This is a genomic window from Pseudomonas sp. 30_B (assembly GCF_017491605.1).
Lineage (GTDB): Bacteria > Pseudomonadota > Gammaproteobacteria > Pseudomonadales > Pseudomonadaceae > Pseudomonas.
Genome location: NZ_JAFGYY010000020.1, coordinates 54,889 through 103,168, shown reverse-complemented (window position 1 = coordinate 103,168; position 48,280 = coordinate 54,889). Strand labels below are relative to the sequence as shown.

Genomic DNA, 48,280 nt, shown 5'->3' with positions numbered 1-48,280 from the left:
ATCCCAAGCAGTGTTCAGCACCGAAGAGCTCGACCAGATGCTCGCGCCGCTGGCGCTCTACCCCGACTCCCTGCTGGCCCAGGTGCTGATGGCCACCACCTATCCGGGCAACGTGGCCGACGCAGCCGCCTGGGCCAAGGCCCACCCCGGCGTGAGCGGCGACGAGGCCGTGAAGCAGGTCGCCAACCAGCCGTGGGACCCGAGCGTCCAGTCGCTGGTCGCCTTCCCGGTGGTATTGGCCACGCTGGAACAGGACCCCGCCTGGGTACAGCGCGTCGGCGATGCCTTCCTGGCCCAGCCCGACGCCGTGATGGACTCGGTCCAGCGCCTGCGCCGCCAGGCCCAGGCCGCCGGCAACCTGAAATCGAACGAACAACAGACCATCAGCATCAAGCCGGCCGCCGCGCCTCCGGTGCAACAATCGGCCTCTGGCGGCGATACCGTGGTCGTACAGCAACCCGCCCCCTCGCAGACGATCGTCATCGAGCCGACCAACCCGCAGGTGGTCTACGTTCCCAGCTACAACCCCAATCAGGTCTACGGCACCTGGGCCTACCCTTCCAGCCCGCCGACCTACTACCCGCCGCCTCCCCAGTACGAATACCCCGTCGCCACCGCGCTGGCCACCGGCCTGGCATTCGGCGCGGGCATCGCCATCGTCAACTCGCTCTGGGGCGACTGCGACTGGGACGACCACGAGATCGACGTGGACGTGGAGCACTACAACAACTTCAACAGCAACCGGAATGTGAACCGGAACGTCAATCGCGACTTCAACGGCAGCGTCAACGGCAACCGCGCCACCTGGCGGCATGACCCCACCTACCGCAATGGTGTGCCCTACCGCGACGCCGTCAGCCGTGAGCAGTACAACCGCAGGCTGGCCGGTGGCGAGCAACGCGAGGCGCTGCGCGGCTTCGACTCCGCCCGCGCCGAGGAGCGCTCGCGAGCCCGCGAAAGCCTTACCCAACGCGGTATCGAGCCACCAGCGCTGAACAATGCGCAGGCTCGTGAACGCGCCCAGGCCGCCACCCGCGACCTGAGGGACAACCCGCAAGCCCTTCAGCGCGCCCAGCAAGGCAACCAGCTGCGCGACAACCAGCAGGCCCGCGATCGCGCGCAGGCGGCCACTCGCGAATTGCGCAACGACCCGGACGCTCGCCAACGCGCCCAGAACGTGGCGCAGAACCGCAGCTCCCAGGTTCAACAGCGGCCACGGGCGCAGAACAACACACAAATCCGCGCACAGGCCCGCCAGCAGAGTGCCAGGACCCAGGCACCGCGAAACAACGCCTTCGCCGGCGCCAACAACCCTCGACAGTCCCGCGCGCTCAGCGACCGCGGGCAAGTCAGCCGCGCCGCCGCCAGCCGACCGCAGGCGGCGGCGCGCGCCGGCCACGCCGTACAACGTCCAGCCCGCGCGCCGTCCGGCGGCGGACGGCGCCGATAGGAGACGAGTCATGCATCTCGCATCGCGCCTGTTGGCGCTCGCCCTCCTGGGCGCACAGCCCTGCAGCCTGTTGGCGCAGGAAGCCTTCCCCACGCCGGAAGCCGCCGCCGACGCCTTCGTCGCCGCGCTCGGTACCGAGAAAGCCGACCCGGAACGCCTGACCGCCCTGCTCGGCAAGGACTGGCGCAGCTACATTCCCCCCGAAGGCATCGACCGGAAAGAGGTGAATGCCTTCCTCGACTATTACAAGGCCAAGCACCAGATCGAGAAGGATGGCCCGGACCGCGCCCACCTGGTGGTCGGCACCGACCCCTGGACACTGCCGCTGCCCATCCTGCACGGGAAGCAGGGCTGGGCCTTCAATGCCAAGGCCGGCGGCGAGGAAATCCGCGTCCGTCGCATCGGCCGCGATGAAGCCGCGGCGGTAGACGCGGTACAGGCCTACCACGATGCGCAGATGGACTATGCCGAGGTCGACCGCAATGGCGACGGCATCCTGGAGTACGCGCAGAAGTTCGTCAGCAGCGACGGGCGCCATGACGGCCTGTACTGGCCGGAGGAAGAAGGCGGCGAGGAAAGCCCGCTCGGACCGCTGTTCGGCGACGAGCTCCCGGATGGCGGCTGGCACGGCTACCACTACCGGATACTCACTGCCCAGGGCCCCTCGGCCCCCGGCGGCGCCTATGACTACCTGATCGGCGGCAAGATGACCCGCGGCTTCGCCCTGGTCGCCTGGCCGGTCCGATATGGCGACAGTGGCGTGATGAGTTTCATGATCAGCCACGACGGGGAAATCTTCTCCAAGAACCTGGGCCCCGATGGCGACAAGATCGCCCTGAAGATGACCCGCTTCGACCCCGACAGCAGCTGGAGCGAAGTCAAGGTCCAGGACAGTCCCTGAGCCAGCGCACGCATCAGTGTGGCGGTCGTGCCCCTGCGCCCGATGCGCGCGGCCCGGCCGTCACACGCCGCCACAATTACCCTGCCAGGAGGGTAACCGACTGTCGCCACGTAAAAATCGCGTGATAGAATTCGCCGCGCTATTGCCTGGCGTCCGGGCCTGCCGGATGGCAGTCCGACCCTCCCCCGCGCGGGTGACGACCGGCACACCCACTTTTCCAAGGCTTTGCGGCCACTCACTCATCAAGACCCATGAGATTCAAGCCCACTGCCCTGCTGTTCCTCTGCATCGTCCTGTTTTCCGGCGCCAGCACCGCTGCCGGCAAGACTGTCTACGGTCTGAACGAGTACGCCCGTATCGACGACCTGAGCCTGGAACTGGCCGCCAAACTCGATACCGGCGCCAAGACCGCTTCGCTCAGCGCCCGCGACATCAAGCGTTTCAAGCGCGACGGCGAGACCTGGGTGCGCTTCTACCTGGCCACCGACACCGCCGACAGCCAGCCGATCGAAAAGCCCCTGGCGCGCATCAGCAAGATCAAGCGCCGCCATGGCGACTACGACCCCGACGAAGGCAAGGCCTATACCGCACGTCCGGTGATCGAGCTGGATGTCTGCATGGGCAGGATCAGACGCACCATCGAAGTGAACCTTACCGACCGCAGTGCCTTCCAATACCCGCTTCTGATCGGCTCCGACGCGCTCAAGCGATTCGGCGCCCTGGTCGACCCGAGCCTGAAATACGCCGCCGGCAAACCCGGCTGCCAACCCGTAGCGAAACCTGCCGAGTAATCCCATGCGCTCTCTTACCCTGCATCTGAAGGTCCTGATCGCCATCCTGCTGACGCTGGGCGTCGCGATCACCGCCTACCAGATCTTCATCCTCGGCATCCCGATGACCGAGGCCGAGACCGACGACTTGTGGAACATCGACGCCAAGGTCGAATTCGAAGCCACGCCGAAGACCCCGGTGAAGGTGCAGATGTTCGTGCCGCCGCTGAGCCAGAACTACGTCAGCCTCAACGAGAGCTTCGTGTCCAACAACTACGGCGTGGGCATCAACCGCGCCGACGGTAACCGCAAGGTGACCTGGTCCTCGCGTCGCGCCAGCGGCCAGCAGACCCTCTACTACCGCCTGGTGCTGACCAAGCGCTACACCGGCGCCAACGAAAAGCCCAAGGAGAAAGGCCCGATCTTCCGCGACAGCCTGCCCCTGGAAGGCCCGGAGAAGATCGCCGCCGAAGCCCTGATCGCGCCCATTCGCCAGCATTCGGCGGACGTCGAGACCTTCGTCAGCGAAGCCATCAAGCGCGCCAACAACCTCAGCGACGACAACGTCAAGCTGCTGCTGGCCGGCGATACCAGCCTGGAAAAGCGCTCCCACGTGGTCGAGACCCTGCTGGCGGTCGCCCACGTGCCGCTGGAGCGCGTGCACACCATTCGCCTGATAGCCAACCAGCCGCAGCAACCCGAACTCTGGCTGCGCAGCTTCAACGGCAAGGAGTGGCTGTACTTCAACCCCGAAAGCGGCGAACGCGGCCTGCCCGCCGACCGCCTGATCTGGTGGCTGGGTGACGAAAGCCTGCTGTCCATCGAGGGCGGCAAGAAGGCCCAGGTCAACTTCAGCCTGAACAGCAGCGAGATGAACGCCATCCGCCTGGCCAAGCTGTCGGACGAGAACACCGACGCGGCCTTCCTCGAGTACTCGCTGTACGGCCTGCCGCTGTCTACCCAGCAGACCTTCCAGATCATGATCATGATCCCCTTCGGCGTGCTGGTGATCCTGGTGCTGCGCAACCTGATCGGCATCCAGACCCTGGGTACCTTCACCCCGGTGCTGATCGCCCTGGCCTTCCGCGAGACCGGCCTGCAGTGGGGTATCGGCCTGTTCACCGTGATCACCGCGCTGGGCCTGTCGCTGCGCTCGTACCTGGAACATCTGAAGTTGCAGATGCTGCCGCGCCTGTCGGTGGTACTGACCTTCGTGGTGGTGATGATCGCCGCCATCAGCCTGCTCAGCCACAAGCTCGGCTTCGAGAGCGGCCTGTCGGTCGCCCTGTTCCCGATGGTGATCCTGACCATGAGCATCGAGCGCCTGTCGATCACCTGGGAAGAGCGCGGCGCCGCCCACGCCATGAAGGCCGCCATCGGCACCCTGGTCGCCGCCGCCCTGGCGCACATCCTGATGCGCATTCCGGAGCTGGTGTACTTCGTGTTCACCTTCCCGGCCGTGCTGCTGATCCTGGTGGCGTTCATGCTGGTAATGGGTCGCTACCGCGGATACCGCCTGACCGAACTGTTCCGCTTCAAAGCCTTCCTCAAGGACTAAGCCATGTTCGGCCTGATCAAGCGTTGGAAAGCCCTGAGTGCCCTCGGCATCATGGGTATCAATCGGCGTAACGCGGACTACGTGCTCAAGTACAACCAGCGGCACCTGTACCCGATCGTCGACGACAAGATCATCACCAAGCAGCGTGCCATCGAAGCGGGTATCCACGTACCGGAAATGTACGGGATCATCTCCACCGAGAAGGAAATCGAGCGCCTGCCGGAAATCATCGGCGACCGCAGCGACTTCGTGATCAAGCCGGCGCAAGGCGCCGGCGGCGACGGCATCCTGGTGATCGCCGACCGCTTCGAGGGGCGCTACAAGACGGTGTCCGGGCGGATCATCAGCCACGAGGAAATCGAGCACCAGCTGTCGAGCATCCTCACCGGCCTGTACTCCCTGGGCGGTCACCGCGACCGTGCGCTGATCGAGTACCGCGTGACCCCGGACCAGATATTCAAGAGCATCAGCTATGAAGGCGTGCCGGACATCCGCATCATCGTGCTGATGGGCTACCCGGTGATGGCGATGCTGCGCCTGCCGACCCGCCAGTCCAACGGCAAGGCCAACCTGCACCAGGGCGCCATCGGCGTGGGGGTGGACCTGGCCACCGGACAGACCCTGCGCGGCACCTGGCTGAACAACAAGATCAGCAAGCACCCGGACACCACCAACGCGGTGGACGGCGTGCAGCTGCCCAACTGGGACGGATTCATGAAGCTCGCCGCCGGCTGCTACGAGTTGTGCGGCCTGGGCTACATCGGTGTGGATATGGTGCTGGACCAGGACAAGGGCCCGCTGATCCTGGAGCTCAACGCCCGCCCCGGCCTGAACATCCAGATCGCCAACGACTGCGGCCTGACCCTGCGAACCCATGCCGTCGAAGCGCACATCGCCGAGATGGAAGCCAAGGGCGTGAAGGAGACCGTGGAGGAGCGCGTGCGCTTCACCCAGCAGTTGTTCGGACACGTGCGGCCGAAGGAAATCTGAGGCGCCCTGCCCCATGAAAAAGCCCGGCGATTGCCGGGCTTTTTCATGGCCGCGAGGTGCAGCCCCTACGAAAGCTGAACGTCAGGCGTCCACTTGTAGGAGCGGGTCACGCCCGCGATCGCGCCCATGGGTCGCTCCTACAAAAACAGCCCGGCGCGAGAACGAACCTCGTCAGCGCACAACGGCCAACTCGACCCCACCCTGGTCGCCATGCTCGCGTACCTTCATCCCCGCCTCGTTCACCGCCAGGTCTTCCAGCGGGCGCTTGTAGGGTTTGTTGTCGAGGGTCTGCAGGCTGCGGTCTTCATCGGTGGTCAGCAGCAGCACATAGCGCTCGCCCTGGTTGGCGCGCACCGGTACCGTGCCTTCGATGAAGGCATAGCGGTACCAGGTTTCCGGGTTGAGCTTGTACACCGCATCGCTGACCAACCGGGTCGGGCGCTTGCGCTCGTCGAGGAACAGCAGCGACGGATAGACCACCTGGTGGTTGGCGAAGCTGCGCACGCGCAGGCCGTAGACCCGCTGCGAACTGGGCAGCTTCATCGCCACGAAGTAGCTCTTGCCCATGGGGAAGTCGAAGCTCGGGGAGAACTTGTTCAGCTCCTCGAAGCGCGGCTCCTCCGCGCTCAGCTCAGTGAAATCGCCATCGGCCATCTGCTCGCAGCAGCGGCGCTGCAGGTCCTGGTAGAGGTCGTCGAGGGTCTTGCCGCTGCCCTTGAGCAGCGCCTTCATCGCATCGGACTGCTCGCCGCTGCCGTCCAGCCCGGGCAGGTTCGCCGGACGCGACTTGAACTCGATCTGCCGTCCCTCGGTATAGGCGACCGTGCCGCCACCCTCCTCGCCCCGACGGAAGGCTTCGGCGCGCTGCTCGGCGCTGATCGGCGAGTTGCGCATGTGGCCCTTCTCGTCGACCCAGGTGTAGTACGGGTTGCCGTTCTCGCTGCGGACGAAGCCCTTGTCCTCGTACGCCTCGGCATCGATGTACTCGGAGGAACGGTCGCCGTTGGGCAACACGTAATCGGTGCGGCCCGGCGGCACCTGGCCGGCGGCATAGAAGCTGTTCTGCAGGTTGCCCTGGGCATCGACCCAGGTGAAGTAGCGGCGCTTGCTCTCCCCGGACGCCTGCGTGCCCGGCCACTGGGTGCCGGACGCGTCGAGCTGGCGAGCGCGGTCGCTCTGGTCGATGCGCTTGTCGGCCTGGCGCTGCTGCTGGCTGAAGCTGGCGTCGACGAAGGTATTATGCACCTGGCCGTTGTCGTCCACCCAGGACAGGTATCGCCCGCTGGCAGCCTGCATCGCCGGGGCCGCCAGTCCGGCGGCGATCAGGCAGCCTGTCAGCAGAGTCCGCTTGCCCATGTCCGATGCCCTCAGAAAGTCGTCCGATACGTCATGGCGAAGATATAGGCCTTCACCGTGGTGCTGACGTCAAGCCCCGCGTAGGGGTTGTAGACCAGGTTGTCGATGCCGGTGCAGTTCAGGTTGCAGCTGGTGCCGGACTTGATGCTCTGCTTGGAGACGAAGTAGTTGAAGCCCAGGTCGATTACCGTGTCCTTGTCCCACTGGTAGCCCAGGCCCAGGCCGTAGAGGTCGGCGTCGCCGATCGGCACCAGGGCATCGGCCTTGTCCTTGGGGATCGCCGAAGGGCGGTACTCGTAGCCGGCTCGCAGCTGCAGGCGGTCGTTGACGTCGTACTGCATGCCCATGGCGTAGCTCCAGGTGTCCTGGTAGCCGCGGTCGAGGATGATGCTGTGGTCGGTGGCGCCGTTGGGGGCGAAGTTCTTGGCGATGCGCAGCAGGTCGAGCTCCTTGTCGAACTCGATCTCCAGCTTGTTCCAGTCGCTGTAGTCGGTCCACTTCAGGTCGAAGTTGAACTGCCACTTGTCGAACGGGCGCACCTTGATGCCGGTGGAGAAGCTGTCCGGGTTGACCATGTTCAGCGTTGCCACGCCGTGTTCCTCGTCGGCGTTGCCGTAGGGGAACAGGGGGCTCAGGAAGGCGCCGAAGACCGAGCTCTGCAGGCCGGACCAGAAGCCCTGCCAGTCCTGGCTGTAGTCGACCCGGTACTTGCCCTTGAGGTGCATTCGCGACTCGCTCTGGTAGGTCGCGCCCCAGGCAAACCAGTCACGGGGCTCCCAGAGGACGCCGAGGTTGAAGCTCGGCGAGAGGCTTTGCTGCATGTCCAGCTTCAGGTTGGCCAGCGAGTCGTAAGGACCGATGCGGCCGCCACAGACGTTGAACACCAGCTCGACGATCTCCTGCGCGCCCGGCACGCAAGTGGTGTCGTGCAGGGTCTGCAGCAGGCCGGTCAGCAGGCCGGGGTTGCGGAAGTCGGTGTCCAGGGCCATCGCCTGGTGCGAGAAGCCGATCGACAGGCCCGCTGAAAGCGTGTCGTTGATCTCGTAGCCCACCGAGGGCGAGAAGTAGGTGATGCGCTGCAGCGACACCCGGCGACCTTCGTAACGCGCCGGATCGCTGTCGGAATCGCGCGAGTAGCCCAGCGCCTGGGGCGCGTAGACGTTGGTGGCAAAGGTGAACTTCGAGCCCGGCGGGTTGATCGACAGGCCGGCCAGCGGTGCCACCAGCAACGGCATGTCGGTCATCCCGCCCAGGCCCGGCAGGTACATGGTCGGGGTCAGGGTACGGCTGCTGCTGTTGGCCACCGGGTCGTCATCCAGGCCGAAGGCGGCATCGCCATAGTTCGGCGGCGCCTTGAAGTCGGCGCGGATGTCCATCACCCCGGTGACCAGCTTGAGCTGGGTCTGCCGGCCCTTGAGCTTGGTCAGCGCGGCGGGGTTGTAGTGCACCGCGTCGATGCCGGTGGAGTCGGCGGTGACGGCGTTGGCCATGGCCATGGCCTTGGGGTTGCCGATGGTCAGGTCGTTGGCCAGTTGGGCGCAGGCCAGCGACGACCAGCCAAGACTCACCCCTGCCATCGCCAACGCGAGTGGCGAAATGCGCATTGTCATGTGGTGTTCGCTCGTCGGTTACTGGGCTTTGAGGCCTTGGATATCCAGGGGGAGGGAAAGCCCCAGCAGTACATCCGGCGAGTCTTCGGTCAGACCGAAACCGGCGTTCACGTTGACGATGTAGTCGGGTGACGTTCGCAAACCGAGCGAGAAGTTCATGATCGCGCTGGTCTGCTCGGGCGCCTCTACCGTCCGGTCGTTGAAGTAGTACTTGTTCTTCAGCGAGTAGGCCATCTGGTAGGAGGTGGCGAGCGAGACGTCGTAGGACAGCGCGTAGGCCATGCCCATGGCGAAGTTGATGGTATCGCCGGGCACCACCTTCTCCAGTTCTTCGCCGTACTGGGCCTGGTGGATGTCGTCGACCTGCATGTTGTAGGTGTAACCGAGCGAGCCGTAGAGCACGACCGGGTCGATCACGTAGGAGGTGTTGGCGCCCACGCCCAGGCTGTAGTAGCCGTTGCCGGTGGAGACGTCCTTCTCGACGTCCATGTCGTAGGGGCTGTCGCCGGTGGGCAGGCCGAGGGTGGCGTAGAGGGTGGTGACCGGGCGTCCGCGGCGCGACTCCCAGGGCTGCCAGCGCAGGGTCGCGGAGATGTCGCCCAGGCTGTAGGCATGGATGTCGCGTTCGGTGTCGTACTTGGCCACGAACGGCAGGCGCATGCTGAACGTCAGGTTGTCCCAGATGCCGTAGTCGAAGGTGAAGGAGTTGGTGAAGGTGTGCTGCGCCTCGCTCTGCGCCAGCACGCTGTAGACGTTCTGGCCACTGCGCACGGCCTGGATGCGGGTGTCGCGCATCAGCGAGTAATCGAAGCCATAGGTGAGCTGGCGCTCGCCCTTCTTGAGCAGGGTGTAGCTCTTCTCGGTGGCCTGGAACACCTGCTCCAGCGCCTTGGCGCTGTCGGCATCGGTGTCCTTCTTGGCCAGCGCATCGCGTGCATCCTCGGACGTCGCTTCTTCCGCCGTGGCGGCGGCGCTGACCAGCAGAGCCAGAGCGGCAACGCACGCAAACCCCTTCAAATTCATGTTGCTATCCCCTGGTCTTGTTCTTATTCGTACGGGCCGATCGGGCAATCACTTGCGCCGGATGTACTGGACATCCCCCTTCGTGGCGGCTTCGCCAATCTGGTTCTGGGTGAGCTTGCTCATCTCCGGGAACTCCCGGAACGCCAGCAGGCTGACGGTTCGGTCATCCACCAGGCGCAGGTCGGTGTCCTGCAGCGCCAGGGCATTCCTGGGCTCCTGGCCGCTGGGGTAGATGACGAACAGGACGTTCTGGTCCCAGATGTCCTCGAAACGGGCGCGGGTGAAACTGATGTTGCCCAAGGCAGGATCGGCAACGAAAACGTGGTCGTTGTAGACATCGCGGACCACGACGAAATGCTTGAAGCCGGCATAGTGGATCGGCACCAGCGCCGGGTGTTCGAGCGAGTCCAGGTCGGAGAACTCGGCACGGAAGCCGCCACTCTTGTAGCCGAGTGCGGCGGCGTAGCGCTTCATGTCCAGAAGCGAGAATCCACGGCGCTGGACGATCTTGTCGGCCTCGCCGTACTTGATCAGGCCCTCCATGACCTGACGCTCTTCCAGGTTGCGCCCCAGGTAGTAGTCCAGCAGCGTGGTCAGCGCCGCCGAGCCGCAACTGTAGTCATAGGCCTGGTGGATGACGTTGCGGAACTGCACCTGGCTCATCGGTTCAAGCTGTACCGACTCGCGGAACGGACCATTGGGTGTGAGCGGCTGCGAGATGTTCACTGTGCCCTGCTGTTGTGGCTTGGTGTCCACGGCCTGGGTAAAACCGAACAGCCCCAGCAGGCTTCCCAGCAGAATCTCGAACATCCCACCCCCTACGACTCAACACCTGGAAGGACCTTGCCGGCAGATGCCGGCAAGGGTTACAGCGCTTGCAACCTCGGGGATCAGTGACCCCAGACTTTCACGGTCGAACCGGCCAGGTTCAGGTTGGAAACGGTCAGGGAGCCAATGCTGGCGCCGGAGCCGACCTTGACGGCGTCGATGGTTACGTCGCCGGTCACGGAGGGCAGGCCGATGGCGAGCTGCTGGGTGGCAACAGCGGTGCCGCCATTGGCCGGGGTGATATTGGTGGTCACCACGTCGATGGTCATCGGGGCGTTGTCGGCGATGGTCAGGCTGGGCAGGTGGATGCCTTCCAGGGACAGGGTGCCGCCGTTGGTGTCGGCGTCCTTGTAGGTGACAGCGCCGATGGATGCGTTGAAGGTACCGGCGATGCTGATGCCGTCCTGACCGGTCACACCGGACAGAGCAGCGTCATCCATGGATTGCATGTCGGCATGTGCCAGGAACGGAGTAGCCAGAACTGCGCTTGCAAGAACCAGTTGCTTGATTTTTTTCATTGTTATTTCTCTCCAGTGTTCAGGTGGGTTGCCCCAGGCACTGCAGGAGGCGTCCTGCCCCGCTGCAGGTCGGCCGGCTACGCCGGCCCTCCAGACCCACGACTGCTTCCCTAGGCGCCGTGGGCATGGATTCGTGAAGCACCATGCTTCGCGTCCTGGTCTCCAAGCTACTGACCCGCTCCCCACCTGCCAGCCCATCCAAGGGATGGCGCAAAACCAACCGTCTGACTCAGGCTTCGCTGAGCAGTCCCAGACTCTTGCCCTTGAGTACCGCCTGGGTCCGGCTGCGCACGCCGAGCTTGGCGAACAGGTTGTGCAGGTGCCACTTGATGGTGGCCTCCGACAGATGCACCGCCTGGGCGATATCCCGGTTCGACAAGCCCGCCGCCACGAGCCGCAGGATCTCCCGCTCGCGGTGACTAACATCTTGATTTTCATCGAAACTTTCAGGGTCCACGGAGAGCCTGCGGCACTGCTCGCGGAGCATTTCCGCCACCCCCTGCCACGCCGATGCGCGCTTGGGCTCGGCGGCCTTCCAGGCCTCCCACAGCGGCAGCAGCCACAGCGCGTCGTCCTGGAACAGCCGGCGGTACCCCAGGTTCCACGCCTCCTCCAGCGTCGGCGCGAACAAGGCGAAGGCTTTTTCGCTGTTACCTTTCTGCCAGAACGCCACAGAAAGTAACAACGACAGACGCAACCGCCGGTCGCGCTGATAGGGCGAGGTGAAGCCCGCCAGACAGGCTTCCAGACGCTGCTGCGCGCGTTCGGCATGGCGCTCGGACAACGCCAGGCGCGCCTCGGCCATCACCAGCGCGGCCTGGGCGTCGGCGTACCGCTCGGTGGAGAGCCCGGAGAGGTGCCGCGCCAGTTGCAGGCACACCCGCTCTGCCTCGTTGGGCCGGCGCATCCACAGCAACAACTGCACCTTGCAGCTCATGGACAGCGCATAGACCCGCTCATAGCCCGGCGACTGCAGGCCGACCAGCCATTCGTCGAGCTGGGCCAACCCTTGTTCGGCCTCGCCGGCGAAGAAACGCGCCCTGGCCATCACCAACTGGCCGCGATTGATCAGTTCCACGGGTGTGGCAACGTCACGCCAAGTGGTCGCCAGGGGCAGTTCGGCAAGGATCGCGGCATGCCGATCCTGCTCGTAGAGGATGTCGGCATAGGCCAGCGACAGCGGACCGCCAACCCGGCTGCGCCGGCCGAACACCCGCTCCACCCGGCTGCGGGCGCTCTCGGCAATGGTCCGGCCACGCTCCAGCTCGCCGCGCTCCTTGCAGATCAGCGCCTCGATCATGCTCGCCACGACCTGCAGGTATTCGCTGTCGGCCATGCGCAGGCATTCGCGGGCGACACCGATGGCACTCGCCGCCTCGGCATAATCCCCCAGCAGCGCATAGGCCGCCGCCTGGATGCACGACAGGCTGGCGCGGAACACCGGCTGATTGCCCGGCACCAAAGCCAGCCACTGCCGGGCCACCTTCAGGCAGCCCTCCAGCTTGTCCTGATACAACAGCACCAGCGCCTTAAGCACCTGGGCCACCGCCAGCAACTCGGCCAGGCCGAAGTTGCGCACCTTGCCCTGCCCTTGCAGCAGCCGGACGCTGAGCTCCTCGATCAGCGCCTCGGCCTCGGCGAACTTCTGCTCGAAGGCCAGCTGCCAGGCATAGAAGATCTGGAACACCGGATGCTCGCGGATCACCTCGGCGGGAATGCTGCCGAGCATGCCGAGAATGCCGTACACGCGGTTGCCGGCGATCAGCTTGGCGCCCTGACGCTCCAGCAGGTCGGCGGCGAAAGCGTAGTCGCGGGCACGCAGCGCGTACTTGATCGCGCGGTCGGCCATGTCGCGGCTCTCGCACCAGCGCGCGGCGGCATGCAGCAGCGGCGTCGGGTCCGAATGCCGTGCCAGTCGGCCCTGGAGGAATTCGGCGAACAGGTGGTGGTAGCGGAACCACTCGCGCTGGTCGTCCAGCGGAATGATGAACAACTGCTCGTTCTGCAGTCGCATCAGCATGTCCAGGCCGTCGCGGCGGCCGGTCAGGGCGTTGCACAACTCGGCGCAGAACTCATCCAGCACCGAGGTCTGGTCGAGGAACTGCTGCAGCGATTCGGGCAGGCTGCGCAGCACATCCTCGGCCAGGTAGTCGGCGAGGTCGCGCTCGGAGCCGGACAACCCCTTGAGGAACGCCGCGCGGTCCGGATGCCGCGCCAGCGCCAGCGCCGCCAGGTGCAACGCGGTGATCCAGCCCTCGGTGCGCTTGTGCAGCAGCTTGAGCTCGGCATCGCTGAGCGACAGGCCCTTGAGCTCGATGAGGTAGGTGTCGGTCTCTTCGCGGGTCAGGCGCAGGTCGTCGCCGCTCAGGCAGAAGGTCAGCGGCGCCAGCGCCGGCTCGTCGACCAGGAAGCGCGGGCGATAACGGGTGCTGGTGACCAGCCGCACGTTCTCCGGCAGGTGCTCGATCAGGTAGCGCGCACCGTGGGCCAGGGCCGGATGGCGAATCTGGTGGAAGTCATCGAGGAACAGGTACAGCGGTCCGTCGAGCCGCCGCAGATCGGAGAGGAATGCATCGATGATGCCCTCCAGCGGCAGGGTCATGTCCGACTGCAGCAGGTTCGATGTGTTGACGCCGAAGCCTTCCTCGACGCTGCAGATGCTCGCCACCAGGTACTGCACCAGGCGCTGCGGCTCGCTGTCGCCCTCGTCGCAGGACAGCCAGGCCACTCGCGCCCCGCTCTGCTGCAAACGCTGGCGGAACAGGCTGAGCGCGGTGCTCTTGCCGAATCCCGCCGGCGCGCTGAGCACCAGAACCCGCTGCTGGCGGGCGGCGAACAGGCGATCGATCAGCGCGCGGCGCGGCAGCAGAACGGTGCTGTCGGTGCGCGGCGGGAACAGTTTGGTACGCAGCAGCGGCATCGGCGGCTGCGGCAGGGAGGTCAGGGTCGTCATTCAGAGCAGACTCAGCTCGCGGGCACGGCGGATCGCCTGGGTACGATTGCGTACCTTGAGCTTCTCGTAGATGTTGTGCAGGTGCCATTTGACGGTACCGAGCGCCAGCGACAGCTGTCGGCCGATCTCCTCGTTGGAGAGCCCCTGCGCGGCCAGGCACACCACTTCGCGCTCACGGTCGGTCAGACCTTCCTCGAGCGCCTCGGGCGACCTGCGTGCTTCCTGCCCCGGCCAGACGGTCAGCATCGTTCGAATGAACGCCTGCAGGGCCGGTTGTCGCTCAGTGGACTCGAGCTGCTGCAGCAGCTGGCGAATCCCCTCACCTTCTTCGATGAAAATGCTCCGCACCCCTTCCCGCTCGGCGCCAGCCAGGCATTGCCCGAGCAGGCTGTGGGAACGCTCCTGGTAACCCAGGCGCTGGTAGCTCAGCGCCGCCAGCAGATCCAGGCGCAGGCGCTGCAGGCCATGCCAGCCCGGCTGCAGCATGCCGCGCAGCTGGGTGATCTCGTGCAACGCCTCGCTGAAATGCCCGCGCGCCTGCAACAGGCGCACACGGCTGATGCCCAGTACCCAGAGCACCGGGTTGAACGGCATCTGCTTGTAGTGGCTGGCAAGTTTCTGCCAGTCGATGGCCTTCAGGCGCTGCTCGGCGCGCTTGCAGCGGTCGGCGGCCGGCTCCTGGAGAATCAGGTTGATCTCCTCGCCCACCGCCATGGCGAAGAAGCGCCAGGACTGGTTGCGCGAGGCCAGGGTCTGCATCAGCCCGAGGGTGGCCTGCGCTTCCTTGCCGCGCCCCTGCAGGCGCTGGATGCGCGCCAGGCACTGCATGCCCTGGGCGTAGAGGTCGATCGGGTTGACCACGTCGACCCGCCCCAGCGCCCAGCGCAGGCGCTCTTCGAGGCCGTCGACTTCAGTGCGGTAGTAGGCGGTCAGCGCCTCGGCGATGGTCGGCAGCGCCAGGGCCTGGGAGCGTTTGTCGAACAACGGCATGGCCTGCTGGCGGAGGCGCTCGATGAGCAACTGCGCCTGCTTGACCTGGCCCTGCTCCAGCGCCAGCACCACCTCGATGGTGGAGAGCTGCATGTGCAGGTAGCGGCCGTCGAGGAAATGATTGCGCTGCTGCGCCAGCCCCATCAGCCGCCGGGCCTGGTCGGCCTGGCCACGCACCACCTGGGCGAAGGCGGCGATCAAGAGCACCGCGCCTTCGAGGAAGGCGGAGTTGCGCCCGAGCTGGCTCTCGACCTTGCGGGCCAGGGTGATGCACTGCTCCAGGTCGTCCTTCTGCAGTGCCAGCACGGCCTTCACCGCCAGCGCCGAGAGGTACTGATCGCCCATCGGGCCGTTGCCCTTGTGGTCGCCCCAGCGCGCCAGCAGCTCATCGATCATGCGGTTGGCGTCTGGCAGGCTGAGGTCGGAGGCGCGGGTCCAGACATCGCTGAGCACCAGGATCGGATAGCGCTCGGCGATCTCGTTCGGCACATGGCGGCGCCAGCGCGAAATCAGGTACAGCTGGCCGCGGTTGATCAGTTCCAGGCCGCAGCCATCCACCAGCGCGGCGAGCATCTCCGGGTCTTCGGCGAGGCACGCGTGCTCGATGGCCAGGGTCGGCATGTGGTGGTTGGTGAACCACAGGCTGGCGTTGAAATGCAGTTGCTTGAAGCGTTCCGGATCGCGTTCTCGCAGGCGCGCGCGGAGGAAATCGGCGAACAGCTGGTGGAAGCGGTACCACTGGCGATCGCGGTCCAGCGGCAGGAGGAACAGCTGCATGCTGTCCAGGCGCTCCAGCAGCGCCTGGCCGTCCTGGCGGCCGGTCAGGGTATTGGCCAGGTCGCCGCTCAGCCGGTTGGCGATGCCCAGCGCCAGCAGCGCGTCCTGGATATCGCCCGGCAGGCGCTCGAACACCACCCGCAGCAGGTAATCGCCGACGGCAGCCTTGTCGGCGCTGAGCGGCTTGAGGTCTTCCGGCGCACCCGGCTGCTGGCGTAGCCACAGACTGACCAGGTGCACGCCGGCGACCCAGCCTTCGGTCTGGCTGTGCAGATTGCGCAAGCAGCTATCGTCCAGTTGCAGGCCGTCGCGGGCGAGGTATTCGCGGGTTTCGTCCTCGCTCAGGCGCAGTTCGTCCTGGCCGATCTCCAGCAGCAGCCCCTTGGCGCGCCAGGTGGCGAGGTTCAGCGGGGGTTGCGAGCGGCTGCCGATGGCCAGGGTGAGCCCGGGGGGCGCGTACTGCACCAGGCGATTGAGGCCGGAGAACACGTCGGCATGGCTGATCGCGTGCAGGTCGTCCAGCACCAGCAGCACCTTGTGCTCATGGCGCGACAGGTCGATCAGCAGGCTTTCCATCACCGCCACCACCGGTACGCGCATGGTGTTCTGCAAGTAGCCCTGGGCATCCTCGCCGATGCCCGGCAGGACGCCGGACAAGGCCTGGATGAGCTTCAGGCAGAAGCGGCCGGGATCGTCGTCCTGTTCTTCGAGCGAAATCCAGGCGACGGCTTCACCGCCGTGTTCACGCGCCCTGGCCAGTGCCGCCAGCGCGCTGGTCTTGCCAAAACCGACCGGCGCGGTGAACGAAAGCACGGAGGCGTATGGATGACGATCCAGAGCGTTCTGGAGTCGGGGACGCATCAAATAATCAGCAGGCACCTGAGGGGGTGTTAATCTAGAGCGCGAAAGGCTGCCGGCTGCGGGCTCAAGTACTACATCCACGGCCTGTATCCCTATGTCATTATCGTTGTGGTACGGAGCATAATCCCCGCGGGATAATTCAATTCTTAACAGAATGCGTTTCCTACGTAAACTGAAGAAATGGCTCTAGGATCGACGATTCAGACGGTCTGAAACCTCCCATTCGCCTTGCACGCTTTCACTCATGCCTCACTGTTTCATACACCCTCTTCCCTATCAGGAAGACCCTGGTGACCGCTTCGCCCTGATCCATCGAGCCCCCGGCGCCGTCCTGCTGGACGCCGGTCGACCTTTTGCCACCCGTGGACGCTATGACCTTCTGAGCGCCTGGCCATTGGCAGAACTGGCACCGACCGCCGACGAATCGGCCAAGGGCTTTTTCGCCAGGGTGAGAAGTGCGTTGCAGAGCCTGGGCGAAGCCCGGCTGCCGGACGACCGGAAGTTGCCGTTCGTCGGCGGAGTGATCGGCTACCTGAGTTACGACTTCGGCCGCCGCATCGAACGCCTGTCTGCCCCCGCGCTCGACGACCTCGACCTGCCCGATGCCCGCCTCGGCCTCTACGCCTGGGCGCAGATCACCGATCATCAAACCTGCACCAGCCAGCTGGTGTTCCACCCGACCCTTGCGCCGGGCGAGCGCGAGCGGCTGATCGCGCTGTTCGAAAGCGGTGCGCGGGCCGAACCGTTGCCGCCCTTCCGCCTGGGCGCACCGTTCCGCCCGGACCTCGCCCGCGAGCAGTACTGCGATGCCCTGGACCGGGTGCACCGCTACATCCTCGACGGCGACTGCTACCAGGTGAACTACACCCAGCGCTTCCGCGCGCCCTGCAGCGGCTCGCCGTGGCTGGCCTACCAGGCGCTGCGCGAAGCCTGCCCGACGCCCTTCGCCGGCTACCTGGAACTGCCCGAAGGCGCGGTGCTGAGCCTGTCGCCGGAGCGTTTCATCCAGCTCCACAGCGGGCAGGTGGAGACCCGCCCGATCAAGGGCACCCGCCCACGCGGCGCCACGCCGGAAGCCGACCAGGCCAACGCCGAGGCGCTGCTGGCCAGCGAGAAGGACCGCGCCGAGAACCTGATGATCGTCGACCTGCTGCGCAACGACCTGGGCCGCAGCTGCCGCCCCGGCAGCGTGCGGGTGCCGGAACTGTTCGCGCTGGAGACCTACCCCAACGTCCACCACCTGGTCAGCAGCGTCACCGGCGAACTGGCGGCCGATAAGGACGCTCTCGACCTGCTCGAAGGCAGCTTCCCCGGTGGCTCCATCACCGGCGCGCCGAAGGTGCGCGCCATGCAGATCATCGACGAACTGGAGCCGACCCGACGCAGCATCTATTGCGGCAGCCTGCTCTACCTCGACGTGCGCGGCGAGATGGACAGCTCCATCGCCATCCGCACCCTGCTGGTGAAGGACGGCCAGGTCAGTTGCTGGGGCGGCGGCGGCATCGTCGCCGACTCGGACTGGGAGGAAGAGTACGAGGAGTCGCTGACCAAGGTCGGTGTGCTGTTGCGGACGCTGGAAGGCCTGTAACCGGCCTCCCTGTAGGAGCGGGCCATGCCCGCGATCGCGCGCATGGCGCGCTCCTACAACGAACGCAGCACCGCTCTCGTAGGAGCGGATCTTATCCGCGATCCGGCCGATAGGCCGGCATAGAGAGCCTCGGGGGACAAAGTCCGCTCCTACGAAAAGCCACCGCAAAAGAAAAAGCCCCGCATTCGCGGGGCTTTTTCGTCACAGCCGGTCTTACAGGCTGAGCTGACGGTTCGACGCCTTGAGGAATTCCTTCTTCAGGTCCTCATAGGTGTGCACCGCCGGGAACTGCGGGAACTCGCGGATCACATTGTCCGGCGCGTGGAACAGGATGCCGGCGTGGGCCTCGGAGAGCATGGTGGTGTCGTTGTAGGAGTCGCCAGCGGCGATCACACGGTAGTACAGGCTCTTGAAGGCGATGACCGACTGGCGCTTCGGATCCTTCTGGCGCAGCTGGTAGCCGACCACACGGTCGGTCTCGTCGGTGATCAGCTTGTGGCACAGCAGGGTCGGGAAACCGAGCTGGCGCATCAGCGGCTGGGAGAATTCGTAGAAGGTGTCGGAGAGGATCACCACCTGGAAGCGCTCGCGCAGCCAGTCGACGAACTCCACCGCGCCCTCCAGGGGCTTCAGGGTGGCGATCACTTCCTGGATGTCGGACAGCTTCAGGCCGTGCTCGTCGAGGATGCGCAGACGCTGCTTCATCAGCACGTCATAGTCCGGAATATCGCGAGTCGTCGCCTTGAGCGCTTCGATACCGGTTTTTTCAGCGAAGGCGATCCAGATTTCCGGAACCAGAACCCCTTCCAGGTCGAGACAGGCGATTTCCACGAACGATTTCCCCGCAGGTTTGACTTGAGAGGCGGCACTCTAGCCGCTCGCTCCGGGTGGCGCAACGCGGCGCTTATATCCGAACACCACAGTGCACCTTCCTGAAGGTTATTTAGGGGCATATCCGCCTCTTTGCTACCATCCGGCCAAAGAGCGCCCTGCGCCACCAAAACTAGGAATACCGCCTGATGAGCCATCCGTTCGACGTCGCGGAAATCGCCGCGAGCTTTGCCAGCAAATCCCCCCAGGACATCCTGAAGTTCGCCTTCGAGCACTTCGGCGACGATCTGTGGATCTCCTTCAGCGGCGCCGAGGACGTGGTGCTGGTGGACATGGCCTGGAAGCTCAACAAGAACGTGAAGGTCTTCAGCCTGGATACCGGGCGCCTGCACCCCGAGACCTACCGTTTCATCGAGCAGGTGCGCGAGCACTACGGCATCGCCATCGAGGTGATGTCGCCTGATCCGCGCCTGCTGGAAGCCTTCGTCAAGGAAAAGGGCCTGTACAGCTTCTACAAGGACGGCCACGGCGAATGCTGCGGCATCCGCAAGATCGAGCCGCTCAAACGCAAGCTTTCCGGCGTCACCGCCTGGGCCACCGGCCAGCGCAAGGACCAGAGCCCCGGCACCCGCAGCCAGGTCGCCGTCGTAGAACTGGACAGCGCCTTCTCCACCCCGGAAAAGCCGCTGTACAAGTTCAACCCGCTGGCCAACATGAGCAGCGAGGAAGTCTGGGCCTACATCCGCATGCTGGAAATCCCCTACAACAGCCTGCACGAGCGCGGCTTCATCAGCATCGGCTGCGAGCCCTGCACTCGCCCGGTACTGCCCAACCAGCACGAACGCGAAGGCCGCTGGTGGTGGGAAGAAGCCACGCAGAAGGAATGCGGTCTGCACGCCGGCAATTTGATCAGCAAGGCCTGAGGCCTTACCCTCGGCTGACGGAAATTCCTACGTCAACCGCAGCCAGGATCGGACGCCTGCATGCCTGCGGCGGAGCCAATCCCATGCGCATCACCCTGGTGAAGAAAGTCCTGGCCGATGGCCAGGACTGCCGCAAATGCCTCGAAGTCCACGAGCGACTGGAAAAAGGCGGCTATCTCGATCGAATTGACCGCACCCTGGTCGCCGACGAGCGCAACCCCGGCAGCGCCGGCTGGATGGTCGCCGCGCAGTACGGCGTGGACACCGCGCCCTTCTTCGTCGTCCGCCACGACGATGGCCGCGAGGTCGTCTACACCGTGTTCATGAGCTTCCTCCATGAAGTGCTGGAGGGCCGCGGCGAGCTGCCGCTGGATTCCCGCGAGGCCTTGGCGGAGCTGGCCAGCCGCGACGATCTCGACCGCCTCTGAACCCGCTGGCTTGACGCTTTCTTGATTTCCCGTCACCGATACTGACCGCCCCGCATCACACAAGGACGTCGGCCATGCCCGATGGTTCGGAACGCTCCCGTCCCCGCATCCCCGGCACCGTCTGGGCACTGGGTTTCGTCAGCCTGTTCATGGACGTGTCGTCGGAGCTGCTGCACAGCCTGCTGCCGTTGTTCCTGGTCGGCAGCCTGGGGCTGAGCATGGTCACCGTCGGCCTGATCGAGGGCATCGCCGAGGCCAGCGCACTGATCGTCAAGGTGTTCTCCGGCGCCATCAGCGACTTCCTCGGCCGGCGCAAGGGGCTGGTGCTGTTCGGCTACGGCCTGGCCGCGCTGTCCAAACCCTTGTTCCCGCTGGCCACCTCCGGCGAAGCCATCTTCACCGCACGCCTGCTCGACCGCATCGGCAAAGGCATTCGTGGCGCACCGCGCGACGCGCTGATCGCCGACGTGGCGCCGCCTTCCATCCGTGGCGCCTGCTTCGGCCTGCGCCAATCGATGGACACCGTCGGCGCCTTCGCCGGTCCCTTGCTGGCGATCGCCCTGATGCTCTGGCTGGGCAACAACCTGCCGCTGGTGTTCTGGTTCGCCTGCATTCCGGCGGGCCTCGCGGTGCTGGCGATCATCTTCTTCGTCAAGGAGCCGGAACATGCCGCCGGCCCCCACCGCTTCCGCTCGCCGATCCACCGCGACGCGCTGCGCAGCTTCCCGGCGCGCTACTGGTGGGTGGTCGGGATTGGCGCGGTGTTCACCCTCGCCCGCTTCAGCGAAGCTTTCCTCGTGCTGCGGGCGCAGAACCTGGGCCTGCCGATGGCCTGGACGCCGGTGGTGATGGTGGTGATGTCGCTGCTGTTCATGCTCTCGGCCTACCCGGTGGGCTGGTGGTCCGACCGCACCGACCGCAGCGGCCTGCTGGCCGTCGGCATGATTCTGCTGGTGGCGGCGGACCTGCTGTTGGCCTGGGCCGACTCCACGGCCTTGATGCTGCTTGGCGTGGCCATCTGGGGATTGCATATGGGCTTCACCCAGGGCCTGCTGGCCACGCTGATCGCCGACACCACGCCAGCCGACCTCAAGGGCACCGCCTTCGGCGTGTTCAACCTTGCAAGCGGTGTCGCCATGTTGCTGGCCAGCGTGCTGGCCGGCTGGCTCTGGCAGGGCTTCGGGGCCAGTGCCACCTTCCTTGCCGGGGCCGGGCTGGCCTTTGTCGCGTTGCTGCTGTTGCGTTGGCGAATTCGCTGAGACGAAAAAGCCCGGCGAATGCCGGGCTTTTCAATGGCGCCAATGCACTCGGGCGTAGGGCGCATAACGCTTCAAGCGTTATCCGCCGTTTTGGGGTTTGGTGTTTCTGCGCCGCTTCGGTGTGTGCTGAGAGATTTTGTTTCGCCCCCTCGGGCGAGTCCCTTTTGGGGCCCAAAAGGAACCAAAAGGCCTTGCCCCTGCATCCGGTTTTTCGCTTAGGCGAAAAATACCCTCGCTCCATCGGAGTTTCAGGGGCCCGCGTCGACGGGCCATCCCTGGCCCGACGACGCTCTCGCGGCATCCATGCCGCTCAACCCCTGAAACTCCGATTCCGCTCGGCCTCCTGAAGGGGCGCTCCGGAGCGAGCGGAGATTTCTCTGGAAGTCCCCAAGAGCTACAGGCGGAACAAAGCGCCCGGCGTGAGATGGGTTGGTTCCCGTAGGAGCGGACCTTGTCCGCGAAGCTCTTGTAAAAAGCATCGCGGATAAATCCGCTCCTACAGGGAAAGGCAGATGCTGTGCGCCTGCGTAGGAGCGGACTCTGTCCGCGATGCTCTTGCTCTTCGCAGGGCGAATAACGCGCAGGCCTGCCCAATAAAAAACGCCGCGATTCCCACTGGAATCGCGGCGTTTTCCTTGAAGCCGTACTACGGCAGATACCGGAGACTCGAACCCGATCAGTACACCGGCAACTCGATCCCTTCGAACAGCTCATCCAGCTCGGTCTTGTTGTGGCACTGCACGGCCTTGGACAGCAGGTCGCGGGTCAGGTGGGGGGCGAACTTCTCGATGAAGTCGCACATGAAGCCGCGCAGAAAGGTCCCGCGACGGAAACCGATCTTGGTCACGCTGGACTCGAACAGGTGGCTGGCGTCGAGCATCACCAGGTCGCTGTCGAGCTTCGGATCGACCGCCATGTGCGCGACGATGCCCACGCCCAGGCCCAGGCGCACATAGGTCTTGATCACGTCGGCGTCGGCGGCGGTGAACACCACCTTCGGCACCAGGCCGCGCTGGTTGAAGGCCTCGTCCAGCTTGGAGCGGCCAGTGAAGCCGAATACGTAGGTGACGATGGGCTGCTCGGCAAGCAGTTCCAGGGTCAGCTTCGGTACCTTGGTCAGCGGGTGGCCCTGGGGCACGATCACGCAGCGGTTCCAGCGGTAGCACGGCATCATGATCAGGTCGCCGAACAGCTCCAGCGCCTCGGTGGCGATGGCGAAGTCGACGGTGCCGTCGGCAGCCATTTCGGCGATCTGCATCGGCGTGCCCTGGTGCATGTGCAGGGAAACGTCCGGGTACTGCTTGATGAAGCCGCTGATCACGCCCGGCAGCGCATAACGCGCCTGGGTGTGGGTGGTGGCGATGGACAGCGTGCCCTTCTTCTCGTTGGAGAACTCCTGGGCGATCTGCTTGATGCTCTCGACCTTGCGCAGGATCTCGCCGGCGGTATTGATGATGCGCTCGCCGGCCGGGGTGACGCGGGTGAGGTGCTTGCCGCTGCGGGCGAAGACTTCGACACCCAGCTCGTCTTCGAGCAGGCGGATCTGCTTGCTGATGCCGGGCTGGGAGGTATACAGGCTTTGAGCAGTGGCCGAGACGTTCAGGTCGTGGTGCGCGACTTCCCAGATATAGCGCAGTTGCTGAAGCTTCATGGAATTTCCTCGGAAAGAATGTCGCGACCCGCGATCAGGGCTTATGGTTTTATAACCATATTAATGGTTTAAGGAATAAAACTAGACGTTTTTTTTAGCCCTGCATGCCATTCGTCTAAAGCCTTACGGACATTCAGGGTTTACCCGACGCATTGTCACACCGCGCTCAGCGATGCAGGAGCATCGGCACCAGGTACACCGGCACCTCTGCCAATTGCACCAGACGCCCTGCGGTGCGCCCCAGCGGCGTATTCAGCCCCTCCCCGTGGCTGTGGCTGCCGGCCACTATCAGGTCCACCCCCAGACGCCGCGCTTCATCGAGGATCACCATGGGCGGGTCCCCCTGAATGACCCGCACGGAATGGATCAGCTCGGCATCCTGACGCGGCTCCCCCAGCTCGTCGCGGAACCCTTCCATCACGCGCTGCTCGATGCTGCCCATCACGTTGGCCAGGCCATTGGCGCGCATTTCCTTGAGCGTGTTTTCGTCCAGATAGGTTTGCAGCACCGACTCGGCGAACAGCCCGAGCGGCTCCACCGCGTGCACCACATACAACTGGACCCCATAGGCCCGCGCCAGCGAGAGGGCATGCTGGAGAACATAAGGTGCATAAAGACCAAGGTCGGTGGCGTAAAGAATCGATCGGATCATGCGGCCTCCTACTGCCTGCACGGCGGGCCTATCAGCAGCGTAGCAGCAGAACGCGAGGTGCTCCGCAGGGACCGTATATCGGGGCCTGGCGGCTATCCGGCGGTTTGCTTTTCGTTGCTCACGCCGTGCGGAACGTGGCCGGTAGCCACTACCTCGCGGGCCTTCTCGCAATGCCCCGCCTGGTCATCGAAGAACACGTCGGCGGCGAAGGCTTCGAGGAATGCGGCCTTATCCAGGCCGCCGAGGAACAGCGATTCGTCGAGACGGATATCCCACTCGCGCAACGTGCGGATCACCCGTTCGTGGGCCGGCGCCGAGCGGGCGGTGACCAGTGCCGTGCGGATCGGGCAGGACTCCTGCGGGAACGCCTGTTGCACCCGGTTGAGCGCAGCGAGGAAGGGCTTGAACGGACCGCCGCCCAGCGGCTCGCGGGCGGATTCGCGCTCATGGGTCTGGAACGCTTCCAGCCCGCCCTGCTGGTAGACGCGCTCGGAGTCGTCGGAAAACAGCACCGCATCGCCGTCGAAGGCGAAACGCAGCTCGCCATTGCTCTCGCGCCGGGTGCCGCCGGAGAGAATGGTGGCGGCGGCGAAACCGGCCTCCAGCGCATTGCGCACGTCGTCGATGTGAGTGGAGAGGAACAGATGGCAGTTGAACGCCTTCAGGTACGGATACGGGCTGCGGCCACCGACGAAGGCGGCGCGGGAAATGCCCAGGCCGTAGTGCTGGATCGAGTTGAACACGCGCAGGCCGGTATCGGCGCTGTTGCGCGAGACCAGGATGACCTCCACCGGCGCGCTGTCGGAGTCGCCGTTGAGCGCCAGCAGCTTCTGCACCAGGGCGAAGGCATCGCCCGGTGGCAGCACCTCGTCCTCGCGGGCGATCTGGTACTGCCGATAGGCTTCGACGCCCTCGCGCTCATACACCTGGTGGCTCTCACGCAGGTCGAACAGCGCCCGCGAGGAAATCGCCACCACCAGCTTGTCGCCCAGCCCCTTCGCCATGTCGCTCTCCGATGATGCGGCTCAACGAGCCTGGTTGCGCGCGTCGATGAAGCGCAGGGCGCGGTACAGCGCCTCGATCTTCGGCATCGCACACCCTGCCTCGCGTGCAGCCTCGAGTGGCGCGGCATAGATCGCACCCAGCTCCAGCGGACGGCACTGCGCAAAGTCGTGGTACATGCTCGGCAGGTAGTCCGGCATGGCGTCGGTCGAGGCCACCATCGCGCCGACGATGTTCGGCGGCAACGCATGGCCACAGGCTTTCGCGCCCGCCACCACCTCCTCCATCAACTCGGCCACCAACGCCCGGCTGTCGGGATTGTCCATGATCGCCCGGGTGCCGCTGTCGAGCAGCACCGAGAGACCGTTATAGGGAATGTTCCACACCAGTTTCTGCCAGCGCGCATGCTCAAGGCTGGGCATGGCGTTGGAGCCCAGCTCGGCGCTCTGGAACAGCCCGACGCCCTCCTCGACTATCGCCGCGCGCGCCTGCTCGTCTACAGCAGGGCCCGAGTGATAACCGATGTTCACCGCGCCGAAGGCCTGGTGCTCGATGACACCCGGCGCGCTGCGGTGCACGCAGATGAAGCAGAGACCGCCCAGCAGATGCAGGTGATCGGGCAGCAACGCCCGCAGTTCGTCCTCGACCGCCAGGCCATTCTGCAGCAGCAGGACCTTGGCGCCACGGGAGGCCGCCCGGGCGATCAGGGGCGCCAGGCTGGCATTGCTGGTGGTTTTGGCGCCGACCAGCAGCCAGTCACAGGGCGGCATGTGCTCGACATCGTCATAGGCATTCACCGGCGCCAGGCGCAGTTCGCCATGCACCTGACTGTTCAGGCGCAGACCGTTCTCCGCCACTGCCGGGTATTCGCTGCGCAGCAGGAAATGCACGTCATGGCCGGCGCGGGCCAGCATCAGGCCATAGAAACCGCCGATGGCGCCGGTTCCAATGATGCCGATTCGCAGATTCATCAAGGTAACTCCTCAGCCGGGCGCGACAGTCCGGCGCGCAGGGCTTCGATCAGGGATTCGGGGCGCAGGGCGGCATGGACCGGGCCGAGGAAGTGGCCGTCGCGCACCAGGAACATCGCCGGGAGGTGGAATACGCCGTAGCGCGTCACCAGACCGCCGCTGCGGCCGGCGTCGATCCAGCACAGGCGGTCCACGGGCAGGCCGAATTCCGGCAGCTTCGCCCGCGCCCAGCGGCAGGAGGAGCAACCCTCGCTGGTGAACACCAGCAGCGATGTGCCCGACAGGGAAAGCAGCCGACGGTCGGCGTCCAGGTCGGTCAGCTCCAGCGCCGGCACTATACTCAAATGGCCAATACTAGAAAGATTGCGGTCGGAGCATTCCGTCATGCGGCAGTTCCTGCGTCACCCCTGTGACCTTCCGGTTGAGCTGGTCATTCGCAAACAGACCTTCCTGCCGCGCCAGCGCCTGCACAATATCAGCCTCGGCGGTGTGGCGTGCAACTCGCCGCGGGGCTTTCGCCGTGGCACCTCCATCGAGCTGCGCATTCCCCTGCTGGGCGACTCGGCGCGCTATCCGGGCGTGGTGGCCTGGAGCCGCAAGCAGAACGACGACTACCTGGTGGGCATTGCCTTCATCGACGAAGACACGCTGTTCCGCGCCCGCATGGTCGAGCAGGTGTGCCAGATAGAGCGCTATCGGCGCCAACGCGAGCATGAAACCGGCAGCACGCTGTCATTCGAGGAACTCGCCCTGGAATGGATCGCGCGCAACGCCGCTGACTTCCCATTGTTTTGCGCACTCTGACGCCACTCGCGCAGAAAGTCGCGCAAATGCCCGTGGTCCGGGCATTTTCCTGCCAAAGGCCATTGTCGAGCCAGCGTCGGACCGGTTAAGGTTCGGGTTCCCCTTAGCGAATATCTGCCTGAGCCCCATCGCACGGGGATTCCTGGCGGCCGGCACCCGTGACCTGATTGAGTACCACGATGGCTGATTTACAGATCGACGACCTTAACGTTGCCTCCAACGAGACCCTGATCACGCCGGAGCAGCTCAAGCGCGAAATCCCCCTGACCGACGCCGCCCTGCGCACCGTCGCCCACGGCCGCCAGGTCGTCCGCGACATTCTCGACGGCAAGGACCACCGCCTGTTCGTGGTGATCGGCCCCTGCTCGATCCACGACATCAAGGCCGCCCACGAATACGCCGAGCGCCTGAAGGTGCTGGCCGCGGAAGTCTCCGACACCCTGTTCCTGGTGATGCGCGTGTACTTCGAGAAGCCGCGCACCACCGTCGGCTGGAAAGGCCTGATCAACGACCCCTACCTGGACGACTCCTTCAAGATCCAGGACGGCCTGCACATCGGTCGCCAGCTGCTGCGCGACCTCGCCGAGATGGGCCTGCCCACCGCCACCGAGGCGCTCGACCCGATCTCCCCGCAGTACCTGCAGGACCTGATCAGCTGGTCGGCCATCGGCGCGCGCACCACTGAATCCCAGACCCACCGAGAGATGGCCTCCGGCCTGTCCTCGGCGGTCGGTTTCAAGAACGGCACCGACGGCAGCCTGACCGTGGCGATCAACGCCCTGCAGTCTGTCTCCAGCCCGCACCGTTTCCTCGGCATCAACCAGCTGGGCGGCGTGTCCATCGTCACCACCAAGGGCAACCCCTATGGTCACGTGGTACTGCGCGGCGGCAACGGCAAGCCGAACTATGACTCGGTCAGCGTTGCCCTGTGCGAGCAGGAGCTGAACAAGGCGAAGATTCCGCTGAACATCATGGTCGACTGCAGCCACGCCAACTCCAACAAGGACCCGGCCCTGCAGCCACTGGTGATGGACAACGTCGCCAACCAGATCGCCGAAGGCAACAACTCCATCGTCGGCCTGATGGTGGAAAGCCACCTGAACTGGGGCAACCAGTCGATCCCGAAGGACCTGTGCCAGCTGCAGTACGGCGTATCCGTCACCGATGCCTGCATCGACTGGGACGCCACCGAGAAAGCCGTGCGCAGCATGCACGCCAAGCTCAAGGACGTCCTGCCCAAGCGTCAGCGCGGCTGAGGTTTGCGGTAATGAAAAAGCCGGGCATTGCCCGGCTTTTTTACGCCTTCACGATCGCTGCCTGGGCTGGGAATCTGCAGGAGCGAGATTGCTCGCGAACCGCCCAGCCAAGGAGTTTCGAGTAACTCCGTTCGCGAGCAAGCTCGCTCCTACAACAAAAAGCCGCCCAAGAAAAAGCCCCGCATCCGCGGGGCTTTCCATGTCTGTGGCTATCAGAGCGCGGTATCGGTATGCCGCTGGCGGCGCTCCAGGTAGCGCTCCACGTAGGAGCACGACGGGATCACGCTGTAGCCCTTGCGCTCGGCGTACTGCAGGGCGTGTTCGGTGAGAGCGGCGGCAATACCACGGCCACGCAAAGTGTCCGGAACGAAGGTGCGGTAAATGTCGAGCGTCTGTTTGCCCAGATCCATATAGGCCAGATAGGCGCGATGGCCATCCACCGTCGTGACGAACTGGTGGCTGGTTTCATCGTGATGGATGGACAACGACTCACTCACTTGCTCTCTCCTTCTGGGGCCTCACAACATGACCCGCACCTGATTGATCTTGTTCAGGCGGAGGAACATTTCCGCCGAGCCTGTCCCTAACAGGACAGTGATATAGGCTCGACCGTTCTCCACCTTGTGCAGCACACCCTGGTAATAGGCACCATCAAACGTGATGAACTGCAGGCGCTTGCCGGTGTACTGGGCAAGGCTGTCAACATTAACGAACTCATATTGCTGCGTTCTAGGCTTCGACTCAACCGTTTCTTCAGCCGAAACCATTTGAAGGTCGTTTTCAGGAGTGATTTTGTGCTTGAGAGGATCGACCCAGGTGAAACCCAACGGCGTCACCGCCTCCTGGTTGACCAGGACGCTCGGACGCAGCATCCCGATCACATCCTTGGGCTCGAAGAACTGTAGACCATCCCAGGCCATCCCCTCGGTCGGGGTCAGCTCGACGCGCAGCGAACGGGGATCGCTCAGGTAGCGGCCATAGGCATCGAGCACCGGCTTGTCCAGCGCGATGCGCTGCTGGCGCAGGGCCTGGTCGAACTTTTCCAGCGACAGCGCCACGTAGGCCTTCTGGTCGAGGCCGAGCTTGCCACGGCAGAACTCGGTGACCCGGCGCTGGTACTGGTTGTCGTCCATCTCCACGGTGACCTGCTCGATTCGTGGCGGGTTCACGCGCATGTCGCCCGGACGTTCGGACACATTCATCAGCAACATGCTCAGGTGCAGGTCCAGCATGTCGCGGGCGTCGTTGCGCAGGCTGAAGCTGAGCTTCTGCGCACCGGGCTCGAAGCGGTAGGAGAATTCGAGGTCCGATTGCAGGGTGCGATAGCCCATCTGCAGCAATTCATCGACACCGATGTTGCGAACGTCGCCGCAAGCCACTTCGCTCATCGCGGTGAAGGCGCTCTTCTCGGCGGGCACGGCATACAGCTGCTGCACGAACGGGCCGGCCACCTCCAGCTCGACACCCTGCAGCTCCAGCGCCAACTGCTCGGGCAGCTTGCGCTCGGCCAGGCGCTCCTTGAAGCTCAGCAGTTCCCGCAAGCCATCGAACTTCAACTGGGCATGGGCAACCTTGAGGCTGTCCCGCGCCACGGGCACCTTGATCACCACGTTCTTGAGACCGACCCGGCCGTCGAAGGACGAGGAAATGCCGCCGTAGCTGATCTCCATCATCGGCGACAACTGTGCGATCGCATCGTTGACGATGCTGCGCACGGACAGCCACAACGACGCCTTGATGATCAGGGCGACGGCGACCAGGGCGAGGAATATCCATTTGACCAGTTTCGACATGGGGCGGTCCTTGCGAGAGCGGGGGCATCACGGGCAATAGTGGCAGCTTAACAGCACTGTCGAATGCCCTCCACGACGGCTTCCCGGAAATGTGTGCGAATCCCCACAGAGCCCGGATTACGGGTGACTCACCGGTCAGCCAAAGTGCTTTACGCACGCTCCCCCCGTCAGTATGTTCTGGCCCACTTCCAACCAAGGACTACCGCCATGAGTGAGCTGATCACCTACCAACTCGAAGACGGCATCGCCACCCTGACCCTGAGCAACGGCAAGGTGAACGCGATCTCCCCCGCCGTCATCGAGGCCTTCAACCAGGCGCTGGATCAGGCGGAACAGGATCGGGCGGTGGTCATCGTTACCGGCCAGCCGGGCATCCTCTCCGGCGGTTACGACCTGAAGGTGATGACCTCCGGCCCGGAAAACGCCGTGAGCCTGGTAGCCGCCGGTTCCACCCTGGCGCGCCGCATGCTTTCCCACCCCTACCCGGTCATCGTCGCCTGCACCGGCCATGCGGTGGCCAAGGGTGCTTTCATCCTGCTCTCGGCGGACTACCGGATCGGCGTCGACGGCCCGTTCCAGATCGGCCTCAACGAAGTCGCCATCGGCATGACCATGCACCACGTGGGCATCGAACTGGCCCGCGACCGCCTGCGTCGCTCGGCCTTCACCCGCTCGGTGATCAACGCCGAGATGTTCAACCCCCGCGATGCCGTGGACGCCGGCTTCCTCGACAAGGTGGTAGCGGCCGAGCAACTGCAGGAAGCGGCCCTGGAAGCGGCACGCCACCTGAAGAAGCTCAACATGACCGCCCACCGCAACACCAAGCTGAAGGTGCGCAAGCAGTTGCTGGAGACCCTCGACCGCGCCATCGAGCAGGACAAGCAGCACCTCGCCTGAGGTCAACGCTGAAGAAAAGCCCGGCCCCGCGCCGGGCTTTTTTCTGCCCGCATCGTTCATTGCTCGGGCCAACTATTACGTTTTTGTAAATACTGATTAATCCGTATCGCTATTTTTTAAAAATTATTGCGCATTAACCTATGGATGAACCCAAAGCAACACCATCGGAGGTGTTCACCATGAAACTCAACGTTATCGCCGCTACCGTCTTCGCCGCTGTCACTGCCCTCGCCGCCCAGGCCAGCTTCGCCGAAGAATCCCCGCTGATGCAGAACCGCATGCTGGAGCTGACCCAGAGCGCCCAGCAGCAAGTGACCGAGCAGGCGGCCAGCCACACCGTGGAAGCCACTGCCAAGCAAGGCTGACTCCGCCCCCGCCCGCTGCAGGTGACACCATGCCGTCCAGCCCTGTGCGAAAAGCCCGGCTTGTGGCCGGGCTTATCAAGGGCGACGGGGTGTCCTCACTCGGCTGCAGCCACACCCTTGCGGTAGACCACCACTGCGCCCCGCGGGTCGTCCAGGCAGCGCTCCATCAACAGCGTCCAGCCCGCCCCGCCGTTCGCCAGGCAAGGCCGTACCACGCGGCTCGCCATGCCGGTATCGGGCAAACGCCTTCAGGCAAGGCCCGACGTGCTCCAGCTTCGCCTTCGCCGGGCGCCTCCCGAGCCCCCATTAATTTCCCTGATACACGAAAGCAACCGGCTTCGTTATTCAGCCGGCAGGGCGACAGCGACACTGAGCCATCGTTTCCACCCGCCCGGATCGCCACCATGAATCGCCAAGCCCACCGCTACGCTCGCAACGGCGCCCTTGCCGTCCTGGGGCTCTACACCATGGTGATCCTGGTCGTCATGGCACTGGCCGCCGGCTACGACAGCGCCCGCCGCGCACCGGTGGACAACATCGACCGAAGCGGACTCTTCACCCGCATCAACCAGGCGCTGCCGGTGGCCTTGCAGGGCCTGCAGAACTCCCTTCGCCCTCACTCCTGAGCCTTCCGGCTGGCGCAGCCGGCCAGCTTGTCCAACACTGTTCGCGTGAGCGTCTGCGTCGTGGGGCGAACCGCCCCGCGCGCCAGCCAGTTGCGGGGGTCACCATGGGCCGTGTCATTGCATCCGCCGTCTACAGCAAGGGCCGCAAGGTCTCCGATATTCCCCTGGAGGACGGTTATCGCTGGGCCTGCCAACCCGATCATTTTGTCTGGACGGGGTTGCAGGAGCCGACACCGGAAGAAATGTTCAACCTGCAGCGGCAGTTCAACCTGCACGAACTGGCCGTCTCCGACGCCCTGGAAAAGCACAGCCGGCCTAAGCTGGAGACCTTCGGCGATGCGCTGTTCATGGTGATCTATTCGCCAATCCGCGCCGACAGCCGACTGATGTTCGTGGAGACCCACCTGTTCGCCGGCGTCGGCTACATCATCAGCGCCCGCCACGGTTTCTCGCAGTCCTACGCTCAGGTGCGCCAGCGCTGCGAAGCGCGACCGTTGCTGCTGGCCCACGGCACCGACTTCGTGCTCTATGCCCTGCTCGACTTCGTCGTCAGCAACTACGAGCCGGTGGTGGAAGCCATCCGCGGGGAAATCGAGGAAGTGGAGCAGCAGGTGCTGCGCAAGTCGCTGACCCAGGAGCAGATCGAGAAGATCTACGGCCTGCGCCGCGAGGTGCTCAGGCTCAAGCACTATGCCGCGCCCATGGTGGAGATCTGCCAGGAGCTGCAACGCCTGGACTTCCCCTTCATCGACAAGCAGATGCGCCCCTACTTCCGCGACGTGGCGATCCACGTGAATCGCCTGCTGGAAGACCTCACCACCCTGCGCGACGTGGCCACCCAGACCATCGAGGTGGGGCTGGCGCTGGAGTCTTCACGGCAGAGCGTGGTGCAGCGCAAGTTCGCCGCCTGGGCGGCGATCCTCGCCTTTCCCACGGCGGTGGCCGGCATCTACGGGATGAACTTCGAATACATTCCGGAGTTGCACTGGCACTACGGCTACTTCCTGGTCATGGGGTTGCTGGTGCTGGGTTGCGTCGGGTTGTACATCAGCTTCAAGCAGGCGGAGTGGCTCTGAGGCCTGGCCGGCCTCGCGGCCGGATCGCGGGTATGGCCCGCTCCTACAAGGACGACGCGGCAATATCCGGCGATCGTAGGAGCGGACCTTGTCCGCGAAATCCGTCGCGGCGGAATGCGCGCCCTCCGGAAGGACGCCTCAGCATGACGCCAGAACCCGTAGGAGCGGGCCATGCCCGCGATGGCGCCGAAAGGCGCAACCACACAAACGAAAACGCCGCTCGATTGAGCGGCGCTTTCATTCGACACAGTCGCAATCAGGCAGCGTTCTGCTTCTTCTCGCGGCCCTGCTGCACGAAGCGCATCATCCACTCGCCCACGGCAGTGCCCTGGTGCGGACGAACGAGGCTGTCGATGCCGGACTGGAATACCGGCTCGCTGAACACGTGCTTGCGCAGTTCGAGGATCGCCTGGGAGTAATCGCTCTGGAACTCCGGGTGGCCCTGGAAGCACAGCACCTGGTCGCCAATGGCGTAGGCGGCGTTCGGGCAGAAATCGCTCGACGCGATACGGCGCGCGCCGTGGGGCAGTTCGGTGACCTGGTCCTGGTGGCTGACCAGCAGGGTCAGGCCATCGCCCGGCGCCGGGCTCATCCACTCCGGCTGCTCCTCGATGCGGTAGTCGTGGATACCCACGCCCCAGCCCTGACTGGCGCGCTCGGCCTTGCCGCCCAGCACCAGGGCCAGCAACTGGTGGCCGAAGCACACGCCCAGCAGCTTGTCGCCACGCTGGTATCGCTCCAGCACATAGTCCTTGAGCTTCTGGATCCAGGGGTCGTCGCCGAAGGAGTCCGCCTTGCTGCCTGTCACCAGGTAGGCGTCGTACTTCTCATCGTCGGGCGGGTAATGCCCTTCCACCACGTTGTAGACCTTGAACTCGGCCGGAACGGGTTGCTTGGCGAACAGTTGCTGGAACATCCAGCCATAGCCTTTGTACTGGTCGATCAGCTCGGGGCGGAGGATGTCGGTTTCCAGAATGCAGATGTGCAACGACATGCAGGGGTGATTCCTGGGGGGTTAGCGGCTGATAAGAATGGTTTTCCTGGCACTGATGAAACGCGCGTGAAAATTACGCCCATTTTTTTCACCGCACAAGATGCCGAAGACGATTCTTGTGCAGGAATTTCAGGGGAAATACCGGAAAACCCGTCACCCTTCAATTGCGTGGACGCACAAGGGTGACGGCCGGTCGGCAAGGACTCAGCCCAGGGACAGCGTTCGCAGGATCGAGTTCGCGTCCCCCACTTGCGCATATTCGCCTTGCAGGTTGGCCAGGGACATGGCGTGAACCTCCTCCGCGCTGCGCTGCACGCCGTTGAAATCGGGCTTGTCGAAGGCATAGCAGGCGTCTGCCACGACCCGCGTGGCGAACCCCAGGTTGCCCGCCGAACGGGCCGTGGCCTCCACCGAGTTGTTGGTGCTGACGCCGCAGATCACCACTGTCTCGATGCCCCGCACCCGCAGCCAGCGCTCCAGGCCGCTGTTGATGAAGGCATCGGGGACGTTCTTCTCCACCACGTGCTCATGCTCCAGCGGCGCCAGCGCCTCCTGGAACTCTGCGCCAGGCTGGCCCGGCCAGAACGGCGAGCCGGGCGTGCGGGAGATGTGGCGGATATGCACCAGTGGCCAGCCGGCCTGGCGCCACGCGGCCAGCAGTTCGCCGATGCGCTGCTCGGCCTGCGGGTTGTTGCGCGGCTCCGGGCTGGCGCGCATGCCTTTCTGCTGGTCGATGATCAACAGGACGGGAGGTGTCATCGGGGCGATCCGTGCAGGTGGGAAGCCGTCATCCTACGGCCTGTGCGGGCAAGAAAAAACCGGCCATGGGGCCGGTTGATTCTTTCAACTGAATGTCTGCCGACACTCTGTACGAGCACCCGGACATTGTAGGAGCGAGCTTGCTCGCGAACAGCCCCGCTGCGAGGCCAGGTTCGCGAGCAAGAACTAGGCGTCCCCCTCGCTCCTACCAAAAGCCCTCAGAACTGCTCCCCCCGCGCCGCCTTCTCCAGCAACAGTGCCGGCGGCAGGAAACGCTCGCCGTACTGCTCGGCCAGGTACTCGGCGCGGGCGACGAAGTCCTTCAGCCCGTACTGGTTGATGAACTGCAGCGCGCCGCCGCTCCAGGCCGCAAAGCCGATGCCGAAGATCGAACCGATGTTGGCGTCGGCGGTGGAGGTCAGCACGCCCTCCTCCACGCAACGCACGGTCTCGATGGCCTGCACGAAGAGGATGCGGTCGCGCACATCCTCGGCGGAGATCTGCGCGTCGGCCTTCTCGAAGCGCTGCTTCAGCTCCGGCCACAGGTGCTTCTTGCCGTTGGCGGGATAGTCGTAGAAGCCGGCACCGGCGGCTTTGCCCGGGCGCTTGTACTCGTTGACCATCAGGTCCACCACGGCGAAGGCCGGGTGCCTGGGCAACTGCTTGCCTTCGGCTTCCAGGTCCTTGCGGGTCTGCTCGCGGATGTGGGTAATCAGGCTCATCGACACTTCGTCGCTGATCGCCAGCGGGCCCACCGGCATGCCGGCCTGGCGCGCCTGGTTCTCGATCATCGCCGCCGACACGCCCTCGCCGAGCATGGCCAGGCCTTCGTTGGTGAAGGTGCCGAACACGCGGGAGGTGAAGAAGCCACGGCTGTCGTGGACGACGATCGGGGTCTTCTTGATCTGCAGGACGTAGTCGAAGGCGCGGGCCAGGGTGGCGTCGTCGGTCTTCTCGCCACGGATGATCTCCACCAGCGGCATCTTGTCCACCGGGCTGAAGAAGTGCAGACCGATGAACTTCTGCGGCTGCGCCACGGCTTCGGCCAGACCGGTGATTGGCAGGGTCGAAGTGTTGGAGGCGATCACCGCATCCGACAGCGCGGCGGACTCGGCAGCAGCGCTGACCTTGGCCTTCAGGCCACGGTCCTCGAACACCGCTTCGATGATCAGGTCGCAGCCCTCGAAATCGGCATCGCTGGCGGTCGGCTTGATCCGCGCGAGGAAGGCGTCGCGCTTCTCGGCGCTCATCTGGCCCTTGCCGACCTTCTTGTCCAGCAGGCCGGCGGAGTAGGCCTTGCCCTTCTCCGCCGCTTCAAGGGAAACGTCCTTGAGCACCACCTCGATGCCGGCGGCGGCCGAGACATAGGCGATGCCCGCGCCCATCATTCCGGCGCCGATCACCCCGACCTTCTTCGTCTGTTGCGGCGGGATGCCCTGTGGACGGGACTTGCCGGCGTTGATCTCGTTGAGCTGGAACCAGAAGGTGCCGATCATGTTCTTCGCCACCTGGCCGGTGGTCAGCTCGGTGAAGTAGCGCGCCTCGATCAGCTGCGCGGTGTCGAAGTCCACCTGCGCACCTTCGACGGCGGCGCACATGATCTTCTCCGGCGCCGGGAAGCAGCCCTTGGTCTTGTCGCGCAGCACGGACGGAGCGATGGCCAGCATCTGCGCCACGGCAGGGCTGGATGGCGTGCCGCCGGGAATCTTGTAGCCGGCGCTGTCCCACGGCTGTTTGGCGGCCGGGTTGGCGGCGATCCACTCGCGGGCCTTGACCAGCATGTCTTCGCGGCTGGAGGCCAGTTGGTGGATCAGTCCAGCCTTGAGCGCCTGGTCCGGGCGCACCTTCTTGCCTTCGGCCAGGTACGGCAGCGCCTTCTCCAGGCCGAGCAGGCGCACCATGCGCACCACCCCGCCACCGCCGGGCAGCAGGCCCAGGGTGACTTCCGGCAGACCGAGCTGGACGTGGCTTTCGTCCAGGGCGATGCGGTGGTGGCAGGCCAGACAGATTTCCCAGCCGCCGCCCAGGGCTGCGCCATTGATGGCGGCGACCACGGGCTTGCCGAGGGTCTCCAGGCGACGCAGCTGGCCCTTGATAACCAGGATGCCTTCGTAGAAAGCCTGGGCATCAGCCTTGGTCACCTTGATCAGTTCATTCAGGTCGCCGCCGGCGAAGAAGGTCTTCTTCGCCGAGGTGATCACCACGCCGGCGATCGAATCCTTTTCGGCTTCCAGGCGCGCCACGGTGGCGGCCATGGCCTCGCGGTACACACCGTTCATGGTGTTGGCGCTCTGGCCGGGCATGTCCATGGTCAGGACGACAATGTTGTCCTGGCCTTTCTCGTAACGGATAGCGTCAGTCATTTTTGTTCTCTTCCCAGGGTGGGAGACCTGTAGGAGCGAGCTTGCTCGCGAAGCTCTGGGCGGTTCGCGAGCAAGGACTAGGCGTCCCCCTCGCTCCTACAAGATCAGATTCGTTCGATGATCGTCGCAATGCCCATGCCGCCGCCCACGCAGAGGGTGGCCAGGCCGTAGCGCAGGTTGCGCCGCTCCAGTTCATCCAGCAGGGTGCCGAGGATCATGCAGCCGGTGGCGCCCAGCGGGTGGCCCATGGCGATGGAGCCGCCGTTGACATTGACCTTGCTCTCCGGCACGCCCATGTCCTTCATGAACTTCATCACCACCGAGGCGAAGGCCTCGTTGACCTCGTAGAGGTCGATGTCCTCGGCCTTGAGCCCCGCCTTGGCCAGCGCCTTGCGGGTCGCCGGCGCGGGGCCGGTGAGCATGATGGTGGGGTCGGTGCTGGTCACCGCGGTGGCGACGATGCGCCCGCGCGCCTTCAGGCCCAGCTCGCGGCCCTTGGCCTCGGAGCCGATGAGCATGGCGGCGGCGCCGTCGACGATGCCGGAGCTGTTGCCCGGTGTGTGCACGTGCTCGATGCGCTCGACGAAGCTGTACTTGCGCAGCGCGGTGGCGTCGAAGCCCATCTGCCCCATCATCTCGAAACTGGGCTTGAGCGCGCCGAGGCCTTCGAGGGTGGAGTCGGCGCGGATGAATTCGTCATGGTCGAGCAGGACGATGCCGTTCTGGTCGGTCACCGGCACCAGCGACTTGCCGAACAGGCCTTCGGCGCGGGCCTTGGCGGCCTTCTGCTGGGAGCGCAGGGCGAAGGCGTCGACGTCGCTGCGGCTGAAGCCTTCCAGGGTGGCGATCAGGTCGGCGCCGATACCCTGGGGGACGAAGCTGGTGTGCAGGTTGGTTTCCGGGTCCAGCGCCCAGGCGCCGCCGTCGGAGCCCATGGGCACGCGGGACATGGACTCCACGCCGCCGACCACCACCAGGTCCTCGAAGCCCGAGCGCACCTTCATGGCGCCCAGGTTGACCGCCTCCAGGCCCGAGGCGCAGAAGCGGTTGATCTGTACGCCGGCGACCTGCTCGTCCCAGTCGGCCACCAGCGCGGCGGTCTTGGCGATGTCCGAGCCCTGGTCGCCCACCGGGGTCACACAGCCCAGGACGATGTCGTCGACCTGGGCGGTATCGAGCTGGTTGCGCTGCTGCAGCGCACGCAGGACACCGGCCATCAGGTTGACCGGTTTGACGCTGTGCAAAGCTCCGTCCTTCTTGCCTTTGCCGCGGGGAGTACGCACCGCGTCGTAAATGAATGCTTCGGTCATGGCGTTCTCTCTTAGAGTTGTCGTCACGCAGGCGTGGCGTGTCGGCCTACCTTAGCGGCGTGGCGGACACCGACAATGACCGCAGCGCTCAGGCGCATTGACCGCCACGCTCAACCTCCGACCGGCGGGCCGGAGGGCGAAGGCTCTGGAAAAGGCCTGCGCAAAATGCCGGACAAACGGTCGACAGGCGGGCCAGAGCTGTCACGCGCTGTTCATATAGATGGAATATGCCTGGAACTGCAGGACTTGCTGCCAGATGGTCTAAGCCCACGTCGCACTAGGCTTAGACTCCATTTGGCAGACACTGCGAAGAGTGCCGCTGCCGGGTTTTGCCGGGGCGGTCAGAAGCCAAGGCGCTGGCTCCACTGCCGACAGGCCGTGAGTGCGGATCGGAACCGCGCCAACAACAAGAAAGGCGGAAGGCCATGATGGATTATCAACAATCGAGAAAATGGCGTCAGGCTAGCCTGATCGTCTTTGCCACCACTGTTGTACTGATCATCCCCAATCTGAGTCGTCTGGTCGGTTAGGGACAACACACCAACGATCCCGTTGCTGCGCACCGCGTGCCGCTATCCGCGAGCCACGGTCAACGCAGCGCGGGAGTCACCTCCCCACATCCCCACCTTCTGCTATGGTTCGCCGGCCCTCCCCGTTCACGGAACCGAACCTCCATGCGCCCACTGCTGCTGTCCTTGCTGCTGCTCTGCCCTACGTCCTTCGCCGCCACCCTGACCCTTGAACTGCCCGATGGCCAGCATCACCTGACCACCGAGCAACTGCTGGCCAATCCCAAGGCGCAGGACATCGAGATTCCCGCCGACGTCTCCTACAACCGCACCATGCACTACCGCGCCGTGCCCCTGGCCGCGCTGCTGGATGGCGTGAAGTCCGCCGATCACCTGCAGGCGGTGGCACTGGATGGCTTCGCCGCCGAACTACCGGCCGCGCCGCTGCTGGCGGAAAAAGGCTCGCGCGCCTGGCTGGCCATCGAGCAGGCCGACAAACCCTGGCCGCCGCTGGCCGAGGGCAAGCCGTCCGCCGGGCCCTTCTACCTGGTGTGGACCGATCCGAAAGCCACCGGCATCGGCCCGGAGCAATGGCCCTTCCAGGTCGCCAGCATCCGCTACCTCAAGCCGCTGGCCGAACGCTTCCCGGCGCTGATGCCCGCCAAGGACGCCTCGAAACAGGTGCTGGCCGGCTTCGCCCAGTTCCAGAAAAACTGCCTGGCCTGCCACCGCCTGAACGGCGCCGGCGACTCGCAGTTCGGCCCGGACCTGAACCTGCCGCACAACCCCACCGAGTACTTCGCGCCGGGCTATCTCAAGCAGTACATCCGCGATCCGCAGAGCCTGCGGCACTGGCCGGAAGCGCGGATGAAGGGCTTTGCCGCCGATGTCGTCAGCGACAAGGAGCTGGACCAGATCGTCGCCTACCTGAAGCACATGGCGGGGCGGAAGGTGAAGGCTGGCAGTTGACTGCACGCCGGAGTGAACCTGTAGGAGCGGACTCCGTCCGCGATTGATTTCCCCCGGCTCCCTGGCCGGCCGGAGCGGCAATAAGTCGATCGCGGACAGAGTCCGCTCCTACCAGAGCACTCCGTTCCAGACCGCCGTCAGTGCCAGTAATCCCCCGGCGGCGCCGGCAGTTCGCCCAGCAATTGGCGCAGCCCGGCCCCCCACTGGCTGCGAATCCCCTCGAAATACGGGTCGCCCTCCTGGATGCGGTAGCCCGCCGGCACCTCCAGACTGCCCTCGCGGTACACCAGCAGGTCCAGCGGCATGCCCACCGAGAGGTTGCTGCGGATGGTCGAGTCGAAGCTGATCAGCGCACAGCGCAAGGCTTGCTCCAGCGGGGTGGCGTAGCTCATGGCGCGGTCGATGATCGGCTTGCCGTACTTGCTCTCGCCTATCTGGAAGTAAGGCGTGTCGCGGGTGGACTCGATGAAATTGCCCTGCGGATAGACGTTGAACAGGCGCGGCACTTCCTCGCCGATCTGCCCACCGACGAGGAAGGAGCTGCCCAGATCGACGCCCTGGTTCTGGCCGATGTTCTCGTCGTGGTCGACCACCTCGCGCAGCGTCGAACCCACGAGACGCGCAGCCTCGAACAGGTTCTCCACCGTGCCCAGGTTCGGCTCGTCGCTGCCCATGCGCTGGCGCAGCACGCTGATGACCGACTGCGAAGTGGCCAGGTTGCCGGCGCTCTGCACCACGATCAGGCGCTCCCCCGCCGTGCCGAAGATGTGCAGCTTGCGGAACACGGCGATGTTGTCGACGCCGGCGTTGGTGCGCGAATCGGAAACGAAGACCAGGCCCTGGGCGAGGTTCATGGCGACGCAGTAGGTCATGGCTTTCTCATGGCAGCGGGAACTGGCACCGATCTTATGCCGGTGCCGATGCTTGTGCCATGCATCCTCACTGCTGCGCCTGCTGCATCTGCTGCAGGTGCCCCGGCGCCACGGTAACGCGGGCGTGCATCTGCTCGCCACCGCCGCCCCGACGCATGCCGCGCACCGGGCAGGCGTCGAGGTAGTCCAGGCCTACCGCCAGCTTCAGGTGACGCTCGGGGCGGTCCAGCACGTTGGTCACGTCGAAGCTGTACCAGGCGTCGTCGAGCCAGGCCTCGGCCCAGGCATGGCTGGCGAGATGGTCCTCGACATCGGTGTAGAGGTAGCCGGAGACATAGCGCGCCGGTACGCCGAGGTGGCGCAGGCAGGCGAGGAAGACGTGGGCGTGGTCCTGGCAGACGCCCTGCCCGGCCGCGAAGGCCTCGGCGGCGGTGCTGTCCACCTGGGTCGAGCCGGGCACATAGGCGATGCGTTCGTTCAAGGCCTGCATCAGGCGGATCATTGCCTTGCGGTCGCGGCGCTCGGCGCACTGGGCGCGGGCGAATTCCTGCAACGCGCCGTCGGCCTGGGTCAGGCGGGTGCTGCGCAGGAACGGCAGCGGCGACAGGTGATCATGCTCGCGCTCGTTCTCCTCGTCGATTTCCACGTGGCCGTGGGCGGCGATGACGATGGCCTCGTGGGGCTCGTCCAGGGTCAGCACGTGGAGGATGTTGCCGTAGGCGTCGCGCTGCGGGTGCGCCGGGCGCGGCAGGTGCAGTTGCCAGTCGAGCACGTGCTGGCGCTCGCTTTCCTGCGGGGTCAGGCGCAGGTACTGGATGCTCGCGCGCACCTGGTCTTCGTAACGGTAGGTGGTGTCATGGCGGATGGAGAGTTTCATGCGGCCTCCAGGTACGAGCTGTGAATGGCGTTGGCGAGCTGGCGGACCAGCCCGATGTGATCGGTGATCCAGGGATGCAGGCCGCTGCCCAGCACTTCGTCGATGCCGGTGTAGCGCACCCGCGCCTCCAGCTCGGCGGCCAAGCGCTGGGCCGGGCGGCCGTTGATGCCGGGCAGGCTGGCGAGGATCTGGCGCAGTTCCTCGGCGCAGGCCAGCAGCGAGCGCGGCACGTCCTCGCGTAGCAGCAGGAGCTCGGCGATGTTCCGCGCGTTGAGGGCGTCGCGGTACAGCTCGGTGTAGCCCTCGAAGGCCGACAGCGCGCGCAGCAGCGCTGTCCACTGGTAGTAGCCGCGCGCCGAGCCCTCGGCCGGGCCGGTGCCGTGTTCGCCCAGTACCTGCTGGCGCGCGTCGAGCAGGCGCAGGGTGTTGTCGGCGCGCTCGATGTAGGTGCCCAGGCGAATGAAGTGGAAGGCGTCGTTGCGCATGCTGGTGCCGAAGGTGGCGCCGCGGAACAGGTGCGAGCGGTCCTTCACCCACTCGCAGAAGTGGCTGATGCCATAGCGCAGCAGCCCCTGCTGGGCGATGTCGCGCATCTCCAGCCAGGTGGCGTTGATGTTCTCCCACATGTCGGTGGTGATCCGTCCGCGCACCGCATGGGCGCCAGCGCGGGCCGCGCCAAAGCAGGAGTAGATGCTCGCCGGGTTCTGCGCATCCAGGGCGAAGAAGTTCAGCAGGCGCTCGGCGTGCGGCTCGCCGTGGCGGGCGAGGTAGGCATCGAGGTTGCCGGTGATCAGCAATGGCATGGCCAGTTCTTCCAGGCCATCGCCACGGCCGTCCTGGGGCATCATCGACAGCGAGTAGGACACGTCGAGCATGCGCGCGAGGTTCTCGGCGCGCTCCAGGTAACGGGACATCCAGTACAGGTCGGAAGCGGTTCTGCTGAGCATGATTTCAGTCCTCCACCACCCAGGTGTCCTTGGTACCGCCGCCCTGTGACGAGTTGACCACCAGCGAGCCTTCGCGCAACGCCACGCGGGTCAGCCCACCGGGCACCAGGCGCACGTTGTCCGGCGCGGACAGCACGAAGGGCCGCAGGTCGATGTGACGCGGGGCGATGCCGTTCTCGACGAAGGTCGGGCAGGTCGACAGGCTCAGGGTCGGCTGGGCGATATAGGCTTCCGGCCGCGCCATCAGCCGGGCACGGAAGGCTTCGATCTCAGCGCTGCTGGCGGCCGGGCCCACCAGCATGCCGTAGCCGCCGGAACCCTGGGCTTCCTTCACCACCAGCTCGGGCAGGTGCGCCAGCACATGGGACAGGTCCTGCGGGCGGCGGCACTGCCAGGTCGGCACGTTGTGCAGGATGGGTTCCTGGTCGAGGTAGAAACGGATCATCTCCGGCACATAGGGGTAGACCGACTTGTCGTCGGCCACCCCGGTGCCGATGGCGTTGGCCAGCACCACGTTGCCCGCGCGATAAGCGGCCAGCAGGCCGGGCACGCCGAGCATGGAGTCCGGGTTGAAGGCCAGCGGGTCGAGGAAGTCGTCGTCCACCCGCCGGTAGATCACGTCCACCGGCATCGGGCCGGCGGTGGTGCGCATGTAGACGCGCTCGTCGCGGACGAACAGGTCGGCGCCCTCCACCAGCTCCACGCCCATCTCGCGGGCGAGGAAGGCGTGCTCGAAGTAGGCGCTGTTGAAGCGGCCCGGGGTCAGCACCACCACGCAGGGCTGCTCCACTTCGCTGGCCTGGCGCAGGGTGTCGAGCAGCAGGTTCGGGTAATGGTCGATGGGCGCGATGCGCTGGGCGCCGAACAGCTCCGGAAACAGGCGCATCATCATCTTGCGGTTCTCCAGCATGTAGGAGACGCCGCTGGGTGTGCGCAGGTTGTCTTCGAGCACGTAGTAGGCGCCGTTGCCGTCGCGCACCAGGTCGATGCCGGCGATGTGCGCGTAGACGTTGCCGGGTACGTCCAGGCCCTGCATGGCCAGCTGGTACTGGTCGTTGGCCAGGACCTGCTCGGGCGGGATCAGGCCTTCCTTGAGGATGCGCTGGTCGTGGTAGAGGTCGGCGAGGAACAGGTTGAGCGCCTGCACCCGCTGGATGCAGCCGGCCTCGATGATCTTCCATTCGCTGGCGGGAATGCTGCGCGGGATGGTGTCGAAGGGGATCAGGCGCTCAGTGCCCTGGTCGTCGCCATAGAGGGTGAAGGTGATCCCGGCGCGGTAGAACAGCAGGTCGGCCTCGCGGCGGCGCTGTTGCAGCTGTTCGCCGGGCATGTCCGCCAGCCAGCGGGCGAACTCCGTGTAGTGCGGTCGGCAGGCGCCAGCGGCGTCATGCATTTCGTCATAGAACACCCGAGCCATTTTCTACTCCTTGTTGCCGCTCATCCTCGGATGGGAAGGACACCGCAAGGCCCGTGCCAGAGGTCGATCTCCTGTTGATTCAATAACTTGCAAAGGCTGCCCGAACGCCCCGCACCCGCTTGGTGCGCTTTGCCGGCCGCTACGCCCAAGCGCGCCCCGTTTGGGGCCGCGAAGACCGGCGGGCGGGGCTTTGCGGGGCCCAGGGGCTTTCTTGTCAGTCTCCGGGGCCGGAACTACGCTGCAAGAGCCCCTCCCGATAGGGCACATCGCTATCAACCAGGTGCCGACCTTACGGCGCGGTTCGGCCGCAGAGGCTCCGACAACGAAGAACAACAGGAGTCGACTCATGTCATCGATGCATTTGTCTTCAGGGAAAGTCGCGGCGCTGGCCTTCGCCTGCGCCAGCCTGCTCGGCAGCGCCTCCCTCCAGGCCGCCGAGGCGCTCAAGCAACTGGGCCAACCCGAAGGCGCCCTCGACATCATCGCCTGGCCCGGCTACATCGAACGCGGCGAGAGCGACAAGAACTACGACTGGGTGACCCAATTCGAGAAGGACACCGGCTGCAAGGTCAACGTGAAGACCGCCGCCACCTCCGACGAGATGGTCAGCCTGATGGCCAAGGGCGGCTACGACCTGGTCACCGCCTCCGGCGATGCCTCCCTGCGGCTGGTCTACGGCAAGCGCGTGCAGCCGATCAACATCGCCCTGGTGCCCAACTGGAAGAACGTCGACCCGCGCCTGCAGAATGCGCCGTGGCACACGGTGGACGGCAAGCACTACGGCACGCCCTATCAGTGGGGCCCGAACGTGCTGATGTACAACACCAAGGTTTTCCCCAAGGCGCCGCTGAGCTGGAGCGTGGTGTTCAGCGAGCAGAAGCTGCCCGACGGCAAGAGCAACAAGGGGCGCGTACAGGCCTACGATGGGCCGATCTACATCGCCGACGCCGCGCTCTACCTGAAGACCACCAATCCCGCCCTGGGCATCCAGGACCCCTACGAGCTCAACGAGGAGCAGTACGCCGCCACCCTCAAGCTGCTGCGCGACCAGCAGAAGCTGGTCCATCGCTACTGGCATGACGCCACGGTGCAGATGAGCGACTTCAAGAACGAAGGCGTGGCCGCGTCCGGCTCCTGGCCGTACCAGGTCAACGCCCTGGTGGGCGAGAAGCAGCCGATCGAATCGACCATCCCGGTCGAAGGGGTGACCGGCTGGGCCGACACCACCATGATGCACGTCGACGCCAAGCACCCGACCTGCGCCTACAAGTGGCTGAACTGGTCGCTGGAACCCAAGGTGCAGGGCGACGTGGCCGCCTGGTTCGGCTCGGTGCCCGCCTCCCCCGCCGGCTGCACCGGCAGCCAGTTGCTCGGTCCGCAGGGCTGCGCCACCAACGGCTATGACCAGTTCGACCGCATCGCCTTCTGGAAGACCCCGCAGGCCAAGTGCACCCAGGGGCAGTGCGTGCCCTACAGCCGGTGGACGCAGGACTACATCGCGATCATGGGCGGGAGGTGATCCCCCGGCACTGACCGCTTTTCTGTAGGAGCGAGCTTGCTCGCGAACAGCCCCGCAGCGGGTTCGCGAGCAAGCTCGCTCCTACGAAGAGCCCCCTCCCGAGCACCCTCGCCCCCATGCGCTACCTTTTCTGATGCAGCCCCGCCACTCAGGTAGCCAGCAGCATGACCACAGCCGTCCAGTTCACCGAGGTGAGCCGTCACTACGGCGATGTCCGCGCCGTCGACCGGGTGTCCATCGAAATCCGTGATGGCGAGTTCTTCTCCATGCTCGGCCCGTCGGGCTCGGGCAAGACCACCTGCCTGCGCCTGATCGCCGGCTTCGAGCAGCCGACTTCGGGCTCCATCCGTATTCATGGCCATGAAGCCGCCGGCCTGCCGCCCTACGAGCGCGACGTCAACACCGTGTTCCAGGACTACGCGCTGTTCCCGCACATGAACGTGCTGGACAACGTGGCCTACGGCCTCAAGGTAAAAGGCGTCGGCAAGGCCGAACGCTGGAAGCGCGCCGAGGAAGCCCTGGGCATGGTCGCCCTGGGCGGCTACGGCTCCCGCAAGCCGGCGCAGCTCTCCGGCGGCCAGCGCCAGCGCGTCGCGTTAGCGCGAGCCCTGGTGAATCGCCCGCGCGTGCTGCTGCTGGACGAACCCCTCGGGGCACTGGACCTCAAGCTGCGCGAACAGATGCAGGTGGAGCTGAAGAAGCTGCAACGCCAGCTGGGCATCACCTTCATCTTCGTCACCCACGACCAGGGCGAGGCGCTGTCCATGTCCGACCGCGTGGCAGTGTTCAACAAGGGCCGCATCGAGCAGGTCGACACCCCGCGCAACCTCTACATGAAGCCGGCCACCCGGTTCGTCGCCGAGTTCGTCGGCACCGCCAACGTGCTGCGCGGCGACCTCGCCCAACGCCTGCTCGGCGAAACCCGGCCGCACTCGCTGCGCCCCGAGCACGTGCGCTTCGGTCGTGCCGGCGACGGCGAGCTGGAAGTCAGCGGCACCCTGTTCGACGTGCAGTACATGGGCGCCAGCAGCCGCTACGAGATCGAACTGGATAACGGCGGCCGCCTGGTCGCGGCCCTGCCCAACGGCGAACGCGAGGAGCAGCGGCCGAAACCGGGCGACGCGGTCACCGCCTACTGGGCACGCAGCGCGCTGGTCCCTCTGCTCGAGGAGCCCGCGCCGTGAGGGCGATCTCCAGCTTCCTCTACCGGCGCAGCACGCTGTACCTGCTGATGCTGCTGATTCCGCCGCTGCTATGGTTCGGGGTGATCTACATCGGCTCGCTGTTCGCCCTGCTCTGGCAGAGCTTCTACACCTTCGACGACTTCACCATGGCGGTGACGCCGGAGCTGACCTTCGCCAACTACAAGGCGCTGATCAACCCGGCCAACTATGACATCGTGCTGCGCACCCTGGGCATGGCCATCAGCGTCTCCATCGCCAGCGCCATCCTCGCCTTCCCCATCGCCTACTACATGGCGCGCTATGCCGGCCCCAAGGAAAAGGCCTTCTTCTACATCGCGGTGATGCTCCCGATGTGGGCCAGCTACATCGTCAAGGCCTATGCCTGGACGGTGATCCTGGCCAAGGGCGGCATCCTTTACTGGGTGATCGAGCACCTGCACCTGCTCGGCCCGCTCGGCCTGTTGCTGGAGGTACCCGGCGTCGGCGGCAATACCCTGTCCACCTCGCACATCGGGCGCTTCTGGGTGTTCACCTACATCTGGCTGCCGTTCATGATCCTGCCGATCCAGGCCTCGCTGGAACGCCTGCCGCCGTCGCTGCTGCAAGCCTCGGCCGACCTCGGCGCGCATCCGCGGCAGACCTTCTTCCAGGTGGTCCTGCCGCTGGCGTTTCCCGGCGTGGTGGCCGGCTCGATCTTCACCTTCAGCCTGACCCTGGGCGACTTCATCATCCCCCAGCTGGTGGGCCCCAGCGGGCTGTTCATCGGCACCATGGTCTACGTGCAGCAGGGCGCGATCGGCAACATGCCGCTGGCGGCGGCCTTCACCCTGGTGCCCATCGTGCTGATCGCCGTGTACCTCTCCATCGCCAAGCGGCTGGGGGCCTTCGATGCGCTCTGACGCACATTCCATCGATCGCCCCTCCTGGTTCCTGCGCCTGGCTGCCTGGGGTGGGCTGGTGTTCCTGCACTTCCCGATCCTGGTGATCCTGCTTTACGCCTTCAATACCGAGGAGTCCGCCTACAGCTTCCCGCTGCAGGGCTTCACCCTGAAGTGGTTCAGCATCGCTTTCCAGCGCGGCGACGTGCTCGACTCCATCTGGCTGTCGGTGAAGATCGCCTGCGTGGCCACGCTGATCGCCATGGTCCTCGGCACCCTGGCCGCCGGCGCGCTGTATCGCCGCGACTTCTTCGGCAAGGAAGGCATCTCGCTGATGCTGATCCTGCCCATCGCCCTGCCCGGCATCATCACCGGTATCGCCCTGCTCTCGGCGTTCAAGACCCTCGGCATCGAGCCGGGCTTCCTGACTATCGTCATCGGCCATGCGACCTTCTGCGTGGTGATCGTCTACAACAACGTCATCGCCCGTTTCCGCCGCACCTCGCACAGCCTGATCGAGGCGAGCATGGACCTGGGCGCCGACGGCTGGCAGACCTTCCGCTACATCATCCTGCCGAACATCGCCACGGCACTGCTGGCCGGCGGCATGCTGGCCTTTGCCCTGTCGTTCGACGAGATCATCGTCACCACCTTCACCGCCGGCCACGAGCGCACCCTGCCGCTGTGGCTGCTCAACCAGCTGACCCGTCCGCGCGACGTACCGATCACCAACGTGGTGGCGATGCTGGTGATGCTCGCCACCATGCTGCCGATCCTCGGCGCCTACTACCTGACGCGCGGGACCAGCGACGTGGCGGGCAGTGGCAAATAACCCGCGAATCCATCAACCGCACCCGCACGGAGGACACGCGATGCAAACCAAACTCCTGATCAACGGCCAGTTCATCGCCGGCGAAGGCGAGAAGCTGGACATCCTCAACCCCTCCACCGGCGAGGTGCTCGGGCAGATCGCCG

44 protein-coding genes (1 of these 44 cut by a window edge) are annotated in these 48,280 nt (G+C 65.2%); 21 read left to right on the top strand and 23 right to left on the bottom strand.

The window, feature by feature from the left end; translation table 11 throughout:
- The 5 genes from J5M67_RS20675 to J5M67_RS20655 all read left to right on the top strand — a co-directional run.
- Positions 1-1,450: DUF3300 domain-containing protein (locus tag J5M67_RS20675; protein WP_243434777.1), on the top strand; the 1,450-nt coding region annotated here is incomplete at its 5' end.
- Positions 1,451-1,460: 10 nt separating this feature from the next.
- The gene (locus J5M67_RS20670; protein WP_207887188.1) at positions 1,461-2,351 is read left to right on the top strand and encodes a DUF2950 domain-containing protein; all 891 of its coding nucleotides are present in this window, start codon (positions 1,461-1,463) and stop codon (positions 2,349-2,351) included.
- A 251-nt stretch (positions 2,352-2,602) separates the two neighbouring features.
- On the top strand, positions 2,603-3,142 hold the full coding sequence (locus tag J5M67_RS20665) for an ATP-dependent zinc protease (RefSeq protein ID WP_207887187.1): 540 nt from the start codon (positions 2,603-2,605) through the stop codon (positions 3,140-3,142).
- Positions 3,143-3,146: 4 nt separating this feature from the next.
- Positions 3,147-4,679 carry an inactive transglutaminase family protein gene (locus tag J5M67_RS20660; protein WP_207887186.1) on the top strand — a complete coding sequence of 511 codons (1,533 nt, stop codon included), beginning with the start codon at positions 3,147-3,149 and terminating at the stop codon, positions 4,677-4,679.
- 3 nt (positions 4,680-4,682) lie between these two features.
- Entirely contained in the window at positions 4,683-5,669 is a 987-nt protein-coding gene (locus tag J5M67_RS20655; RefSeq protein WP_207887185.1) for an alpha-L-glutamate ligase-like protein, read from the top strand.
- Positions 5,670-5,840: 171 nt separating this feature from the next.
- Here J5M67_RS20655 and J5M67_RS20650 read toward each other — a convergent pair whose 3' ends face one another.
- The 7 genes from J5M67_RS20650 to J5M67_RS20620 form a co-directional block, all read right to left on the bottom strand.
- Positions 5,841-6,965 (bottom strand): MalM family protein, encoded by a 1,125-nt coding sequence (locus J5M67_RS20650; RefSeq protein WP_243434781.1) that lies wholly within the window; start codon positions 6,963-6,965, stop codon positions 5,841-5,843.
- A 71-nt stretch (positions 6,966-7,036) separates the two neighbouring features.
- Positions 7,037-8,635 (bottom strand): outer membrane protein transport protein, encoded by a 1,599-nt coding sequence (locus J5M67_RS20645; protein WP_207887183.1) that lies wholly within the window; start codon positions 8,633-8,635, stop codon positions 7,037-7,039.
- An 18-nt stretch (positions 8,636-8,653) separates the two neighbouring features.
- Positions 8,654-9,658, bottom strand: coding sequence for a transporter (locus tag J5M67_RS20640; RefSeq protein ID WP_207887182.1), 1,005 nt, complete (start codon positions 9,656-9,658; stop codon positions 8,654-8,656).
- A gap of 48 nt (positions 9,659-9,706) precedes the next feature.
- The gene (locus J5M67_RS20635) at positions 9,707-10,468 is read right to left on the bottom strand and encodes a C39 family peptidase (protein WP_207887181.1); all 762 of its coding nucleotides are present in this window, start codon (positions 10,466-10,468) and stop codon (positions 9,707-9,709) included.
- 80 nt (positions 10,469-10,548) lie between these two features.
- Positions 10,549-11,004: a DUF6160 family protein gene (locus J5M67_RS20630; RefSeq protein ID WP_207887180.1), complete on the bottom strand. Its 456-nt coding sequence runs from the start codon at positions 11,002-11,004 to the stop codon at positions 10,549-10,551.
- Between the two features lie 229 nt (positions 11,005-11,233).
- Positions 11,234-13,957: a helix-turn-helix transcriptional regulator gene (locus J5M67_RS20625; RefSeq protein ID WP_207887179.1), complete on the bottom strand. Its 2,724-nt coding sequence runs from the start codon at positions 13,955-13,957 to the stop codon at positions 11,234-11,236.
- Positions 13,958-16,666, bottom strand: a complete 2,709-nt coding sequence (locus J5M67_RS20620; protein ID WP_207887178.1) for a helix-turn-helix transcriptional regulator — start codon at positions 16,664-16,666, stop codon at positions 13,958-13,960.
- A 163-nt stretch (positions 16,667-16,829) separates the two neighbouring features.
- Here J5M67_RS20620 and pabB point away from each other — a divergent pair, with 163 nt between their 5' ends.
- The gene (pabB, locus tag J5M67_RS20615) at positions 16,830-18,173 is read left to right on the top strand and encodes an aminodeoxychorismate synthase component I (RefSeq protein WP_207887177.1); all 1,344 of its coding nucleotides are present in this window, start codon (positions 16,830-16,832) and stop codon (positions 18,171-18,173) included.
- A gap of 213 nt (positions 18,174-18,386) precedes the next feature.
- Here the strand turns inward: pabB and thrH are convergent, their stop codons facing one another.
- Positions 18,387-19,004: a bifunctional phosphoserine phosphatase/homoserine phosphotransferase ThrH gene (gene thrH / locus J5M67_RS20610; RefSeq protein ID WP_152222567.1), complete on the bottom strand. Its 618-nt coding sequence runs from the start codon at positions 19,002-19,004 to the stop codon at positions 18,387-18,389.
- Between the two features lie 188 nt (positions 19,005-19,192).
- On the opposite strand from thrH, the gene J5M67_RS20605 reads away from it, so the two are divergent.
- The 3 genes from J5M67_RS20605 to J5M67_RS20595 all read left to right on the top strand — a co-directional run bounded on the left by J5M67_RS20605 (position 19,193) and on the right by J5M67_RS20595 (position 21,614).
- Positions 19,193-19,927, top strand: a complete 735-nt coding sequence (locus tag J5M67_RS20605) for a phosphoadenylyl-sulfate reductase (RefSeq protein WP_207887176.1) — start codon at positions 19,193-19,195, stop codon at positions 19,925-19,927.
- An 83-nt stretch (positions 19,928-20,010) separates the two neighbouring features.
- Positions 20,011-20,355, top strand: a complete 345-nt coding sequence (locus tag J5M67_RS20600) for a hypothetical protein (protein WP_207887175.1) — start codon at positions 20,011-20,013, stop codon at positions 20,353-20,355.
- A 74-nt stretch (positions 20,356-20,429) separates the two neighbouring features.
- On the top strand, positions 20,430-21,614 hold the full coding sequence (locus J5M67_RS20595) for an MFS transporter (protein WP_207887174.1): 1,185 nt from the start codon (positions 20,430-20,432) through the stop codon (positions 21,612-21,614).
- 676 nt (positions 21,615-22,290) lie between these two features.
- Here the strand turns inward: J5M67_RS20595 and cysB are convergent.
- From cysB to J5M67_RS20570, 5 genes are all read right to left on the bottom strand, one after another.
- Positions 22,291-23,265: an HTH-type transcriptional regulator CysB gene (cysB, locus tag J5M67_RS20590; protein WP_207887173.1), complete on the bottom strand. Its 975-nt coding sequence runs from the start codon at positions 23,263-23,265 to the stop codon at positions 22,291-22,293.
- Between the two features lie 166 nt (positions 23,266-23,431).
- On the bottom strand, positions 23,432-23,917 hold the full coding sequence (locus tag J5M67_RS20585; RefSeq protein WP_207887172.1) for a universal stress protein: 486 nt from the start codon (positions 23,915-23,917) through the stop codon (positions 23,432-23,434).
- Positions 23,918-24,009: 92 nt separating this feature from the next.
- The gene (locus J5M67_RS20580) at positions 24,010-24,921 is read right to left on the bottom strand and encodes a 5'-nucleotidase (protein ID WP_207887171.1); all 912 of its coding nucleotides are present in this window, start codon (positions 24,919-24,921) and stop codon (positions 24,010-24,012) included.
- 21 nt (positions 24,922-24,942) lie between these two features.
- A complete protein-coding gene (locus tag J5M67_RS20575) occupies positions 24,943-25,890 on the bottom strand; it encodes a putative 2-dehydropantoate 2-reductase (protein WP_207887170.1) in 948 nt (315 codons plus the stop codon).
- On the bottom strand, positions 25,890-26,276 hold the full coding sequence (locus J5M67_RS20570) for a thioredoxin (RefSeq protein ID WP_207887169.1): 387 nt from the start codon (positions 26,274-26,276) through the stop codon (positions 25,890-25,892). The genes J5M67_RS20575 and J5M67_RS20570 overlap by 1 nt, the downstream gene beginning before the upstream one ends.
- On the opposite strand from J5M67_RS20570, the gene J5M67_RS20565 reads away from it, so the two are divergent.
- Together J5M67_RS20565 and J5M67_RS20560 are read left to right on the top strand one after the other, a co-directional pair.
- Entirely contained in the window at positions 26,275-26,694 is a 420-nt protein-coding gene (locus tag J5M67_RS20565) for a PilZ domain-containing protein (RefSeq protein WP_207887168.1), read from the top strand. The genes J5M67_RS20570 and J5M67_RS20565 overlap by 2 nt on opposite strands.
- 179 nt (positions 26,695-26,873) lie before the next feature.
- Positions 26,874-27,950 (top strand): 3-deoxy-7-phosphoheptulonate synthase, encoded by a 1,077-nt coding sequence (locus J5M67_RS20560; protein WP_207887167.1) that lies wholly within the window; start codon positions 26,874-26,876, stop codon positions 27,948-27,950.
- A gap of 212 nt (positions 27,951-28,162) precedes the next feature.
- On the opposite strand, the gene J5M67_RS20555 is transcribed toward J5M67_RS20560, so the two are convergent.
- Complete coding sequence (locus J5M67_RS20555; RefSeq protein ID WP_152222548.1) at positions 28,163-28,447, bottom strand: GNAT family N-acetyltransferase; 285 nt, start codon at positions 28,445-28,447, stop codon at positions 28,163-28,165.
- A 21-nt stretch (positions 28,448-28,468) separates the two neighbouring features.
- Complete coding sequence (locus tag J5M67_RS20550) at positions 28,469-29,743, bottom strand: hypothetical protein (protein ID WP_207887166.1); 1,275 nt, start codon at positions 29,741-29,743, stop codon at positions 28,469-28,471.
- A gap of 207 nt (positions 29,744-29,950) precedes the next feature.
- On the opposite strand from J5M67_RS20550, the gene J5M67_RS20545 reads away from it, so the two are divergent.
- The 4 genes from J5M67_RS20545 (at position 29,951) to J5M67_RS20530 (ending at position 32,707) form a co-directional block, all read left to right on the top strand.
- The gene (locus J5M67_RS20545) at positions 29,951-30,640 is read left to right on the top strand and encodes a crotonase/enoyl-CoA hydratase family protein (protein ID WP_207887165.1); all 690 of its coding nucleotides are present in this window, start codon (positions 29,951-29,953) and stop codon (positions 30,638-30,640) included.
- 179 nt (positions 30,641-30,819) lie between these two features.
- Positions 30,820-31,005: a hypothetical protein gene (locus tag J5M67_RS20540; protein WP_207887164.1), complete on the top strand. Its 186-nt coding sequence runs from the start codon at positions 30,820-30,822 to the stop codon at positions 31,003-31,005.
- Positions 31,006-31,409: 404 nt separating this feature from the next.
- The gene (locus tag J5M67_RS20535) at positions 31,410-31,631 is read left to right on the top strand and encodes a hypothetical protein (protein ID WP_207887163.1); all 222 of its coding nucleotides are present in this window, start codon (positions 31,410-31,412) and stop codon (positions 31,629-31,631) included.
- Positions 31,632-31,735: 104 nt separating this feature from the next.
- Positions 31,736-32,707 carry a magnesium and cobalt transport protein CorA gene (locus tag J5M67_RS20530; RefSeq protein WP_207887162.1) on the top strand — a complete coding sequence of 324 codons (972 nt, stop codon included), beginning with the start codon at positions 31,736-31,738 and terminating at the stop codon, positions 32,705-32,707.
- A 256-nt stretch (positions 32,708-32,963) separates the two neighbouring features.
- On the opposite strand, the gene J5M67_RS20525 is transcribed toward J5M67_RS20530, so the two are convergent.
- From J5M67_RS20525 to J5M67_RS20510, 4 genes are all read right to left on the bottom strand, one after another.
- A complete protein-coding gene (locus J5M67_RS20525; protein ID WP_207887161.1) occupies positions 32,964-33,701 on the bottom strand; it encodes an amidotransferase in 738 nt (245 codons plus the stop codon).
- Between the two features lie 204 nt (positions 33,702-33,905).
- The gene (locus J5M67_RS20520; protein WP_207887160.1) at positions 33,906-34,460 is read right to left on the bottom strand and encodes a cysteine hydrolase family protein; all 555 of its coding nucleotides are present in this window, start codon (positions 34,458-34,460) and stop codon (positions 33,906-33,908) included.
- Positions 34,461-34,678: 218 nt separating this feature from the next.
- Positions 34,679-36,823 (bottom strand): 3-hydroxyacyl-CoA dehydrogenase NAD-binding domain-containing protein, encoded by a 2,145-nt coding sequence (locus J5M67_RS20515; RefSeq protein WP_207887159.1) that lies wholly within the window; start codon positions 36,821-36,823, stop codon positions 34,679-34,681.
- 104 nt (positions 36,824-36,927) lie between these two features.
- Complete coding sequence (locus J5M67_RS20510; protein ID WP_207887158.1) at positions 36,928-38,133, bottom strand: acetyl-CoA C-acetyltransferase; 1,206 nt, start codon at positions 38,131-38,133, stop codon at positions 36,928-36,930.
- 674 nt (positions 38,134-38,807) lie between these two features.
- Here J5M67_RS20510 and J5M67_RS20505 point away from each other — a divergent pair.
- On the top strand, positions 38,808-39,611 hold the full coding sequence (locus J5M67_RS20505; protein WP_207887157.1) for a cytochrome c: 804 nt from the start codon (positions 38,808-38,810) through the stop codon (positions 39,609-39,611).
- A 137-nt stretch (positions 39,612-39,748) separates the two neighbouring features.
- Here the strand turns inward: J5M67_RS20505 and J5M67_RS20500 are convergent, their stop codons facing one another.
- The 4 genes from J5M67_RS20500 to J5M67_RS20485 all read right to left on the bottom strand — a co-directional run bounded on the left by J5M67_RS20500 (position 39,749) and on the right by J5M67_RS20485 (position 43,724).
- Positions 39,749-40,483, bottom strand: a complete 735-nt coding sequence (locus J5M67_RS20500; protein WP_207887156.1) for a proteasome-type protease — start codon at positions 40,481-40,483, stop codon at positions 39,749-39,751.
- A gap of 67 nt (positions 40,484-40,550) precedes the next feature.
- Positions 40,551-41,360 carry a transglutaminase family protein gene (locus J5M67_RS20495; protein WP_207887155.1) on the bottom strand — a complete coding sequence of 270 codons (810 nt, stop codon included), beginning with the start codon at positions 41,358-41,360 and terminating at the stop codon, positions 40,551-40,553.
- The gene (locus J5M67_RS20490) at positions 41,357-42,307 is read right to left on the bottom strand and encodes an alpha-E domain-containing protein (protein WP_207887154.1); all 951 of its coding nucleotides are present in this window, start codon (positions 42,305-42,307) and stop codon (positions 41,357-41,359) included. Before J5M67_RS20490 ends, J5M67_RS20495 begins: the two co-directional genes overlap by 4 nt.
- Positions 42,308-42,311: 4 nt before the next feature.
- Entirely contained in the window at positions 42,312-43,724 is a 1,413-nt protein-coding gene (locus tag J5M67_RS20485) for a circularly permuted type 2 ATP-grasp protein (protein ID WP_207887153.1), read from the bottom strand.
- 355 nt (positions 43,725-44,079) lie between these two features.
- Here J5M67_RS20485 and ydcS point away from each other — a divergent pair, with 355 nt between their 5' ends.
- From ydcS to J5M67_RS20460, 5 genes are all read left to right on the top strand, one after another.
- The gene (gene ydcS / locus J5M67_RS20480; protein ID WP_207887192.1) at positions 44,080-45,243 is read left to right on the top strand and encodes a putative ABC transporter substrate-binding protein YdcS; all 1,164 of its coding nucleotides are present in this window, start codon (positions 44,080-44,082) and stop codon (positions 45,241-45,243) included.
- A 164-nt stretch (positions 45,244-45,407) separates the two neighbouring features.
- Positions 45,408-46,427, top strand: a complete 1,020-nt coding sequence (locus J5M67_RS20475) for an ABC transporter ATP-binding protein (RefSeq protein WP_207887152.1) — start codon at positions 45,408-45,410, stop codon at positions 46,425-46,427.
- Positions 46,428-46,474: 47 nt separating this feature from the next.
- On the top strand, positions 46,475-47,326 hold the full coding sequence (locus tag J5M67_RS20470) for an ABC transporter permease (protein WP_207887191.1): 852 nt from the start codon (positions 46,475-46,477) through the stop codon (positions 47,324-47,326).
- Positions 47,316-48,137 carry an ABC transporter permease gene (locus J5M67_RS20465; RefSeq protein WP_207887151.1) on the top strand — a complete coding sequence of 274 codons (822 nt, stop codon included), beginning with the start codon at positions 47,316-47,318 and terminating at the stop codon, positions 48,135-48,137. Before J5M67_RS20470 ends, J5M67_RS20465 begins: the two co-directional genes overlap by 11 nt.
- Before the next feature lie 40 nt (positions 48,138-48,177).
- Positions 48,178-48,280: the start of a gamma-aminobutyraldehyde dehydrogenase gene (locus J5M67_RS20460; RefSeq protein WP_207887150.1), read on the top strand. The gene runs 1,322 nt beyond the window's last position; the window shows 103 of its 1,425 coding nt (coding positions 1-103); it begins with the start codon at positions 48,178-48,180; the stop codon falls past the right edge of the window.

Excerpts from the sequence above, each read along its gene's own strand:
- J5M67_RS20525 (WP_207887161.1), bottom strand. The coding sequence starts at position 33,701 with ATGTCGTTGCACATCTGCATTCTGGAAACCGACATCCTCCGCCCCGAG.
- J5M67_RS20635 (WP_207887181.1), bottom strand. The coding sequence starts at position 10,468 with ATGTTCGAGATTCTGCTGGGAAGCCTGCTGGGGCTGTTCGGTTTTACC.
- J5M67_RS20585 (WP_207887172.1), bottom strand. The coding sequence starts at position 23,917 with ATGATCCGATCGATTCTTTACGCCACCGACCTTGGTCTTTATGCACCT.
- J5M67_RS20625 (WP_207887179.1), bottom strand. The coding sequence starts at position 13,957 with ATGACGACCCTGACCTCCCTGCCGCAGCCGCCGATGCCGCTGCTGCGT.
- J5M67_RS20485 (WP_207887153.1), bottom strand. The coding sequence starts at position 43,724 with ATGGCTCGGGTGTTCTATGACGAAATGCATGACGCCGCTGGCGCCTGC.
- J5M67_RS20470 (WP_207887191.1), top strand. The coding sequence starts at position 46,475 with ATGCTGCTGATTCCGCCGCTGCTATGGTTCGGGGTGATCTACATCGGC.
- J5M67_RS20495 (WP_207887155.1), bottom strand. The coding sequence starts at position 41,360 with ATGAAACTCTCCATCCGCCATGACACCACCTACCGTTACGAAGACCAG.
- J5M67_RS20565 (WP_207887168.1), top strand. The coding sequence starts at position 26,275 with ATGCGGCAGTTCCTGCGTCACCCCTGTGACCTTCCGGTTGAGCTGGTC.
- J5M67_RS20655 (WP_207887185.1), top strand. The coding sequence starts at position 4,683 with ATGTTCGGCCTGATCAAGCGTTGGAAAGCCCTGAGTGCCCTCGGCATC.
- cysB (WP_207887173.1), bottom strand. The coding sequence starts at position 23,265 with ATGAAGCTTCAGCAACTGCGCTATATCTGGGAAGTCGCGCACCACGAC.
- J5M67_RS20600 (WP_207887175.1), top strand. The coding sequence starts at position 20,011 with ATGCGCATCACCCTGGTGAAGAAAGTCCTGGCCGATGGCCAGGACTGC.
- J5M67_RS20510 (WP_207887158.1), bottom strand. The coding sequence starts at position 38,133 with ATGACCGAAGCATTCATTTACGACGCGGTGCGTACTCCCCGCGGCAAA.
- J5M67_RS20465 (WP_207887151.1), top strand. The coding sequence starts at position 47,316 with ATGCGCTCTGACGCACATTCCATCGATCGCCCCTCCTGGTTCCTGCGC.
- J5M67_RS20595 (WP_207887174.1), top strand. The coding sequence starts at position 20,430 with ATGCCCGATGGTTCGGAACGCTCCCGTCCCCGCATCCCCGGCACCGTC.
- J5M67_RS20645 (WP_207887183.1), bottom strand. The coding sequence starts at position 8,635 with ATGACAATGCGCATTTCGCCACTCGCGTTGGCGATGGCAGGGGTGAGT.
- J5M67_RS20630 (WP_207887180.1), bottom strand. The coding sequence starts at position 11,004 with ATGAAAAAAATCAAGCAACTGGTTCTTGCAAGCGCAGTTCTGGCTACT.
- J5M67_RS20550 (WP_207887166.1), bottom strand. The coding sequence starts at position 29,743 with ATGTCGAAACTGGTCAAATGGATATTCCTCGCCCTGGTCGCCGTCGCC.
- J5M67_RS20520 (WP_207887160.1), bottom strand. The coding sequence starts at position 34,460 with ATGACACCTCCCGTCCTGTTGATCATCGACCAGCAGAAAGGCATGCGC.
- J5M67_RS20665 (WP_207887187.1), top strand. The coding sequence starts at position 2,603 with ATGAGATTCAAGCCCACTGCCCTGCTGTTCCTCTGCATCGTCCTGTTT.
- J5M67_RS20505 (WP_207887157.1), top strand. The coding sequence starts at position 38,808 with ATGCGCCCACTGCTGCTGTCCTTGCTGCTGCTCTGCCCTACGTCCTTC.
- J5M67_RS20535 (WP_207887163.1), top strand. The coding sequence starts at position 31,410 with ATGAATCGCCAAGCCCACCGCTACGCTCGCAACGGCGCCCTTGCCGTC.
- J5M67_RS20660 (WP_207887186.1), top strand. The coding sequence starts at position 3,147 with ATGCGCTCTCTTACCCTGCATCTGAAGGTCCTGATCGCCATCCTGCTG.
- J5M67_RS20530 (WP_207887162.1), top strand. The coding sequence starts at position 31,736 with ATGGGCCGTGTCATTGCATCCGCCGTCTACAGCAAGGGCCGCAAGGTC.
- J5M67_RS20540 (WP_207887164.1), top strand. The coding sequence starts at position 30,820 with ATGAAACTCAACGTTATCGCCGCTACCGTCTTCGCCGCTGTCACTGCC.
- J5M67_RS20515 (WP_207887159.1), bottom strand. The coding sequence starts at position 36,823 with ATGACTGACGCTATCCGTTACGAGAAAGGCCAGGACAACATTGTCGTC.
- J5M67_RS20650 (WP_243434781.1), bottom strand. The coding sequence starts at position 6,965 with ATGCAGGCTGCCAGCGGGCGATACCTGTCCTGGGTGGACGACAACGGC.
- J5M67_RS20670 (WP_207887188.1), top strand. The coding sequence starts at position 1,461 with ATGCATCTCGCATCGCGCCTGTTGGCGCTCGCCCTCCTGGGCGCACAG.
- J5M67_RS20575 (WP_207887170.1), bottom strand. The coding sequence starts at position 25,890 with ATGAATCTGCGAATCGGCATCATTGGAACCGGCGCCATCGGCGGTTTC.
- J5M67_RS20475 (WP_207887152.1), top strand. The coding sequence starts at position 45,408 with ATGACCACAGCCGTCCAGTTCACCGAGGTGAGCCGTCACTACGGCGAT.
- pabB (WP_207887177.1), top strand. The coding sequence starts at position 16,830 with ATGCCTCACTGTTTCATACACCCTCTTCCCTATCAGGAAGACCCTGGT.
- J5M67_RS20580 (WP_207887171.1), bottom strand. The coding sequence starts at position 24,921 with ATGGCGAAGGGGCTGGGCGACAAGCTGGTGGTGGCGATTTCCTCGCGG.
- J5M67_RS20500 (WP_207887156.1), bottom strand. The coding sequence starts at position 40,483 with ATGACCTACTGCGTCGCCATGAACCTCGCCCAGGGCCTGGTCTTCGTT.
- J5M67_RS20545 (WP_207887165.1), top strand. The coding sequence starts at position 29,951 with ATGAGTGAGCTGATCACCTACCAACTCGAAGACGGCATCGCCACCCTG.
- J5M67_RS20605 (WP_207887176.1), top strand. The coding sequence starts at position 19,193 with ATGAGCCATCCGTTCGACGTCGCGGAAATCGCCGCGAGCTTTGCCAGC.
- J5M67_RS20490 (WP_207887154.1), bottom strand. The coding sequence starts at position 42,307 with ATGCTCAGCAGAACCGCTTCCGACCTGTACTGGATGTCCCGTTACCTG.
- ydcS (WP_207887192.1), top strand. The coding sequence starts at position 44,080 with ATGCATTTGTCTTCAGGGAAAGTCGCGGCGCTGGCCTTCGCCTGCGCC.
- J5M67_RS20560 (WP_207887167.1), top strand. The coding sequence starts at position 26,874 with ATGGCTGATTTACAGATCGACGACCTTAACGTTGCCTCCAACGAGACC.
- J5M67_RS20570 (WP_207887169.1), bottom strand. The coding sequence starts at position 26,276 with ATGACGGAATGCTCCGACCGCAATCTTTCTAGTATTGGCCATTTGAGT.
- J5M67_RS20640 (WP_207887182.1), bottom strand. The coding sequence starts at position 9,658 with ATGAATTTGAAGGGGTTTGCGTGCGTTGCCGCTCTGGCTCTGCTGGTC.